The organism is Pseudomonas khavaziana, from assembly GCF_019145205.1.
Taxonomy (GTDB): Bacteria; Pseudomonadota; Gammaproteobacteria; order Pseudomonadales; family Pseudomonadaceae; genus Aquipseudomonas; species Aquipseudomonas khavaziana.
Window position 1 is genome coordinate 56,916 of sequence record NZ_JAHSTT010000010.1, and the last position, 57,671, is coordinate 114,586.

Annotated in this window: 42 protein-coding genes and 2 riboswitches (2 of these 44 cut by a window edge); of the genes, 24 read left to right on the plus strand and 18 right to left on the minus strand. The window is 60.5% G+C overall.

The features are described from left to right. The 4 genes from KVH01_RS21895 to gloB form a co-directional block, all read right to left on the minus strand. A protein-coding gene (locus KVH01_RS21895) for an extracellular solute-binding protein (protein WP_217882877.1) crosses the window boundary here: on the minus strand, positions 1–1,462 show its 5' portion. The gene continues 377 nt to the left of window position 1, outside the view; 1,462 of the gene's 1,839 nt are visible here — the first part of the coding sequence; it begins with the start codon at positions 1,460–1,462; its stop codon lies off the left edge, out of view. Then, positions 1,459–3,294: an extracellular solute-binding protein gene (locus KVH01_RS21900; protein WP_217882878.1), complete on the minus strand. Its 1,836-nt coding sequence runs from the start codon at positions 3,292–3,294 to the stop codon at positions 1,459–1,461. Before KVH01_RS21900 ends, KVH01_RS21895 begins: the two co-directional genes overlap by 4 nt. 240 nt (positions 3,295–3,534) lie before the next feature. Further along, positions 3,535–4,935, minus strand: coding sequence for a transglycosylase SLT domain-containing protein (locus KVH01_RS21905; protein WP_043050287.1), 1,401 nt, complete (start codon positions 4,933–4,935; stop codon positions 3,535–3,537). Between the two features lie 98 nt (positions 4,936–5,033). Beyond that, positions 5,034–5,801 carry a hydroxyacylglutathione hydrolase gene (gene gloB / locus KVH01_RS21910; RefSeq protein WP_217882879.1) on the minus strand — a complete coding sequence of 256 codons (768 nt, stop codon included), beginning with the start codon at positions 5,799–5,801 and terminating at the stop codon, positions 5,034–5,036. A 65-nt stretch (positions 5,802–5,866) separates the two neighbouring features. Here gloB and KVH01_RS21915 point away from each other — a divergent pair, with 65 nt between their 5' ends. From KVH01_RS21915 to KVH01_RS21935, 5 genes are all read left to right on the plus strand, one after another. Continuing rightward, positions 5,867–6,625 (plus strand): class I SAM-dependent methyltransferase, encoded by a 759-nt coding sequence (locus KVH01_RS21915; RefSeq protein ID WP_124400448.1) that lies wholly within the window; start codon positions 5,867–5,869, stop codon positions 6,623–6,625. Between the two features lie 86 nt (positions 6,626–6,711). After that, on the plus strand, positions 6,712–7,164 hold the full coding sequence (gene rnhA, locus KVH01_RS21920) for a ribonuclease HI (protein ID WP_003173571.1): 453 nt from the start codon (positions 6,712–6,714) through the stop codon (positions 7,162–7,164). 70 nt (positions 7,165–7,234) lie between these two features. Next, the gene (gene dnaQ, locus KVH01_RS21925) at positions 7,235–7,975 is read left to right on the plus strand and encodes a DNA polymerase III subunit epsilon (RefSeq protein ID WP_164484475.1); all 741 of its coding nucleotides are present in this window, start codon (positions 7,235–7,237) and stop codon (positions 7,973–7,975) included. A 138-nt stretch (positions 7,976–8,113) separates the two neighbouring features. Next, positions 8,114–10,369: an Orn/Lys/Arg family decarboxylase gene (locus KVH01_RS21930; protein WP_217882880.1), complete on the plus strand. Its 2,256-nt coding sequence runs from the start codon at positions 8,114–8,116 to the stop codon at positions 10,367–10,369. Between the two features lie 8 nt (positions 10,370–10,377). After that, positions 10,378–10,959 carry a GNAT family N-acetyltransferase gene (locus KVH01_RS21935; RefSeq protein WP_043050282.1) on the plus strand — a complete coding sequence of 194 codons (582 nt, stop codon included), beginning with the start codon at positions 10,378–10,380 and terminating at the stop codon, positions 10,957–10,959. On the opposite strand, the gene KVH01_RS21940 is transcribed toward KVH01_RS21935, so the two are convergent. Together KVH01_RS21940 and KVH01_RS21945 are read right to left on the minus strand one after the other, a co-directional pair. Beyond that, the gene (locus KVH01_RS21940; protein WP_217882881.1) at positions 10,954–15,189 is read right to left on the minus strand and encodes a glycosyltransferase; all 4,236 of its coding nucleotides are present in this window, start codon (positions 15,187–15,189) and stop codon (positions 10,954–10,956) included. The two genes, KVH01_RS21935 and KVH01_RS21940, sit on opposite strands and share 6 nt — an antisense overlap. A 155-nt stretch (positions 15,190–15,344) precedes the next feature. Then, complete coding sequence (locus KVH01_RS21945; RefSeq protein WP_217882882.1) at positions 15,345–16,262, minus strand: LysR substrate-binding domain-containing protein; 918 nt, start codon at positions 16,260–16,262, stop codon at positions 15,345–15,347. Between the two features lie 184 nt (positions 16,263–16,446). Between KVH01_RS21945 and KVH01_RS21950 the strand changes: the two genes are divergently transcribed. Continuing rightward, a complete protein-coding gene (locus KVH01_RS21950) occupies positions 16,447–16,785 on the plus strand; it encodes a hypothetical protein (RefSeq protein ID WP_217882883.1) in 339 nt (112 codons plus the stop codon). A gap of 61 nt (positions 16,786–16,846) precedes the next feature. On the opposite strand, the gene KVH01_RS21955 is transcribed toward KVH01_RS21950, so the two are convergent. Next, the gene (locus KVH01_RS21955; protein WP_217882884.1) at positions 16,847–17,083 is read right to left on the minus strand and encodes a hypothetical protein; all 237 of its coding nucleotides are present in this window, start codon (positions 17,081–17,083) and stop codon (positions 16,847–16,849) included. 228 nt (positions 17,084–17,311) lie between these two features. Here KVH01_RS21955 and KVH01_RS21960 point away from each other — a divergent pair, with 228 nt between their 5' ends. After that, positions 17,312–17,869, plus strand: a complete 558-nt coding sequence (locus KVH01_RS21960; RefSeq protein ID WP_217882885.1) for an NADPH-dependent FMN reductase — start codon at positions 17,312–17,314, stop codon at positions 17,867–17,869. A 47-nt stretch (positions 17,870–17,916) separates the two neighbouring features. On the opposite strand, the gene poxB is transcribed toward KVH01_RS21960, so the two are convergent. The 3 genes from poxB to KVH01_RS21975 all read right to left on the minus strand — a co-directional run bounded on the left by poxB (position 17,917) and on the right by KVH01_RS21975 (position 22,190). Continuing rightward, complete coding sequence (poxB, locus tag KVH01_RS21965; protein ID WP_217882886.1) at positions 17,917–19,641, minus strand: ubiquinone-dependent pyruvate dehydrogenase; 1,725 nt, start codon at positions 19,639–19,641, stop codon at positions 17,917–17,919. Positions 19,642–20,053: 412 nt separating this feature from the next. Beyond that, positions 20,054–20,548 (minus strand): DUF934 domain-containing protein, encoded by a 495-nt coding sequence (locus tag KVH01_RS21970; protein ID WP_043050275.1) that lies wholly within the window; start codon positions 20,546–20,548, stop codon positions 20,054–20,056. Beyond that, positions 20,532–22,190, minus strand: coding sequence for a nitrite/sulfite reductase (locus tag KVH01_RS21975; RefSeq protein WP_124377680.1), 1,659 nt, complete (start codon positions 22,188–22,190; stop codon positions 20,532–20,534). The genes KVH01_RS21970 and KVH01_RS21975 overlap by 17 nt, the downstream gene beginning before the upstream one ends. A gap of 425 nt (positions 22,191–22,615) precedes the next feature. On the opposite strand from KVH01_RS21975, the gene KVH01_RS21980 reads away from it, so the two are divergent. Beyond that, the gene (locus KVH01_RS21980; RefSeq protein WP_217882887.1) at positions 22,616–23,683 is read left to right on the plus strand and encodes an ABC transporter substrate-binding protein; all 1,068 of its coding nucleotides are present in this window, start codon (positions 22,616–22,618) and stop codon (positions 23,681–23,683) included. On the opposite strand, the gene KVH01_RS21985 is transcribed toward KVH01_RS21980, so the two are convergent. From KVH01_RS21985 to metH, 3 genes are all read right to left on the minus strand, one after another. Beyond that, a complete protein-coding gene (locus KVH01_RS21985) occupies positions 23,680–23,898 on the minus strand; it encodes a DUF2970 domain-containing protein (protein WP_043050272.1) in 219 nt (72 codons plus the stop codon). The two genes, KVH01_RS21980 and KVH01_RS21985, sit on opposite strands and share 4 nt — an antisense overlap. A 124-nt stretch (positions 23,899–24,022) precedes the next feature. Then, positions 24,023–28,813, minus strand: a complete 4,791-nt coding sequence (locus tag KVH01_RS21990; RefSeq protein ID WP_217882888.1) for a hypothetical protein — start codon at positions 28,811–28,813, stop codon at positions 24,023–24,025. A 136-nt stretch (positions 28,814–28,949) separates the two neighbouring features. After that, positions 28,950–32,660, minus strand: coding sequence for a methionine synthase (metH, locus tag KVH01_RS21995; protein ID WP_217882889.1), 3,711 nt, complete (start codon positions 32,658–32,660; stop codon positions 28,950–28,952). Between the two features lie 164 nt (positions 32,661–32,824). Between metH and KVH01_RS22000 the strand changes: the two genes are divergently transcribed. The 3 genes from KVH01_RS22000 (at position 32,825) to nfuA (ending at position 36,873) form a co-directional block, all read left to right on the plus strand. Beyond that, positions 32,825–35,116, plus strand: coding sequence for a fatty acid cis/trans isomerase (locus KVH01_RS22000; RefSeq protein ID WP_217882890.1), 2,292 nt, complete (start codon positions 32,825–32,827; stop codon positions 35,114–35,116). Positions 35,117–35,203: 87 nt separating this feature from the next. Continuing rightward, positions 35,204–36,229 (plus strand): acyltransferase family protein, encoded by a 1,026-nt coding sequence (locus KVH01_RS22005; protein WP_217882956.1) that lies wholly within the window; start codon positions 35,204–35,206, stop codon positions 36,227–36,229. Between the two features lie 59 nt (positions 36,230–36,288). Next, positions 36,289–36,873, plus strand: a complete 585-nt coding sequence (nfuA, locus tag KVH01_RS22010; RefSeq protein WP_003190728.1) for a Fe-S biogenesis protein NfuA — start codon at positions 36,289–36,291, stop codon at positions 36,871–36,873. 598 nt (positions 36,874–37,471) lie between these two features. Here the strand turns inward: nfuA and cobM are convergent. The 4 genes from cobM to KVH01_RS22030 all read right to left on the minus strand — a co-directional run bounded on the left by cobM (position 37,472) and on the right by KVH01_RS22030 (position 39,579). Next, the gene (gene cobM, locus KVH01_RS22015; protein WP_217882891.1) at positions 37,472–38,218 is read right to left on the minus strand and encodes a precorrin-4 C(11)-methyltransferase; all 747 of its coding nucleotides are present in this window, start codon (positions 38,216–38,218) and stop codon (positions 37,472–37,474) included. A gap of 70 nt (positions 38,219–38,288) precedes the next feature. Beyond that, complete coding sequence (locus KVH01_RS22020) at positions 38,289–38,681, minus strand: cobalamin biosynthesis protein (RefSeq protein ID WP_217882892.1); 393 nt, start codon at positions 38,679–38,681, stop codon at positions 38,289–38,291. Continuing rightward, positions 38,678–39,379 (minus strand): CbtA family protein, encoded by a 702-nt coding sequence (locus tag KVH01_RS22025; RefSeq protein ID WP_217882893.1) that lies wholly within the window; start codon positions 39,377–39,379, stop codon positions 38,678–38,680. The genes KVH01_RS22020 and KVH01_RS22025 overlap by 4 nt, the downstream gene beginning before the upstream one ends. Before the next feature lie 11 nt (positions 39,380–39,390). Beyond that, complete coding sequence (locus tag KVH01_RS22030; RefSeq protein WP_124400468.1) at positions 39,391–39,579, minus strand: CbtB domain-containing protein; 189 nt, start codon at positions 39,577–39,579, stop codon at positions 39,391–39,393. A 98-nt stretch (positions 39,580–39,677) separates the two neighbouring features. Continuing rightward, a riboswitch (cobalamin riboswitch) is annotated at positions 39,678–39,891 on the minus strand. A 411-nt stretch (positions 39,892–40,302) separates the two neighbouring features. On the opposite strand from KVH01_RS22030, the gene KVH01_RS30480 reads away from it, so the two are divergent. From KVH01_RS30480 to KVH01_RS22060, 6 genes are all read left to right on the plus strand, one after another. After that, entirely contained in the window at positions 40,303–41,391 is a 1,089-nt protein-coding gene (locus tag KVH01_RS30480) for a M10 family metallopeptidase (RefSeq protein ID WP_217882894.1), read from the plus strand. Between the two features lie 19 nt (positions 41,392–41,410). Next, positions 41,411–41,692, plus strand: coding sequence for a M10 family metallopeptidase C-terminal domain-containing protein (locus KVH01_RS30340; protein WP_217882895.1), 282 nt, complete (start codon positions 41,411–41,413; stop codon positions 41,690–41,692). Positions 41,693–41,815: 123 nt separating this feature from the next. Further along, positions 41,816–42,015, plus strand: a riboswitch (cobalamin riboswitch). A 93-nt stretch (positions 42,016–42,108) separates the two neighbouring features. After that, on the plus strand, positions 42,109–43,170 hold the full coding sequence (gene cobW, locus KVH01_RS22045; protein ID WP_225924316.1) for a cobalamin biosynthesis protein CobW: 1,062 nt from the start codon (positions 42,109–42,111) through the stop codon (positions 43,168–43,170). 2 nt (positions 43,171–43,172) lie between these two features. Further along, a complete protein-coding gene (gene cobN / locus KVH01_RS22050; RefSeq protein ID WP_217882896.1) occupies positions 43,173–46,937 on the plus strand; it encodes a cobaltochelatase subunit CobN in 3,765 nt (1,254 codons plus the stop codon). Further along, a complete protein-coding gene (locus tag KVH01_RS22055) occupies positions 46,934–47,932 on the plus strand; it encodes an ATP-binding protein (RefSeq protein ID WP_217882897.1) in 999 nt (332 codons plus the stop codon). Before cobN ends, KVH01_RS22055 begins: the two co-directional genes overlap by 4 nt. A 53-nt stretch (positions 47,933–47,985) precedes the next feature. Beyond that, complete coding sequence (locus KVH01_RS22060) at positions 47,986–48,588, plus strand: vWA domain-containing protein (protein ID WP_217882958.1); 603 nt, start codon at positions 47,986–47,988, stop codon at positions 48,586–48,588. Positions 48,589–48,702: 114 nt separating this feature from the next. Here the strand turns inward: KVH01_RS22060 and KVH01_RS22065 are convergent, their stop codons facing one another. After that, positions 48,703–49,650 carry a DUF1853 family protein gene (locus KVH01_RS22065; protein WP_217882898.1) on the minus strand — a complete coding sequence of 316 codons (948 nt, stop codon included), beginning with the start codon at positions 49,648–49,650 and terminating at the stop codon, positions 48,703–48,705. 146 nt (positions 49,651–49,796) lie between these two features. Here KVH01_RS22065 and KVH01_RS22070 point away from each other — a divergent pair, with 146 nt between their 5' ends. The 7 genes from KVH01_RS22070 to KVH01_RS22100 all read left to right on the plus strand — a co-directional run. Further along, the gene (locus KVH01_RS22070) at positions 49,797–50,687 is read left to right on the plus strand and encodes an NAD(+) kinase (RefSeq protein ID WP_003217892.1); all 891 of its coding nucleotides are present in this window, start codon (positions 49,797–49,799) and stop codon (positions 50,685–50,687) included. Next, a complete protein-coding gene (locus KVH01_RS22075) occupies positions 50,684–51,658 on the plus strand; it encodes a metallophosphoesterase (protein ID WP_217882959.1) in 975 nt (324 codons plus the stop codon). The genes KVH01_RS22070 and KVH01_RS22075 overlap by 4 nt, the downstream gene beginning before the upstream one ends. After that, positions 51,655–52,524, plus strand: coding sequence for a rhomboid family intramembrane serine protease (locus KVH01_RS22080; RefSeq protein ID WP_217882899.1), 870 nt, complete (start codon positions 51,655–51,657; stop codon positions 52,522–52,524). The genes KVH01_RS22075 and KVH01_RS22080 overlap by 4 nt, the downstream gene beginning before the upstream one ends. Positions 52,525–52,538: 14 nt before the next feature. Then, positions 52,539–52,799, plus strand: a complete 261-nt coding sequence (locus KVH01_RS22085; RefSeq protein ID WP_043051201.1) for a YeaC family protein — start codon at positions 52,539–52,541, stop codon at positions 52,797–52,799. Further along, positions 52,796–53,626, plus strand: coding sequence for a DUF2797 domain-containing protein (locus KVH01_RS22090; protein WP_217882900.1), 831 nt, complete (start codon positions 52,796–52,798; stop codon positions 53,624–53,626). The genes KVH01_RS22085 and KVH01_RS22090 overlap by 4 nt, the downstream gene beginning before the upstream one ends. A 13-nt stretch (positions 53,627–53,639) precedes the next feature. Then, the gene (gene pepN / locus KVH01_RS22095; protein WP_217882901.1) at positions 53,640–56,297 is read left to right on the plus strand and encodes an aminopeptidase N; all 2,658 of its coding nucleotides are present in this window, start codon (positions 53,640–53,642) and stop codon (positions 56,295–56,297) included. Between the two features lie 693 nt (positions 56,298–56,990). Next, positions 56,991–57,671, plus strand: the 5' portion of a protein-coding gene (locus tag KVH01_RS22100; protein ID WP_217882902.1) for a helix-turn-helix transcriptional regulator. 36 nt of this gene lie beyond the right edge of the window; the window shows 681 of its 717 coding nt (coding positions 1–681); it begins with the start codon at positions 56,991–56,993; the stop codon falls past the right edge of the window.

Below are 57,671 nucleotides of genomic sequence, written 5' to 3' on the forward strand. Positions count from 1 at the left end.
GCGGGAAGCTGCCCACCAGCATGTCGAAGTCCCGCGAGCGCAGGCGGTTGATGAACTGCGAGACATCCACCCGGCGAATCACCAGGTCGATGCCCAGGTCCGACAGGTTGCGCTTGAACGGCAGCAGGATGCGTTCGAACTCGGTCTGGGCCAGCAGGAACTCGATGGTCACCGGCTTGCCGGTGGTGTCGACCATCTTGTCGTCGACGATCTTCCAACCGGCCTCTTGCAGCAGTTGGTAAGCCTCGCGCTGCTGGGTGCGGATCATGCCGCTGCCGTCGGTTCTGGACGGCTCGAACGCCTGGGTGAAGACTTCGGCAGGGATCTTGTCGCGCAACGGTTCAAGGATCGCCAGCTCATCCGGGCCGGGTAAACCGGTGGCGGCCATTTCCGAGTTCTCGAAGTAGCTGCGGGTGCGGGTGTAGGCGCCATTGAACAGCTGCTTGTTGCTCCATTCGAAATCCAGCAACAGGCTGATGGCCTTGCGCACGCGCACGTCCTGGAACATCGGCTTGCGTGTGTTGAACACGAAGCCCTGCATCCCGGTAGGGTTGCCGTTGGGAATTTCTTCCTTGATCAAGCGGCCCTGGGCTACTGCCGGAATGTTGTAGGCATTGGCCCAGTTTTTCGCGCTGAATTCCAGCCAATAGTCGAACTGCCCGGCCTTCAAGGCCTCCAGGGACACGGTACTGTCGCGGTAGTAGTCGGTGATGCGGGTATCGAAATTGTAGAAGCCCTTGGTCACCGGCAGGTCCTTGGCCCAGTAGTCCTTGACCCGCTCGTAGCGGATCATGCGTCCGGGCTTGACCTCGGCCACCTGGTACGGCCCGCTGCCCAGGGGGATTTCCAGGTTGCCCTTGGAAAAATCGCGGGTCGCCCACCAGTGCTTGGGCAGCACCGGCAACTGCCCGAGGATCAGCGGCAATTCACGGTTGTTGGTGCGCTTGAACTTGAACAATACCCGCAGTGGGTCTTCGGCCACCACTTCATCGACGTCGGCGTAGTAGTTGCGATATAGCGGGTTACCGTCCTTGATCAGGGTCTGGAAGGTGAAGACCACGTCTTCGGCGCGGATCGGGTGGCCATCGTGGAAGCGCGCCTCGGGGCGCAGGTAAAAACGCACCCAGCTGTTGTCCGGGGCCTTTTCGATCTTGCCGGCTACCAGGCCGTATTCGGTAATGGGCTCATCCAGGCTTTGCACGGCCAGGGTGTCGTAGATCAACTGCAGGTTGTCCGCTGGCACGCCCTTGCTGATGTAGGGATTGAGGCTGTCGAAACCGCCCATGGCCGATTCACGGAAGGTGCCGCCCTTGGGGGCGTCGGGGTTTACGTAGTCAAAATGCTTGAAGTCGGCGGGGTACTTGGGTGGCTCGTTGTAGAGGGTCAGCGCATGTTGCGGGGCGGCTTGCGCTGCGGTGCACAGCAACAGGCTGGCGAGCAGGGTAGTACGCAAAGATATCATTGGGCTTTCTCCGAAGCTTTCAGCCACCACGCGCTCAGGCCCAGGCTATAGGGCGGCGTGGTGACGAAGGCGAACCGGTTGCGGTACGCCAGGCGATGATAGTTGAGGTACCAGTTGGGAATGCTGTAGTGCTGCCACAGCAGCACACGGTCCAGGGCACGGCCGGCGGCCAGTTGTTCTTCGCGGGTCTGCGCCGCCAGCAGTTGGTCCAGCAGGTGATCGACCACCGGGTTGGCGATGCCGGCGTAATTCTTGCTGCCCTTGATCGCGGCCTGGCTGGAGTGGAAGTACTGCCACTGCTCAAGACCGGGGCTTAAGGTCTGGTTGAGAGTCATTAGAATCATGTCGAAATCGAATTGATCGAGGCGCTGTTTGTACTGTGCACGGTCGACCGTGCGCAAGCGGGCGTCGATACCGATGCGGGTCAGATTTTCGACATAAGGTTGCAGGATCCGCTCAAGGTTCGGGTTGACCAGCAGGATCTCCAGGCGCAGCGGTTGCCCGTCCTTGTTGAGCAGGCGTTGCCCTTGTCCCGACAGCTTCCAGCCGGCGTCGCCGAGCAAGGCCAGGGCACGGCGCAGGGTATCGCGGGGGATGCCGCGGCCGTCGGTTTGCGGCAGGCTGAAGGGCTGGGTAAAGAGGGCGGATGGCAATTGGTCGCGGTAAGGGGAAAGCATCAACCACTCATGCCCGGTCGGCAGGCCGCTGGCCGAAAATTCGCTGTTGGGGTAATAGCTCACCGAACGCTTATAGGCGTTGCTGAACAGGGTGCGGTTGGTCCATTCGAAATCGAACATCAACCCCAGGGCTTCGCGCACCTTGGCCTGGCTGAAGGCTGGGCGTCGGCTGTTCATGAACAGGCCCTGGCTCTGGGTGGGAATCTGGTGCGCAATCTGCGCCTTGATCACGTCACCGCGATTGACCGCCGGGAAGTTGTAGCCCGTGGCCCAGTTCTTGGCCTGGTGTTCGATATAGATGTCGAATTCTCCGGCCTTGAAGGCTTCAAAGGCTACGTCGCTGTCGCGGTAGAACTCCACGTCGACTTTGTCGTAGTTATAGAAGCCGCGGTTGACCGGCAGGTCCTTGCCCCAGTAATCCTTGACCCGCTCGAATACCAGTTGCCGGCCAGGGGAGACCTTGGTGATGCGGTAAGGCCCGCTACCCAGCGGTGGCTCGAAGGTGGTGGCTTTGAAATCGCGGTTCTTCCAATAGTGCATGGGCAGCACCGGCAGCTCGCCCAGGCGCAGGATCAGCAATGGGTTGCCGGCGCGCTTGAACACGAAGCGGATGCGGTGGCGGTTGAGAATATCGACCCGCGCCACTTCCTGCAGGTTGGTGCGGTATTGGGGGTGGCCTTCGGTCAGCAGGGTGCGATAGGAAAATGCCACGTCATCGGCAGTGATCGGCTTGCCATCGTGAAAGCGCGCCTCGGGGCGCAAGTTGAAGACCACCCAGCTGCGGTCTTCGCTGTATTCCACTGACTGGGCAATCAGGCCGTAGCTGGAGGTGGGCTCGTCGCCGGACGGCGCATATTGGCCGGTGCCGACCATTAAGGGTTCGTTCAGCTCATTGACGCCGTATTGCAGGAAGTTGCCGGTGGCCACCGGGCTGGTACCCTTGAAAGTATAAGGATTGAGGGTGTCGAAGGTGCCAAATCCCATGATCCGCAGGGTTCCGCCTTTGGGCGCTGCAGGATTTACCCAATCGTAATGGGTGAATTTGGCCGGGTACTTGAGTGAGCCGAACTGCGCGTAACCGTGGCTCTCGGTAATCGTCGCGTTCGCCGCAAAGCTCAAGGCCAGACTTATTAGTAGAAGGAGAGGACGCTTCAAGTCAGAGATCCGATCCAGGCGGCTTGGGCTTTATGATCGGTACAGTAACAGCTTGTTCCGGTTGGAAAAAGGCTGCTGAGAGCACTGGAGACTCAATGTGGGAGGGGCGGTGCGACGACTCGACTTGCTCCCGATAGCGGTGTGTCAGTCAATACCAGGCTGACTGACCCACTGCTATCGGGAGCAAGTCGAGTCGTCGCACCGCCCCTCCCACATTAGCCTCCCGGTGTTCTTGGGGCTTTACCTTGGCCCGGAAACGACCAGCATCTGTCCGGGCTTCAAGGCCTGGCCGGTGCGCGGGTTCCAACGCTTGAGATGTTGCATCTCGACGTTGAAGCGCTTGGCGACCATGTACAGCGAGTCGCCTTTCTTGACCTTGTACTGCACCGGTTTTTTCGCCGCGGCTTTACGGGTGTCCTGCATCACCAAGGTCTGGCCGACCTTGAGGGCCTGGCCGTTGAGCTTGTTCCAGCGTTGCAGGTCATGCACGTCGACCTTGTTGGCCTTGGCGATCAAGGTGAGGTTGTCGCCACTGCGCACCTTGTAGCTGCGGGTACGCCCGGCCACCGCCTTGGTCTCGACTTCGTCGAACACTGGCTTCTTGGGGCGCATGCTCAGCAATTCTTCCGGCTTCATCGTCGAAAGGGTGCTGGTCAGCAGTTGGGCCTTGGAGGTTGGTACCAGCAGATGCTGGGGGCCATCCAGAGTGGTGCGTTGTTTCAAGGCCGGGTTGAGCTGGAACAGTTCGTCTTCGTCGATCTCGGCCAGCGCGGCAACCCGTGACAGGTCCATGCTTTGCTTGACTTCAACCACTTCGAAATACGGCGTGTTGGCAATCGGGTTCAGGTTGACACCGTAGGCCTCGGGCGCCAGTACCACCTGGGACAGGGCCAGGAACTTGGGTACGTAGTCCTTGGTTTCCTGGGGCAGGGGCAGGTTCCAGTAATCGGTGGGCAGGCCGAGCTTTTCGTTGCGCTCGATGGCCCGGCTGACGGTGCCTTCACCGGCGTTATAGGCCGCCAGGGCCAGCAGCCAGTCGCCATTGAACATGTCATGCAGACGCGTCAGGTAGTCCAGGGCGGCGGTGGTGGAGGCGGTAATGTCGCGACGGCCGTCGTAGGCACGGGTCTGGCGCAGGTTGAAGTAGCGCCCGGTGGAGGGAATGAACTGCCACAAGCCGACCGCATCGCTGCGCGAATAGGCCATTGGGTTGTAGGCACTTTCAATCACTGGCAGCAGCGCCAGCTCCAGGGGCATGTTGCGTTCTTCAAGGCGTTCGACGATGTAATGAATGTAGAGGCTGCCGCGTTCGCCGGCGTTCTCGAGGAAGGACGGGTTGCTGGCGAACCACAGGCGCTGTTGCTCGATGCGCGGGTTGACGCCAACGCCGTCCTGCAATTGAAAGCCCCGACGCATGCGTTCCCAGACATCCTGGGGCACTTCGGGGCTAGGCTTCTCTGATAGCCAAATAGGTTTTTGCTTGATCTTGGCAGCAAGATTGGGTTTGGGTTGCACGGTGGATTGTGCAGCGTAATGGGTCGATTGGCAGCCCGCCAGAGTCGCGGAAACAGCCACCGCCACGGCTTGAGCCAGGCGGGTCAATGCGTCTGAAGAAATGGATTTACGAATAGATGACGACATTGGCTGGAAGTAAGTTCCGGGCAAAAATGTCGGGCGATTCTAGAAAGCGCTTCGGTTCCGGTCAACCATTCAGAAATTACCTACCAGAATAGCTCCTCTTAGAACTTATCTTTCCAAGCCCTCAAGCTAGCAAACACCTCGGCCCCAGAGCGGTTGTCGCGGCCATTCCGTTCGTCTGCTTTTTGTTTAACGGATGTTTCAGCGGTGCGCAGGAAAGGATTAGTGCGTTTTTCCAGGGCCAGATTGGAAGGCAGCGTCATCTCGCCCCGAGCCCGTAATCGGGCAACGTCTTCTACCCGTGCGGCGATGTCGGCGTTGTGCGGTTCCACGGCCTGGGCAAATTTGAGATTACTTTGTGTGTATTCATGGGTGCAGTACACCAGCGTATCGGCGGGCAGGGCGGCCAGGCGTTCCAGGGAGGCATGCATCTGCTCGGGTGTGCCTTCGAACAGGCGCCCGCAACCGGCGGCGAACAAGGTATCGCCACACAGCAGCACCCCTTCGTGATAAAAGGCGATATGGCCCAGGGTATGCCCCGGTACGGCGTAGACGTCGAAGTCCCAGCCCAGCACGTTGATACGGTCATTGTCCTGCAGCGCCACGTCCCGCGCCGGGATCTTTTCGTTGGCCGGGCCGTAGACCTTGGCGCCGGTCACCCGTTTCAGTTGTTCGACACCGCCCACGTGATCATGGTGATGGTGGGTGACCAGGATGTCGCTGAGCGTCCACTCGGTGTTCTGCTGGAGCCAGGCCAGCACTGGCGCGGCATCGCCCGGGTCGACCACGACGCAGCGCCGGGTGGCAGGGTCTTGCAACAACCAGATGTAGTTGTCGGTGAAGGCGGGTAGGGCACTGATCTGTATCATTCTTCGATTCGCCAAGCTGAACACATTGGTGCATCTTAGAACGTCTAGGCGAGTTGGAGAATGCAATGACCGATAAAGCGTTCGCCCAGGCCGATCCTGAGTGGCTGGCCCTGATCAGTGCGGCCCGCGAATGGTTGTCCGGGCCGATTGGGCAATTTCTGCTGGATGAAGAACGGCGCATGCTCGATGACGAACTGGGCCGGTTCTTTGGTGGCTACCTGGTGCATTACGGGCCGTCGGCCGAAACCCCGCCGTCGGCGCCCCAGGTGCAACGCAATGTGCGCTTGGGCGCGCCGCTGCCGGGGGTGGAAATCGTCTGTGAGGAGCAGGCCTGGCCCTTGAGCGAGCACGCCGCCGATGTGGTGGTGTTGCAGCATGGCCTGGATTTCTGCCTGTCGCCCCATGGCTTGCTGCGCGAAGCGGCGAGCAGCGTGCGCCCTGGTGGCCATTTGCTGATTGTCGGCATCAACCCCTGGAGCAGCTGGGGCCTGCGCCGTGTGTTCGCTCATGACGGCCTGCGCCAGGCGCGCTGCATCTCACCGTCGCGGGTTGGGGACTGGCTGAACCTGCTGGGCTTCGCGCTGGAGAAACGCCGCTTCGGGTGCTATCGTCCGCCGCTGGCGACGGCCAAGTGGCAGGGGCGCCTGGCCGGCTGGGAGCGCCGGGCGGGTGCCTGGCAACTCTCGGGTGGTGGCTTCTATTTATTGGTGGCGCGCAAGATCGTGGTGGGGCTGCGGCCGGTGCGCCAGGTACTGCGACAACCCATGGGCAAGCTGGTACCGATGCCGATGGCCAAGGTCAACCGCGAGCAAAGCGAACCCTAAACCTCTTTATTGATTTCAGGCCGGGCTGCCCGGCCTCGGGATACTGTCGGTCAACGACCGCCAGCCCGTCTTGATGGATGCAACCGATGACCGATAGCGTAGAACTCTTCACCGACGGCGCCTGCAAGGGTAACCCAGGCCCGGGCGGCTGGGGTGCCCTGCTGGTATGCAAGGGCGTGGAGAAGGAACTGTGGGGCGGCGAAGCCAACACCACCAATAACCGCATGGAACTGATGGGCGCCATTCGCGGCCTTGAAGAGCTCAAGCGTCGTTGCAACGTCCTGCTGGTGACCGACTCGCAATATGTAATGAAGGGCATCAACGAGTGGATGGTCAATTGGAAAAAGCGCGGCTGGAAGACCGCAGCCAAGGAGCCGGTCAAGAACGCCGACCTGTGGCAATTGCTCGACGAGCAATGCAACCGTCACGACATCACCTGGAAGTGGGTGCGTGGACACATCGGCCACCCTGGCAACGAGCGCGCCGACCAGTTGGCCAACCGTGGTGTAGATGAAGTGCGCGGCTACAAGCAGAGCTGATGTCAGCTCACGTGTTAACATTGCGCCCATTGATTCACACCACACCGTTGAGAGCTGAACCCTGATGGCCATCCGATCTGTTGTACTCGATACCGAAACCACCGGCATGCCGGTGACCGATGGTCACCGGATCATCGAAATCGGCTGTGTCGAACTGATGGGCCGCCGCCTGACCGGCCGCCACTTCCACGTCTACCTGCAACCCGACCGGGACAGCGACGAAGGCGCGATTGGCGTTCACGGCATCACCGACGAATTCCTCAAGGGCAAGCCGCGTTTTGCCGAAGTGGCCGATGAATTCTTCGAGTTTATCAACGGCGCCCAGCTGATCATCCATAACGCGGCGTTCGACATCGGCTTTATCAACAACGAATTTGCCCTGATGGGGCAGATGGACCGTGCGGACATCTCCCAGCACTGCACGATCCTCGATACCCTGATGATGGCCCGCGAGCGTCACCCGGGCCAACGCAACAGCCTTGATGCCCTGTGCAAGCGTTATGGCGTCGATAACTCTGGCCGTGAACTGCACGGCGCCTTGCTCGACTCCGAGATCCTGGCCGACGTCTACCTGACCATGACCGGCGGGCAGACCAGCCTGTCCCTGGCCGGCAATGCCTCAGATGGCGCCGGATCGGCGGAAGGCTCCGGCAACCGCCCTTCGGAAATCCGCCGTCTGCCGGCTGATCGCAGGCCCACGCCGATCATCCGGGCCAGCGAGCAGGATTTGGCCGAGCATGCGGCGCGGTTGGAAGCGATTGCCAAGTCGGCGGGTGCGCCGGCGTTGTGGACCCAGTTGACCCAACAATAACCCAGGCTCAATGCAGTAAAAATGTGGAGGGGGCAAGCCCTCTCCCACAGCTGATCCTCATTGCCTGCAAAATCTTCATTCGCTACATTCGCGTCCAGCTTCTACTCTGATTGCAAAGCCTCAGAAGTAAGAGCGCTCATGTACAAAGACCTGAAGTTCCCCATTCTGATCGTGCACCGTGACATCAAGGCCGACACCGTTGCCGGTGATCGGGTTCGAGGCATCGCCAGGGAGTTGGAACAGGAGGGCTTCAGTATCTTTTGTGCGGTGGACTATGCCGAGGGACGTCTTGTGGCCTCCACCCACCACGGCCTGGCGTGCATGCTGATCGCCGCGGAGGGCGCCGGGGAAAATACCCATCTGCTGCAAAACATGGTCGAGCTGATCCGCCTGGCGCGGATGAGGGCGCCCAACCTGCCGATCTTTGCCCTGGGCGAGCAAGTCACCCTGGAAAATGCCCCCGCCGATGCCATGAGCGAGCTCAACCAACTGCGCGGGATTCTCTATCTGTTTGAAGACACTGTGCCGTTCCTGGCGCGCCAGGTCGCCCGGGCTGCACGCAGTTATCTCGATGGCCTGCTGCCGCCGTTCTTCAAGGCCCTGGTGCAACACACCGCCGACTCCAACTACTCCTGGCACACTCCCGGCCATGGCGGTGGCGTGGCCTATCGCAAAAGCCCGGTGGGGCAGGCGTTTCATCAGTTTTTCGGGGAGAATACCCTGCGTTCGGACCTGTCTGTTTCAGTTCCCGAGCTGGGCTCGCTGCTCGATCACACCGGGCCCTTGGCCGAAGCCGAAGCCCGCGCCGCTCGCAACTTTGGCGCTGACCATACGTTCTTTGTGATCAATGGCACGTCCACCGCCAACAAGATCGTCTGGCATTCCATGGTCGGTCGCGACGATCTGGTACTGGTGGATCGCAATTGCCACAAATCGGTGTTGCACTCGATCATCATGACCGGTGCCATCCCGCTGTACCTGTGCCCTGAGCGCAACGAACTGGGGATCATCGGTCCCATTCCCCTGAGTGAGTTCAGTCCAGAGTCGATCCGCGCCAAGATCGATGCCAGCCCCCTGACCCGTGGCCGGCCTGCGAAAGTGAAGCTGGCGGTAGTGACCAATTCCACCTACGACGGCCTGTGCTACAACGCCGAATTGATCAAGCAGCAACTGGGTAGCAGCGTTGAGGTGCTGCATTTTGACGAGGCCTGGTACGCCTATGCCGCGTTCCACGAGTTCTTCGCCGGGCGCTATGGCATGGGCACCTCACGCACCCCGGACAGCCCCTTGGTCTTCACCACCCATAGCACCCACAAACTGCTGGCCGCCTTCAGTCAGGCCTCGATGATCCATGTGCAGGACGGCGGTGCACGGCAACTGGATCGTGATCGGTTCAACGAAGCCTTCATGATGCATATCTCGACCTCGCCGCAATACAGCATCATCGCTTCATTGGACGTGGCGTCAGCGATGATGGAAGGCCCGGCCGGGCGTTCGCTGTTGCAGGAAATGTTCGACGAGGCTCTGAGTTTCAGGCGAGCCCTGGCCAACCTGCGCCAGCATATCGCTGCCGAAGACTGGTGGTTTTCCATCTGGCAGCCGCCCTCGGTCACCGGTATCGACCGGATCGCCACCGCGGATTGGTTGTTGCACCCTCAGGATGAGTGGCATGGTTTTGGCGACATTGCCGAAGACTACGTATTACTCGACCCGATCAAGGTGACGCTGGTGATGCCCGGCCTCAACGCCGGAGGCGCCCTGAGCGACTGCGGGATTCCCGCTGCGGTAGTCAGCAAGTTTCTCTGGGAGCGCGGCTTGGTGGTGGAAAAAACCGGGTTGTATTCGTTCCTTGTGTTGTTTTCCATGGGCATCACCAAGGGCAAATGGAGCACCTTGCTCACCGAACTGCTGGAGTTCAAGCGCAGCTACGACGCCAATGCCAGCCTGGCCAGCTGTCTGCCGTCGGTGCATGCCCAAGGTCCTGCGCGTTATCAGGGCATGGGGCTGCGCGACCTTTGCGACCAGTTGCACAGCTGTTACCGTAGCAACGCTACTGCCAAGCATCTCAAGCGCATGTATACGATGTTGCCGGAAATCGCGATGAAACCCGCCGATGCCTACGACCAGTTGGTGAGGGGCGAGGTGGAGGCAGTTCCTATCGATGCTTTGCCAGGGCGTGTCGCGGCCGTGATGCTGGTGCCTTATCCGCCCGGTATTCCGTTGATCATGCCCGGTGAACGCTTTACCGAGTCAACCCGTTCAATCATCGACTACCTGGCGTTTGCCCGTACGTTCGATAGCAGCTTCCCCGGTTTTGTCGCGGATGTTCATGGGCTGCAACACGAAGATGACGGCAGTGGCCGTTGTTACACCGTCGATTGCATCAAGGGCTAAGGATGTTTATGCAAGCTGTAATGAACCCGAAGTACCCAGGGCTCAGTGTGCGGGTCGCGGATGAAGGTTTCGACCCCTATGTATGGGGCAATGACTTCAGCTTTGAGGTCAGCGCCTATGGTGTGCCGCAGATGGGCCAGCGTGTCGACCAATGGCCTGTGGAGCGGGTCCTGCCGTACCGCAAGTGCTACGGTATTGACCCAGAAGAGTTCGCCAGTTTTCGCAATGCCGCCGACAGCGCGATCTTCATGGCCTACCTGGATGATCGCGCGGTGGGACATGTGGTGGTCAGCACCAACTGGAACGGTTTTGCCCACGTCGATGAGCTGGCCGTGGTGTTGCCTGCGCGACGCCACGGTGTGGCCAAGGCGTTGCTGGATGTGGCGCAGTTCTGGGCGCGCAAGAAAAACCTGCCGGGCATGATGCTGGAAACCCAGAACAATAACCTGGGTGCCTGTCGCTTGTACGAGCGCTGTGGTTATGTGCTGGGCGGGATCGACCACCTGCGTTATCGCGGCATTGATCCGCAAACCCGCGAGGTGGCGATTTTCTGGTATCGGTTGTTCATGCCCGAGCGGGACAGTCTATGAATTGATCCACGAATGTTCGGCGCCGACACTGATCTGTAGTTGATCACGGTAAGCACGATAGTGCTTCTTCGCCTCCCGTACGCTTTGTTGGAGCCCATCGGGCTCTGTCAGACCTTTGCTAGCGTAATACTGGCGGGTGTCGTCCTCAAGGTTGAACGGTTTTCCGGGCGTGAACCCGTGTTTGCCTTGCTGCATTTTTTCTTTGCTCATTCCATCAAAACCTGCGTCGTAAATGTCAGGTCGCCTGGATTTCAGCACATCGTCAAACATGTTCGGGCCTACGGTTTCAAAAATCTTGCCTTCGTACTCCAGAAAGTCCGAGGTGTAGTCGAACCCACCCTTGGGATTTTTGTCGATGGTCGGGCGATTGGCTTCAAAATAGGCTTTGTTTTTGGTGAAGCGTTGATTCATCTCGGTGATCATTTCAGCTATGACCGGATTATTCGGTTGCGTGGCGAAGTTACTCGTATTAAAAAATGGCTTGTAGTCAGTCAGCTTATGGGCGACAGGTCGACTGACCAGAATATCCGAGTCGCCCGCATTTAAGCCTGCCGATCCGACCGCGCCTTTGATCGCATCATCGGTGTCGAGATAAATGCCTCCGTATTTATTCATCAGCGGATAGCGAGCTACATCGGAAGTCGCAGCGAGGTTCTTGCCCTGACCCTTGCGGAAATATGAATACAGCTCTGTGTTTTTCAATGACTGGAAGAACTCTTCTTCATGCAAGTTCATGGCTGTGACACCGGGGGCGTCTTTTGCCAGCTTGAGCTTGATTGCCTGGAATAGCTCAGGGGTGTCGGCGTCGACATGCACGATGGATTTGAACCCAGGCATTTTGTCGGTGTTGGCCGCGATATTCTTGATCAACCTGTCCGGTATTTCGCCACCGGCCCAGAAATAGTGAATGTCTTGGGGGACGGGGCGGATGTTCTTGGGCATCTGCAATATGGCCGGCGCGGGTGCTTCGATAAACCTGAAGTTGTGATCGGCTATCTTTTTGGCACTTTGATAGTTTTCCAGTGAGCCCCTCTGCCATTTATTTTTTGCGCTTCTCCAGAAATATTCAGGCGTTGTCCCTTTGGTATTCCCCACCCCGGCTGACCAGGCACCGACCTTGGTGTCAAAAGTGGTGGCGTAATTCATGCCTTGGTAGTTGATGACGTAGGGGTACGGGGAGTCTGTGTGTATTTTTATGTCGTCTATCGGCACGATGTAGGTGTTCTCATTGAGCTTCCAGGCAGACCAGGACTCACCACCGAGTAAACGATTCGCTGTTGCCGAAAGCTCCCATCCTCGGCCGCCCAAGTCCCTGACCGCAAGGTCGGGATGGCCTGCGTTGGGGTGCTGGATAACACGTTGACCATCCTTGAGTTTGGACTGATAAAACCGGTGGTCAATTTTTATGAATTCCTTACCGTTGTGGTCTTTGTAGATATTTGATTGGAGGCCTTTCACCTGCAGCCGGTCGGGCGAGATGTCCACCGCGTAGTCCCGCAGTGCGGGCGGGTTGAGAACTTTGAGCTCATCCGCAGCCGCCACGATGCCAGGTCTGAAATCCTTCAGCGGCGTCCCGTAGGGTTGCCCCTTCGCCACGTCATAGTCGTACCAGTTGCCGTTGCGCAACACTGCTCCCGTTTCCTCGGTGTGGTCGAGGAGCTTGTAGGTGCCCACGGCAACCACGGCATGCTGCTTGCCGGCCTCTTTGAGCACATCGTAGCTGCCGCTGGCCCCCCGGAGAAAATTAACCGCGGACTTTCCCTTGGACCACACAAGGCGGCTGGCGCCCTTGAGCAGGTCGCCAGCGCCACCCAGTGGGTTGAGTGCCTCCAGCGCGGCGCCGCCAAGGAATCGCACGGTTTTCGATGCGGCCTTCAGGCTGGTCACGCCCTTGGTCAATACCTTGCCCGCCTGGGCGGCCTTGCCGGCGCCCAGCGTGACCAGCCCAACCACGTCAAGGCCAAGGTCGAACAAGCCTTCGCCAACGTTACCTTGCATGAAATTGACAATCGCCGACCTGAACGGAATCAGATTGAGGAAAAAATCGCCGATGGCATCGTCGGCAGCTGCGCTTTTGTCATAGGAGGTCATGCCGCTGGCATGTTCACGCAGATCATCGTTGTGCAGGTCGAGGGACTTGGCGAATACCTTGGCGATGTAGTTCGTGCGTTCGGAATTGAATACTTGCGGTATTTGCGAGACCGTCGCTTTTTCCTTGGACTGCTTAGCGTGCTCGTCTTCGAACGGATTGAACTGGACGGTTCTATACAGCCTGTTGGCGTCTCTTCTATCGAGCTTGCCGTAAGGCGGGGAGTACTGGTCGATGAGGTGGTTGTGCTTTGAAACAGTGCCTGCGCTGGTGTCAATGCGATAAACGTTGACCTGGCCGTCGCGGGTGGTTTTCACATCCAGCGTATGGCCCCGCTTGGTCAGGGTCTTCGTGCTGAAGTCGGTGCCTATTTTATATTCATTGGTATGGAAAAACTCGAGCTGGCCGTACTCGAAGTTCTGCTTGTCCTCTGGCGGCAGGTTCGAGATGAGGTACTGGGTCAGGCCAGTGTGGCCTTTTTCCAGTTCCGTTATGGTCTGGTTGTAACGCTCGGTAAAGGCATCTGCCACCGTCAGTTTGCCGCTCGCGGACTTTTCGCAGAACTCATTAATGGGAATTCGCTTGTCTTGAGTCAGCCAATGTTCTTTGTCGTCATGCTTGACCTTGTCACCCTGCATGACGATATCCAGCATTGAGTGGTTGCCAGGGAAGCGACCGGGCCGTCCTGGAGTCAAGTTGGCTTTGAGGATGTTTCTTGCCTTGAAAACGCTGTCCGGGACTCCCGGGAACTCTGCGCGGAGCAGCTCCAGCGCCATCGTTTCACGGCTGGGGATGGGCGTTGCAAGCGCTGTGGACGTGGCTTGCAATGCGCTCTGCTGGGCATTGAATGCATTTTGCACCACCTGCATTTCAATCTGGGTGGGCGCGATGTCACCGGCTCTCAACAGCCCATGGACGACTCCCCAATTGCTCAAGGCTTTATGCTGGATATGCTGGGTGAGCGGGGCGCCAACATCGATCGCCTCTGCGGCGGCGAGCACCTGGCTGTAGCTCATCGTGAGTACGCGCCCTGGGGAGTGGGCCTCCAGCTTGGCTGCCGCGATTGCCAGTTGTGTCCATGGGATACTGCCGTACGTCACGTTGGCCGGGATGTCCTTGACCCGGTATTCAGGTGCGACCCTTGCCAGCAGCATGCGGGCTGCAAGGTCGGCCGATTGCGGGGTGGCTCGCCCCTTGGTCACCAGATAGCGGCTCAAGCCGTCAATTACCAGTGCAGCCGGCTTATGCCAGAACTGTCGCTGCCCCAGGTCAAAGCCGGCAACGCTATTGCGAGCCGGGGTACCCAGGGATTCCGGATCCAGGCCAAGATGGATCGCTGCCAGCAAGTAGTCATTGCTGCTGGCTTCTGTCGCAATGCCTCCCAACTGGGTTTGTATAGCCTGCCCCAATGCTTGTGCCTTGGCCGAGCCCAGCAGTGTTTCCATCGCTGAGCTGGGGTATTTGAAGTCATCGTTGGAGAGGTTCGCGGCTGACAGCAGATAGCCCAGTACCCCTTTTTGTTTGTCGGCCAATGGCAGTCCGGGCACCGTCGAGTCGGGTGCATTGAGCAGGTCGATGATGGTTTGTTTGTCCTGCATTGCCAGCGGCGTCGGCCATGACAGCGCCCCGCTGAAATTACCCAACGGGTGGGTGTGCACCTGTTGGATAGCGCGCTGATACAGCGTGATCAACTCAGCCAGGGTTTTCGGCACGTTCAAGCCGCTGCCGCTGAGGAAGGTGTGAAGCTTGACGACGCTGGTTGGAGTCAGGTTGTGTTTCTCGTAATAGCTGGAGAGTTCACAGATCGGCAGTGAAAGGCTGTTCAACTGCGCTTCCAGTTGTGCTTCAAGCCGGCTTTGCTGTGCGCTGGACAAGTCCCCTGGAAAGGCTCCGGTCAGTTCTTCAAGGAGCGGCAGCAGTTTTGCAGCCAGCTCTTTCCAGTTGCAGTATTCAGCAAAGGCTTTTTTAAGGGCTGAGGGGTTGTCGAGTTCGTCAGGGCTTGGATCGTTGGCCGCGACAGCGGGCCGGTTGTTGAGGGGGTTGGACTGAAAACCGGTGAGAACTGTAGCGGCTGATGGAGAGTTGTGCCCGGTCAGAGCTGTGGCAGGCAGGTGGGTAAGCACAGGGTTAAGATCATTCATGGAAACCGTTCCTTAGTTTCATATTCGTCTGATAGAAAGCGGAATTGGCGCTTCCTTACAGCGATTGGGTGTAAAAAACTTCGGACGAGGTTCCCGTCACACCTCTACCGGATGTGTCGGGTACAGCACGAGAAAAAGAAGGTGTGGGAGGAGCGTCAGGGTGCGGGCGTGCCAAGCGAAGCGCCGGTCAGCAAGGCTTCGGCTTTGTGCATGACAATCTCCAGCAGCGCGTTTAGCGCCGGCGTGGGTGATGCGTTCTTCAAAGTCAGTGCGTAAAGGATGACAGGGATGGGAGGAGATAACGGGCAGCTATCCAGCCCGGATTCCCGCGCGCCAGCTGCGGTGAACGAGTCGACAATCGCCAGGCCTTCCCCGGCTTCCACCATGCTGCGCATCATCTGGTAGGTCTGCACCCGCGTTTGTACCACTGGTAACGGGCGCAGGGCTTGCAGCTTGGCGTCCAGCAGGCGGCTGAGCGGGTCATGCCCCTCAAGCCCGATCAGCGACTGCCCGGCCAGGTCCTGCAATGCAATGTACTTTTGCTTGGGTTTGAGCCAGCCATGGGGCGCGAGCAATTGCAATTTGCCCTGGGCCAGTACGGTGCTTTGGATTTGCGCATGGTCCGGATCATGCAGGCTCAGGCCCACATCGGCTTCGTGCAGCAGCAGGCTCTTGACGATCTCCCGGGTCGGCTGGCTCGACAGGTTGCACGGGGTGTCCTGGAAGCGTCGGCGCAATATGGCAATGCTTTGCGGCAACAGTTGGTTGGCCAGCGGTGGGGTGCACAGCGCGCGCAGTGTCGGGGCGTGATGGTGTTTCAAACGGCTGGCCATGCGTTGTACCGGCTCGAGCGCTTCGTACAGCGCGCCAATATCTGCCTGCAACTCCAGGGTCTCGCGCGTCGCCTGCAGGCGGCCGCGTACACTGGCGAACAACATGAACCCCAATTGCAACTCGGCATCCTTGAGGGTGGCGTCTACCTCGCCCACGGGGAGTTGCAACCACTCGGCGGCCGTGCCGAGGTGCCCGGTCTGCAAGATGGCCTGAATCACTTCGATATGACGTAAACGCATGGCCGGAGTCTATGTGCAGCGCGATGGGGATTCAATGGTGCAAGGCTTTGTGCGCAAAAAAGACTGCACGGGTCGCCCTGGCCTATGGCGTTCGGTCACGACCTCACTAGAATGGCGCATCTGATCAGCAACGACCAATGCCGGTGTTCCGGTACTTAAAACAATAAACAGGTCTGGTCTCAAAATGCCTCTACCCTCGACATTCTTCGGGGTGACGGCCAAGCAACTACTGGTCCTGGTGACCTTGGGATGCGTGGCGGCTTACCTCTTCAATGATTACGCTGAACCCACGCCGGAAAACCGCGCACTGGAAACCTTTATCCGTTCCCAGGAACAGGTGGGTGAACAGGTGGGCGCGGTGCTGGGCATTACCCTGATTCGGCAGGTGGAGGCCTATCCCGCCTATAACGCGTCGGGCTACAAGCGTTCCATGTACGCCGTCGAGGGGGAGCGAGGGCGACTCGTCGTGACGCTCAAGCAAGGCGAGCAGGGAATTGAAGTGACGGATATCCGCAAGCCCTGATCCTCCAGCCCAGTCGCCGCCAGCACGCGCGGGGACTGGGCGGGTGGATAAGGGCTGGAACTTATGAGGCGAGGGTGGTTTGCGATTCGCGGACGATAATGGTCCCCGACTGGGTCAACTTGAATTCATCGCCTTCCAGTTTTTCTACACGGTCGCCAATGGCCAGCTTGTAGGTAGTGGAGGGCGCCGACCCAACCAGGTCGCCTTGCGCCGGGTTGGATTCCTGGAACTCATGCACCGAATAAACGCGACCTTCCGCGTCTCTGGCATGGAACTGTCCGACTAGTACTGCTGCCATCTGTTTAGAACCTCTGGAGATAAACACTCGATTTGCGGTTCTGTAGACCGTCAAGGAGCGGGGTAGTTTACCTATAAGAAAAAAATACTATTCGCTGGTGTTTTCAGACGCTTCCTACGCAATCGCTTGCAAAGAAAACGCCGGGAAAATCACCGGGAACCTCTGGTGAACACGCCGGGAAGCCTCTATAACTACCAGCTCCTTTATTCAGAAGTCGGGAAAACCTCAATGAGCAAGGTCTACACGATCGCCGTCCTGGTGGGCAGCTTGAGAAAAGAGTCGATCAACCGCAAGGTCGCCCTGGCGCTGGCAGAGCTGGCCCCCGCCAATCTCAAGTTGAACATTATTGAAATCGGCGATTTGCCGCTCTACAACGAAGACCTCGAGGGAGCAACACCGCCCGCAGCCTACAGTAATTTCCGCAAACAGGTGAGTTCATCCGACGCAGTGCTGTTCGTGACCCCCGAATACAACCGCTCCGTACCCGCTCCGTTGAAGAACGCCATTGACGTGGGTTCGCGTCCTTATGGGCAAAGTGTCTGGGGCGGCAAGCCGGGGGCCATCATCAGTGTGTCGCCGGGTGCGATGGGCGGTTTCGGCGCCAACCACCACTTGCGCCAGTCGCTGGTGTTCCTGGATGTGTGGTGCATGCAGCAGCCGGAAGCCTACCTGGGCGGAGCGGGCAGCGTGTTCGACGAGGCGGGCAAAGTCTCGGAAAGGTCCAAGCCGTTTCTGCAGGCCTTTATCGATGCCTACGGCAAGTGGGTGGAAAAACAGAAGGCCTGATTTGGCAATGAGTTCAAGTGTGGGAGCGAGCCCCTCCCACATTTTGTCTATCGCAGCCAGTTAGTCCGCGCCAGCTCAATCACCTCATCCCCACGCCCGCTCATCACCGCCTTGAGCATATACAGGCTGAACCCCTTGGCCTGTTCCAGCTTGATACTCGGCGGCATCACCAACTCTTGAGTGGCGGTCACCACGTCCACCAGCACCGGGCCGTCATGGGCCAGGGCGCGGCGCAAGGCCGGTTCCAGGTCTTCGGATTGCTCCACACGAATAGCCAGGATGCCCATGGCATTGGACATGGCTGCGAAGTCGGGGTTTTTCAGCTCAGTGCCGGTGTCCAGGTAACCAGCGGCTTTCATCTCCATGGCGACAAAACCCAGGGAGGAGTTGTTGAACACAATGAGTTTGACCGGCAGTTTCAATTGCGCCAGTGAAATGAAATCCCCCATCAGCATGGTGAACCCGCCGTCACCGGACATCGAGATCACCTGGCGCCCGGGGAATGCCGCCTGGGCGCCGATCGCCTGGGGCATGGCGTTGGCCATCGAGCCATGGTTGAACGAGCCGATCAGCCGGCGCTTGCCGTTCATCTTCAAATAGCGCGCAGCCCATACCGTGGGGGAACCGACGTCGGCGGTAAAGATCGCATCATCGTCGGCCAGTTCGCTGAGCAGGCGCGCCACGTACTGGGGATGGATCGGTCGGTTGGCCTTGGACGGTTGCGCCAGGTCATCCAGACCTTGGCGGGCTTTTTCGTAGTGCTTCAACGAAGCATCGAGGAAGCTGCGATCGGTCTTGCGGGTCAGGCGCGGCAGCAGCGCGTCGATGGTTTCACTGACATCGGCGGCGATGCCCAGGTCCAACGTCGCACGGCGTCCCAGGGCCTGAGGGTCGCGGTCGACCTGGATGATCCTGGCGTCGGTCGGGTAAAACTGGCGGTAGGGGAAGTCTGTGCCGAGCATGATCAAGGTGTCGCAATCGAGCATGGCGTGGTAACCGGAGCTGAAACCGATCAGGCCGGTCATGCCGACGTCGAACGGGTTATCCCATTCCACGTGCTCCTTGCCCCGCAGCGCATGCACCACTGGTGCCCCGAGGGCGTCGGCCAAGGCCACCACCTGGTCGTGGGCGCCGGCACAGCCGCTGCCGCACAGCAGGGTGACTTTCTTGCTGTCCTGCAGGATCTCGCTGAAGCGTTGCAGGTCCTGCTCAGCAGGCAAAGTGCGCGGCGCATGCAGGGCCGGCCAGGGCTTGAGCGTGTCTTCGACTTCCAGCAGCGACACATCCCCCGGAATCACCACCACCGCCACGCCGCGATTGAGGATCGCCGAGCGCATGGCCCGGTGCAGCACCTGGGGCATCTGTTCGGGGTTGCTGACCAGCTCGATAAAGTGGCTGCACTCCTTGAACAGCTCCTGGGGATGGGTTTCCTGAAAATAATTCAGGCCAATCTCCGACGATGGAATTTGCGCGGCAATCGCCAGCACCGGCACGTGGTTGCGATGGCAGTCGAACAAGCCATTGATCAAATGCAGGTTGCCCGGCCCGCAGCTGCCGGCACACACGGTCAACTCACCGGTAGCAGCGGCTTCGGCGCCAGCGGCAAAGGCCGCGACTTCCTCATGGCGCACGTGCATCCACTCAATGCTGTCCATGCTGCGCAGTGCGTCGGTCAAGCCATTGAGGCTGTCGCCGGTCAGGCCCCAGATGCGCTTGATGCCCGCCTGTTCAAGGGTGGTCGCCAGCTGCTGGGCCAGGTTGATTTTCGCCATGAAGAACTCCAATCGTCAGTGAGTTGAAAAGCTGCTGATCAGTAGAGGACAGTTCGATTACGGCGAATGCTCACCCTTTAGTGTGAAGATTGCTTCATGTCTACGCGGTATCGGCGGGGGCGCCGGGGGATGACCCACCGGCCGCGTACCAGCGCCATGCACGCGGCGACGTTGGCTTTGGTCGGCAGGGGAGTGTTCAGGCTAGGCTGTTTTTATGAATGTCGGTGAGCTATGTTCGATGTGACAGAAGGGGAGGGGCGTCGATTGGAATAAGCCCGGCTCACCAAAATTTGCAGAGCCAAGCAGGACCCAATGTGGGAGGGGGCTTGCCCCCGATAACGGTGGATCAGCCAACGAATCTGTTGACTGGTACTCCGTCATCGGGTGCAAGCCCCCTCCCACATTTTGGTACTCAGCGCCGGCGAAACAGCGGCAGCGGCTCGTCCGTCGCAGCCTGGTAGGTCACCGAGAAGTCCTTGAGGCTTTCCAGCGCTTCATACGGGTCTTTGTCGGCGCGCAAGGCGAAGGCATCGAACCCGCAACGGCGCAGGTAGAACAACTGGTCGCGCAACACATCGCCAATTGCGCGTAATTCACCCTTGTAGCCATAACGGTCACGCAGCAGGCGGGCATTGGAGTAGTTGCGTCCGTCGGTGAAGGCCGGGAAGTTCAGGGCGATGACCTGGAAATGTTCCACGTCATCACCGATTTCCTCGGCCTCTTCGTCGGCGTCCAGCCACACGCCCAGGCCACCGTCGCGGGCCTTGAGGGCGTGGCCGTGTTCGCGCCACAGAGCCAGCGGCACGATCAGGTCATCGCAGTTGGAGATGCCGTCGAAGCTCGCGTCCTTGGGCAGCAGGTGCCAGGTTTCGTCGACGACTTCGTTGTTCTTAATGATTCGCTGCATAGACGCGCTCCTTGAACAGGTCGATGCCGATGCGCTGGTAGGTGTCGATGAAACGCTCATCTTCGGTGCGCTGTTCGATGTACACGTCGATCAGCTTGCCGATCACCTCCGGCATGGCTTCCTGGGCGAAGGATGGGCCGAGGATCTTGCCCAGGCTCGCATCGCGGCTGGCGCTGCCACCCAGGGACACTTGGTAGAATTCTTCGCCTTTCTTGTCCACGCCCAGGATGCCGATATGGCCGACATGGTGGTGACCACAGGCATTCATGCAACCGGAAATGTTCAGGTCCAGCTCGCCGATATCGAACAGGTAATCCAGGTCGTCGAAACGGCGCTGGATCGATTCGGCAATCGGGATCGACTTGGCGTTGGCCAGGGAGCAGAAATCGCCGCCCGGGCAGCAGATGATATCGGTCAACAGGCCAATATTCGGCGTGGCGAAACCGCCTTCGCGCAACTCGCCCCACAGGGTGAACAGTTGGCTCTGCTCAACGTCCGCGAGAATGATGTTTTGCTCGTGGGAAGTGCGCAACTGGCCGAAGCTGTAGCGCTCGGCCAGGTCGGCGACAGCGTCCAGCTGCTTGTCAGTGATATCGCCGGGGGCAACGCCGGTGGGTTTCAGTGACAGCGTCACGGCGACGTAGCCCGGCTTCTTGTGCGCCAGTGTATTGCGTGTGCGCCAGCGGGCGAAGCCTGGGTGCTGCTGGTCGAGTGCAGCCAGCTCGGCATCCTGGTTGCTCAGGGCCTTGTACTCAGGGTCGACGAAATGCTTGGCCACGCGGTGCACTTCGGCTTCGGTCAGGGTGGTCTGGCCGCCGCGCAGGTGTTCCATCTCGGCATCGACTTTCTGGGCGAATACCTCAGGGGTCAGCGCCTTGACCAGGATCTTGATCCGGGCCTTGTATTTGTTGTCGCGACGGCCATAGCGGTTATAGACCCGCAGAATCGCATCGAGGTAGCTCAACAGGTCCTGCCACGGCAGGAACTCGTTGATAAACGCGCCGACCACCGGGGTACGACCGAGGCCGCCACCCACCAGCACGCGGAAACCCAGCTCGCCGGCGGCGTTGTGCACCGGCTCCAGGCCGATATCGTGCACTTCGATGGCCGCGCGGTCGGACGTGGAGCCGTTGATGGCGATCTTGAACTTGCGCGGCAGGTAAGCGAATTCCGGGTGGAAGGTGGTCCACTGGCGGACGATTTCACACCAGGGGCGCGGATCGATCAACTCGTCGGCAGCGACGCCGGCAAATTGGTCGGTGGTCACGTTGCGCAGGCAGTTACCGCTGGTCTGAATGGCGTGCATCTGCACGGTGGCCAGTTCAGCCAGGATGTCCGGCACATCTTCCAGGGCCGGCCAGTTGAACTGCACGTTCTGGCGGGTACTGATGTGGGCATAGCCTTTGTCGAAGTCGCGGGCGATCTTGGCCATCATCCGCGCCTGGCGCGAAGTGAGCTGGCCATAGGGCACGGCGACCCGCAGCATCGGCGCAAAGCGCTGTACATAAAGGCCATTTTGCAGGCGCAGAGGGCGGAACTCTTCTTCGCTCAGTTCACCTGCTAAGTAGCGTCGGGTCTGATCACGGAACTGCTTGACGCGGTCCTCGATGATGCGCTGATCGTATTCGTCGTATACGTACATATAGGTCCTGTTCTCGGCAAATCTGCGCGCACGGCCGCGCACTCCCAACGGAGCCGCCGCACGATACCAGTTTGCGTATATGCGCAAAAGTGATGTTTGGGTATATGTAAATAACCAAACTGACTAATAAGAACCGTTATCGCGATACCCACATTTGTCATAAGGGCAATCATGATCTTTACTGTGGTCGAGTCTTAGTGCCGTCACCTATAAAACCGACAAGAGGCGATGCAATGAGCAATTCCACCAAAGCCCGTAAACCTGACAGTACCGTGGATGCCTGGGCCATTCTTTTCCTGATCATACTGGTGGTTGGAACCGCCGTATTCTGGGTCAGCCACCAGTAAAAGAATGCGTTGATTGAGCCTCGATTGGCTGTTGGATTGCCACTATCATGGCGATCAATTTTCCAGGCTCTAACAACCATGTTGAAGGTTTTGATTGCGTGTGTGTGGTTAGCAGGATCGGCGTACGGGGCAATGGCCCAGGCCGCGTCGGTAGTGTTTCTCAACCCAGGCACCTCCAGCGAAACTTTCTGGGTCAGCTATGCGCAATTCATGCAGGCCGCTGCCAAGGACCTCGGCCTGGATTTGCGCGTGCGTTATTCCGAGCGCGACGCCCATAACACTTTGCTCCACGCCCGCGAGGCGTTGCATGGCAGCGAGCGACCCGACTACCTGGTGCTGGTGAACGAGCAATACGTTGCCCCACAAATTTTGCGTATGGCCCAGGGCAGCGGGGTCAAGTTGGTGATCGTGAATAACGCGTTGACCGCCAGCCAGAAGCAAATGCTGGATGCGCGAGATGATGCCCATTGGGTTGCCAGCCTGGTGGCGGACGACGAGCAAGCCGGCTACCTGATGCTTACCGACTTGCTGCGCCAATACGGCCCGGTATCGTCTGGTGAAACCCTGGATCTGCTGGCCTTCTCCGGTGCCAAGAACACCCCCGCTGCACAGTTGCGCGAACAAGGCTTGCACCGTGCCTTGGCCGAGCACCCCGAAGTCCGTCTGCGCCAACTGGTCTACGGCGAATGGAGCCGCCAGCGCGCTTTCGAGCAGGCCACACAGTTGTTCAAGCGCTACCCGCAGGCGGCACTGGTGTGGTCGGCCAACGATGAGATGGCGTTGGGGGCCATGCAAGCTTTGCAGGACAGCGGGCGGGTGCCGGGCCAGGCTGTGCTGTTCAGTGCGGTCAACAGCTCGCCGGCTATTTTGCGGGCACGCCTGGAAGGGCGGCTCACCACCTTGGTCGCCGGGCATTTCACCCTTGGCGGCTGGGCCATGGTGCTGATCCATGATGATGCCAAAGGCGTCGATATTGACGCTTACGGTGGGCGCGACCGCCAGCAAGCCTTATTCCAGTTGATTGGTGCCGACCAGGCACGACGCTTGTTGGCGCCTGCTCCGTTGGTGGATTTTCGCGCATTGTCGGCAATCGGCAAGCAGCAACCTTACCGTTACCCCTTCAGCCTGCAACTGTTGCTGCGCTAGACGCCGGCCAGGTGCAGCACCAGCTTGACGACGCCGAACAGCGTCAAGGCGAATACCACGGTGAACAGGATGCCCAGCACTACGAAATGGCTGGGCTTGCCGTGGGTAAAGTCGCGCGCACGGTTCTTGCCGCTTTGCACGCCGAAAGCGGCGGCCATGACGCTGTGCAACATTTGCCAGAACGTCGGTGGTTTGTTGTCGACTGGATCGCTCATGAGAACCTCGTCAGGTGCAGCGTTCTATAGAGCGTAGACAATGTCCGGGCCCAGGGCGTCATTGATTCATCGATGTGCACCCGCACCGCATAATCGCGGCGGGGGTGCACGGGTTGTCGTGGCGTCATTCAGCCCGGGCAGGTTCCAGGTCAAGGAACAGTTGCTTGTCCAAAGGCGGCCTGATCGTGGCTTTATCCAGGTTGACCACGGCGCGGTTTTCGGCGGCGGCCTTTTCGATCAATTGTCTGCGCGTGAACAGCTGATCTGCTGGAAGCTTCAAGTGCCCGAAGCTGTACTGCGCGGCCGGCGTCTCGACGGTGGGATAGTGGAAATGCGCGTACCACAAGACATGGGCCGTACCTTTTTCGTACACCGCGTATTCGCTGAGAAAATCCCCGGCTGCCAGCGGTTCTCGGCTCTTGGCCAGGTTGATATCGACAAACCCGTGACGCCACAGATAGGCAACGTTGGACGCCTTGGGCAACTGTTGCTTGTAGCCTTCGGCACATACCTGGCGGGCGAGTGTCTGCGCCGAGGCGGCCTCGTCCCGGTACTGCTTGACCAGTGAGCCAGCGCTGGCCTGGCTGGGATGATCGCGCTGGATTTCATCGGCCAGGGCTTCGAGTTTGCGCGCATGCTGGCTCAGCATGTCATCCCAGTCCAGCGGGCTGAGGGTCTCGCGCCGTGCGGGGTCTTGAAGTTTTTTCTGCTGGGCGCGAATCGTGCGTTCGATACCGGCCCGTTGGGCGATCAGGGTGTCGGCATTTTGCCTGATGATCTTGAGGGCGCGGGCTTTCGCTACGGGTGTCGGTGTAGAGGGTTTGGCCACCTCGACTTCGACCCATTCGCTTTGATTGGCATGTTCATGGTACGTGGCGACCGTTTGGCCTGTCAGCGGGTCTTTGATATCGACAAAACTGCCCGGTGTCGCTGCGTCTGGTGGACGCAAGTCACCCACCAGAGTCGCTTGTTTGCGTGTCTTGATTACCTTGCGGCTGGCGGGTTTCGGGCGGGTGGGCGCTGCCACGCCGGGCACGTGGGCGAAGCCTTCCTCGGTGAGAAGCACATCGGCCAGTTGCGCTTCCAGGCTGGTACGGGCGGTCACCAGTTGGTCGAGGAACTCTGTGCGATAGGCCTCGCGCACAAAGCCTGAGCCCATTTCCGAAAGTGAATTGACGGCGTTCTCCATGCGCTCATAGCGTTCCAGTGCGCCCTTGAGTACATCGATCTGTTCGGTGGTGGAGTAACCGCTGGTCGTCCGCATCTCGGTATGTGCCAGGATCCGGGTGGTGTTCTCGGGGTTGGTGAGGTCCACGATAAAGGGCAACTCTGCCGGGCTTCGCGAAGTATGGGTGCGATCGAGCACCAACTCGGCAAGAAACATCAGGATGTTTTGTTCGACCGTGACCACGGAGAGATACTGATCCTCGGGGTGCTCTTTGAGCAGGAACTCGCGCAGTTCCGGATCGGCCTGCTTGAGGGCGGTCTGGATTTTTTCGATCGGATCGTGCATCTCTCGCAATGTTTCGATCTGTCGTTTGCGGGTGTCCAGGAACGTTTGGTAGGCGTAAGGGATGCCTTCGGGCAGTTCACGGTTGACTCGGTCAAACAGCTCATCGGCATTTTCGCCCTGGTCGGTTTCCAGGATATCGGTAAACTTTTGCATCAGGGCCTCGAACACCGAGCCCCAGTAGTCATAAATCGCCTTGGCCCCGACATTGCGGGAGGTCTTGTGTTTTGCGTTGGCGTTGTCAGCCTCCATCAGTTCACTGGCCTTATCCTGGATCCTTTGCATGGCGGCATTGCTCATCTCGGCGTTTTGCTGGTAACGCTCAAAGGCAACACCCCATTCTGCCCTGGCCCTGGCCACGATCTCGCGTCGTTGCCCATGACGGGCAGCGAGCTTGTCTTGCAAGCCTGGAATTTCGCTCGCGGTGCGCAACCTCAGCCAGTCCTCGCGCAGCTTTTGCTTTTGTTCGACCAGTTCGGTGCGCGCCTTGTCCAGCGCGCTCTTCAGCGGTAGCGAGGCAAGCGCCTGGGGCAGGAACTCCAGGTTGAGTCGTGCAAGGTCCGCCTCCAACGCCTTCAAACGGTCGCGATGCTGGCGCTGCCAACGTTCCCGGCGCTCCCTGGGCATACCACCCGCCAGCCGCGCCTGGCGTTCCAGCTGCCAATGCCCCTGGCCGTCGCTGGCCAGTTTGAAGCCGGGCCGCAGCGGGTGCTGTGGATCCACCAGGTAGACCTCGCCGAAGCCTTGCACCACGCTGACCTGGAACAGCAGCCCGGCAAGGCTGGCATGCCAGGTTTCGCCAATCCGGTACAACCCCTTGAACGGGCCGCTGGCCTGCGCAACGGGCAACGAGTCTGGCCAAGGTACATGCAGGTCGAGCAATAATTTCAACAACCTCGCACCAGCCTTGGGGCTGGCAAGCGAGCGGCTGAAATCCAGCGGGGTATGCCCTGTGGCGGGCGGTTCACCAGGCAACGCCACCTCGCCATGACTTACCTGGGGCACTGTTGGTTCCTGGGCCGGATGGGCAGGGCGGCGCCAGGCGGTCAGCGCCGGTGCGACGTCTTCGTGAGCCTGCGGTTGGGTGCGCGGCGACGGGCTGGCAGCATGCAACAGCACCATGGCGGTGTTGAGCAGCAGGTCGATCAAGGCCAGTTCGCGGGTGGTCGGGTCGCTGCTGTCCAGTCCCGCCAGGTCCTGCTCCAGGCTGCTGACCATCACCAGGAACCAGCCGGCCAGCATCGCCGGGCCACGGGCCAACGGCAACAGCAGAGTGTTGAACAGCAGCCAGGCGCCCTCCATCACGATGGCCCAGCGGCTTTCGCTGTTGGACACTGATTCACGGTCCGCCAGCTCCACCAGGGCCCGTGCGGTACTGCCGAACAAGTGACTGAGCAGTTGCCCATTGACTTGCGATTGCAGCCATTCTTCGGCGCCTTCATCCACCGCCAGGGTCGCGGGTGCGGGCTTTTCAGGAATGGCGAACTCATCCCCGGCCAGAAAGCGAATGATGTGCGGCTCCTTGATACCGCCGTGATCGTAGATCGGCCGCGCCCTGTCGCTCAGCCAGGTGAGCACGCTGGCCTGCAGGTCACCGGGGGCGGCCAGCGCCTCCAGCAGCGCTTCGCGCGTTGGGTACTGATACAACGCATCGGCGTACAAGGGGCGGTACAGCACGTGCGGGCCGATGCTGGCGTCCCGGGGCTCGATAATGAAGAAGTTGTTGACGACGTCCGGGGTGGCGCCGGTCTTGCGGCACAGCGCCAGGGGACGCAGGACAATTTCCTGGCCGTCGACAATTCGGTCGGTAGGTGTCTCGCCCATCAGGGCGTCTACATAGCGGTAGCCCAGGGTAGTGACACCGTATTGCTGCCTGATCGCGAATTCCAGCGCCATGCACGGCAGGTGCACCTTCAGCTCGCGGGTGAAGAGTTGTTCCCGGAGACGGGCATCGACACTGTCGGAAAGCAGCAGGTCCTTGATCGTTTGCGGATAGGCCGTGCCGATGTCGACCCGCTGGATCAGGCCCGAGGAGCCCAACACGTAATCGTCAGTTAGCCACGGCGGCAGCGTGCCGCCACTTTTGGATGACAGCGTCAGCGTACCTTTGGGTTTGCCGGCGAGGTTTTTCACCGCCAGCTCGGTCAGCGACATCCTGACGTGGTCGATAATGCCCGCGCCACCCGGGTAACCGGCGGCCACGGCAAAGTCCAGCAGCACATCGTCAGGGTCGTAGTCGCCATGGTCGGCCTGCATCTGCTTGCGCAGGGAAGCGCGGCTGAAATCATGCAGGTTTTCTATGCCCTCATTGTAGGAACGCCCCTGGTTCACCCGCAGTACCGTGGCCACCTGCTGCAAGTGCAGATGGTAGGCGAAACGGTCATCGGCAGTTGCCTGCCTGAGCCAGCCAGGCAACTGCGCTTCAATTTTCTGCAGCGGTACCGGGTCACCTATGGGCGCTAGTATGAACTGCATCGCCGGATCCGTGAGCCGGTCCAGGCGCCGGTCAACCTCGGCTTCGCTGGGGCCGCGCAGGTCCATGGCGGCCAGGTCTTCAAGTTGCTGATTGAGGATTAGCCCAGCCTGTTGTTCGAACAGGTTGCCGTCCGGCTCATTGCGCCGCCAGGTCAGGCTGTCGAACTGGTACTGGCGTTGCAGGCGCAGGCTCCAGGCCTGGCCAAAGGCATCCAGGGAGTCAAACGCCTCGACCGCTCCGGCGACGTTGCACAGCAGCACCTGTTTGTCGCGTATCAGGAGGAGGTCCGGCGTCAGCAGGCGTACTTCCTGCGTAGCCCTGGCCAGTGTGGTTTCGATGAAATACGCATAGGTGGCAGGCGTGGAGCGCGGCAGGCGTTCACTGCGCGCCGGCCAGGCTGCGGCGACCGCCAGCATGTCCCGCTGGGTATCGCCAAGGGTGGAGGCAGCCGCAGCTGCGGCGGTCATCTGGCCTTGGAGAAACTCCCCCAGCCATTGCCAACGACTGCGGCCATGGCTGTCGGCCTGGCTCCAGTAATCGACCAGGTCCTGCTGGAAAGACAGATGCAGCGAGGCGCGCAGCTCGTCGATGACCTGCGCAATCACCTGCATATCAATGTCAGCCAGGCCGCTACCCGGTGCGGGCGACAAGTAATACGGCAGTTCACCGCGAGGGCTCAGGTCAAGCAGCCGGGGGTTGAGGACGTGGGCGAGGGCGACATGGGCCAGCAAGGGAAAGGCATAGCCGCCACTGGGGGTAGGGCTGGCGAGCTTGAGCGTGAGCAGATCCAATTGCAGGTTCGGGTAGCGCTCGCTGATACCCGTGCGCAGGGCCTTGAACACCACTGAAAACAACGCTGGGCGCGTAGCGAAATGGGCGTGGACGGCTTGGCTGGGCAATTGGCTCAGGGCCGTAGGTGAATCGGGCATGATGAAATCCTTTTTCCTGTGTGAATCCGGCTGGACGGGCTGCCGGGTCAGCGGACCGAGGATCGGTCCTGCACAGGAAAACGGATTTTGTGGTCACGGGTGCGGCATCGGGATACCGCAACCCTTGGCCAATGGCCTAGTTGTCGTAACCCAGGTTAGGCGCCAGCCAGCGCTCGGTCACGGCCAGATCCTGATGTTTGCGTGCGGTGTAGCTGGCCACCTGGTCCTTGTCGATTTTGCCCACGGCAAAATACTGCGCCTGCGGATGGGCAAAGTACCAGCCACTGACCGCCGCCGCCGGGAACATTGCGTAGTGCTCGGTGAGGAATACACCGCTGCGCCCGGCGTGCATTTCCCTGGCCTCGGGGTCGAGCAGTTGGAACAGCTGGGCTTTCTCGGTGTGATCCGGGCACGCCGGGTAACCCGGGGCAGGGCGGATGCCGCTGTACTGCTCCTTGATCAGCGCCTCGTTGTCCAGTTGCTCGTCCTTGGCGTAACCCCAGTGCTCCTTGCGTACCTGCTGGTGCAGCCACTCGGCGCAGGCTTCGGCCAGGCGATCAGCCAGGGCCTTGACCATGATCGAGTTGTAGTCGTCGCCGGCGTCCTGATAGGCCTTGGCGACTTCTTCGGCACCGATGCCGGCGGTGGTGATAAACCCGCCAATGTAGTCGGTCACGCCGCTGTCCTTGGGCGCGACGAAGTCGGCCAGGGAGAAGTTCGGCTTGCCGTCGGTTTTGATGATCTGCTGGCGCAAATGATGCAGCCTGGCAATCGGCTGGCCGTCCTCGCCGTAGACTTCCAGATCATCATCCTGCACCTGGTTGGTTGGCCAGAAACCGAACACGGCGCGGGCGCTGATGAGTTTCTCGTCGATCAGCTTCCTGAGCATTTCCTGGGCATCGGCGTACAGCGCAGTGGCCGCCTCACCGACCACCTCGTCTTCGAGGATGCGCGGGAACTTGCCGGCCAGGTCCCAGGAGATAAAGAACGGCGTCCAGTCGATGTACTTGGCCAAGACGTTGAGGTCGATATTGTCCAGCACCTTGGCACCGGTAAAGGTCGGCTTGACCGGGGTGTAGCTGCTCCAGTCGAACTGCGGCTTCTTGGCGATGGCCGCCGGGTAACTCAGGCGCTCGGTGCGCGCACTGCGGTTGGAGGTGCGTTCACGCACGTCAATGTATTCCAGGCGGGTCTTCTCGACGAAGCCGGCCTTCAACTCCTTGGACAGCAATTGCGTGGCCACACCCACGGCACGGGAGGCGTCGGTGACGTAGATCACCGCGTCGTTGCTGTACTTGGGCTCGATCTTCACCGCCGTGTGCGCCTTGGAGGTGGTGGCACCACCGATCATCAGCGGCAGGTGGAAGTCCTGGCGCTGCATTTCACGGGCCACATGGACCATCTCGTCCAGCGACGGCGTGATCAGCCCGGACAGGCCGATGATGTCGCACTTCTGTTCCTTGGCCACCTGCAGGATCTTTTCCGCCGGCACCATCACGCCCAGGTCGACAATGTCATAGCCATTGCAACCGAGTACCACGCCGACGATATTCTTGCCGATGTCGTGCACGTCGCCCTTGACCGTAGCCATCAGGATCTTGCCCTTGGCTTCCGGTTTGTCGCCTTTTTCCAGCTCGATGAACGGGATCAAGTGGGCCACGGCCTGCTTCATCACACGAGCGGATTTGACCACCTGGGGCAGGAACATCTTACCGGCGCCGAACAGGTCGCCGACGATGTTCATGCCGGACATCAGCGGGCCTTCGATCACCTCGATCGGGCGCACGAACGACAGGCGCGACTCTTCAGTGTCCTCGACGATATGGGTGGTGATGCCCTTGACCAGCGCGTGTTCCAGGCGCTTGTTCACTGGCCAGCCGCGCCATTCTTCGGTCTCGGCTTCCTTGACGCTGCCGTCGCCCTTGTACTTGTCGGCGATGGCGAGAAGGGCATCGGTGCCTTCCGGCGTGCGGTTGAGCACCACGTCTTCCACGGCGTCACGCAGCTCGGTCGGGATCTGGTCATAGATCTCCAACTGGCCGGCGTTGACGATGCCCATGGTCAGGCCGCTGCGGATCGCATACAGCAGGAATACCGAGTGGATCGCCTCGCGCACCGGGTTGTTGCCGCGGAACGAGAACGACACGTTGGACACGCCGCCGGAGGTCAGTGCGTAGGGCAGCTCTTCGCGGATATACGCACAGGCATTGATGAAGTCGACGGCGTAGTTATTGTGCTCTTCGATACCGGTGGCGACGGCGAAAATGTTCGGGTCGAAGATGATGTCTTGCGGCGGGAAGCCCACTTCATTGACCAGGATGTCGTAGGAGCGCTTGCAGATTTCCTTCTTGCGCGCTTCGGTATCGGCCTGGCCGGCCTCATCGAACGCCATCACCACCACGGCGGCACCATAGCGCTTGCACAGCTTGGCGTGGTGAATGAACTGCTCGACGCCTTCCTTCATGCTGATGGAGTTGACGATGCCCTTGCCCTGGATGCACTTGAGGCCGGCCTCGATCACTTCCCACTTGGAGGAGTCGATCATGATCGGCACCCGGGAGATGTCGGGCTCGCCGGCAATCAGATTGAGGAAGGTCACCATGGCCTTCTTCGAATCGAGCATGCCCTCGTCCATGTTGATGTCGATCACCTGGGCGCCGGCTTCCACCTGTTGCAGGGCGACTTCCAGGGCTTCGGTGTAGTTGTCTTCGCGGATCAGCCGGGCGAATTTGGCTGAACCTGTGATGTTGGTGCGCTCGCCGACGTTGACGAACAACGAGCTGCGATCGATGGTGAACGGCTCCAGGCCTGACAGGCGGCAGGCCTTGGGAATATCCGGGATCGCGCGCGGCGCATAGCCGGCCACGGCCTTGGCGATGGCCTCGATATGGCCTGGGGTGGTGCCGCAGCACCCGCCGACGATATTGAGGAAGCCACTCTGGGCAAACTCTTCGATGACCTTGGCGGTTTGCGCCGGCAGTTCGTCGTATTCGCCGAATTCGTTGGGCAGCCCGGCGTTGGGGTGTGCGGACACATGGGTGTCTGCCTTGTTCGACAGCTCTTCCAGGTAGGGGCGCAGCTCGCTGGCGCCAAGGGCGCAGTTCAAGCCCACGGAGATCGGCTTGGCGTGGGCCACGGAGTTCCAGAAGGCCTCGGTGGTCTGCCCCGACAGGGTGCGGCCGGAAGCGTCGGTGATGGTGCCGGAAATCATGATCGGCAGTTCAATGCCTAGTTCTTCGAACACGCCTTGCACGGCGAAAATCGCGGCCTTGGCGTTAAGGGTATCGAAGATGGTCTCGATCAGGATCAGATCGGCGCCGCCCTCGATCAGGCCCTTAGTGGCCTCGGTGTAGTTCTCCACCAGTTCATCGAAGGTCACGTTGCGATAGCCGGGGTTGTTCACGTCCGGCGACAGCGAGCAGGTACGGCTGGTCGGGCCGAGCACGCCGGCGACGAAGCGCGGCTTGGCCTGGTTCTCGGCCGTCTTGGCATCGGCGATACTGCGCGCCAGGCGTGCGCCTTCCACGTTCAGTTCATAGGCCAGTTCTTCCATGCCGTAGTCGGCCATGGAGATGCGCGTGGCGTTGAAGGTGTTGGTCTCAAGGATGTCGGCGCCAGCGTCGAGGTAGGCTTTCTCGATCCCACCGATCACGTCCGGGCGGGTAATTACCAGCAGGTCGTTGTTGCCCTTGACGTCGCTTGGCCAGTCGGCGAAGCGTTTGCCACGGTAGTCCTGCTCCTCGAGCTTATAGCTCTGGATCATCGTGCCCATGCCGCCATCGAGGATCAGGATACGTTCCTTGAGGGCTTGGTGAAGGGCTTGCAGGCGAGCGCTACGATCGGGCATGGGACTACTCTGGTCAGGCATTACGGAGGGCATGGATCATAGCAAACCTGTGCCGATTTGGAGCATGTGCCGGTTTTGCATGAATATCGTTCATGTTGAGGGCGGCCGTGGCCCGGTAGAATCGCCGGCACTTTTAGCGCACGCATTGAATCGGGACCGGATACATGTCACTTCGCTTTTTCACCAGCGCCTTCCTGGCACTGGTCGCCTGTACCGCCCAGGCACAAGGTCCCGTTGCGGCGATCTCTTATACTCGCGACATCCAGCCGATCTTCACCGAGAAGTGCGTCGCCTGCCATGCCTGCTACGACTCCGCCTGCCAGCTTAACCTGGGTAGTGCCGAGGGTGCGGCCCGTGGTGCGAGCAAGGTGCCGGTATACAACGGCGAGCGGAGCCGGGCGGCACCGACCACCCGCTTGTTCTACGACGCTTTCGGCCAGCAGGCCTGGCAGCAGAAGGGCTTCTATTCGGTACTCGATGCCCAGGGCAGCCAGGCCGCGCTGATGGCGCGCATGCTGGAGCTGGGGCACAACGCGCCGTTGCAGCCCAATGCCAAGCTGCCGGAAGGCATCGTGTTGGGTTTGAACCGCGAAAACATGTGCGCGACGCCCGGCGAGTTCAACGCTTATGCAGGCGCCCATCCCAAGGAAGGCATGCCGCTGGCCGTCACTGGCTTGTCCGACCAGCAATACCAGACTTTGCAACGCTGGCTGGCCTCCGGCGCACCGATTGACGAACAAGGTCTGGCACCCAGCGCCAAGGAGGCCCTGCAGGTGCAGCAGTGGGAAAACCTGTTCAACCAGCCCGGTGCCCGGCAAAGCCTGGTGGCGCGCTGGTTGTACGAGCATCTGTTCCTGGCCCATATCTACTTTGAGAACGGCGAGCCGGGGCATTTCTTCCAGTGGGTCCGTTCGCGTACGCCAAGCGGCCAGCCCATCGACCTGATCGCCACGCGCCGTCCCAATGATGACCCAGGTACCAAAGTCTATTACCGCTTGTGGCCGGTGCAGGGCGTGATCGTGCATAAAACCCACATCACTTACCCGTTCAGCCCGGCGAAAATGGCGCGGATCAAGGCGCTGTTCTATTCCGGTGACTGGCAAGCGAGCGCCTTGCCGGGCTACGGCCCCGGGCGCCGCGCCAATCCGTTCGAAACCTTCGAAGCCATCCCGGCCAAGGCTCGCTACCAGTTCATGCTGGATAACGCCGAATACTTCGTACGCACTTTTATCCGCGGGCCGGTATGCCGGGGGCAGATCGCCACGGATGTGATCCGCGATAACTTCTGGGCCCTGTTCCAGGACCCGGACCACGACCTCTACATCACCGATGCGCGCTACCGTGGGCAGACCACGCCGTTGCTGGCGATGCCGGGACAGAACGATGATGTCGGCAGCGTGCTGAGCCTGTGGCTGGCCTATCGCGACAAGCGCAACCAATACGAAGCCGTGCGCCGTGACAGCTATGCAGACGTGCCGCCACCGAGCTGGTCGAGCCTGTGGGCGGGCAATGACAATGCCTTGCTGACGATCTTCCGCCATTTCGACAGCGCCTCGGTCACTAAAGGCCTGATCGGCGAGGTGCCGCAGACGCTGTGGCTGTTCGATTACCCGCTGCTGGAGCGCACCTATTATCAGTTGGCGGTGAACTTCGACGTGTTTGGCAACGTGTCGCACCAGGCTCAGACGCGCCTGTACTTTGACTTGATCCGTAACGGAGCCGAGCAGAATTTCCTGCGCCTGATGCCGGCTGACACCCGCGAGGATTTCCTCGATGACTGGTACCAGAACAGCGGCAAGCTCAAGCTGTGGCTGGACTATGAAGCCATTGACGACGATAAGCCCACGGGCATGCATCTGGACGAAAAGGATCCCAAGCGCGACTTTGCCAACCAACTGCTGGCACGTTACGGCGCTTTGAACGCCAGCCCGGATCCGATCAACCGCTGCACGGGGGCCTATTGCTCGCGCACCGCTATCGACCCAGGCCTGCAGGATGCCGAACAGGCGCTTAGCCGCCTGACTTCACGGCCTGCGGCGGGGCTCAAGGTGATCGACCAGTTGCCCGAGGCCACGATGCTGCGCATCGAGACCACCAGCGGCCAGCGTGTGGTGTACAGCATGCTGCGTAACCGCGCCCACAGTAACGTGGCGTTCCTGCTGGGGGAGGCCTATCGCTACCAGCCGGGGTTGGACACGCTGACCATCTACCCTGGTGTGATGAGCAGTTATCCGAACTTCATGTTCAATATTCCGGCCCAGGAAGTGCCTGAGTTTGTCGCACGCATGCAGCAGGCCCAGGATGCCAAGGCGTTTGAGCAGATTGTCGACCGCTGGGGCGTGCGCCGCAGCCATCCGTTGTTCTGGCAGTATTTCCACGACTTGTCGCGATACATTCATGAAACCACGCCGGTGGAAGAGGGCGTATTGGACATGAACCGTTATGAGAACCTATAACGGTAGTCAGTGATCCAGTCATCGCCTTGAGCAGGTGCTGAAGCGGTCGGATGGTTGCCTTGCGGGATTGGAAAAGGTATTCCGATGATGTTGATTTCAGTGCAGGCGCTACGGGCGCTGGCGGCGTGGGTGGTGTTCGGGCACCACTTCACCCAAGTGTTTTTTGAATTCGAGGTGCATAACCCACTGGCTTATCTGTTTGCCGACAAGGGCGGCATCGGGGTGGACATATTCTTCGTCATCAGCGGCCTGGTGATTTTCCTCGCCACCGCAGATAAGGCGCTCACGCCGTGGCAATTCATGCTGATGCGCCTGGCGCGGATCGCTCCAGCGTATTGGTTCTATACGCTGCTCATGGCTGTGCTGGTCCTGACAGTGCCGTCGATGTTTCCCGATGCTGAGCTGGCGCTGGGCCATGTGCTGCTGTCGCTGCTGTTTATTCCTGCTGAGAACCCGGGAGGGTATGGGGTCTATCCGCTGCTGGATGCTGGCTGGACCCTGAACTTCGAGATGCTCTTCTACGTTCTGTTTGCCGTGGCCTTGCTGGTTGGCCGTTCATATCGGTTGTGGGTGGTGGCAGGTTTTTTGTACCTGGTGTGTTGTGTCCTCAGTCCCGCACTGGGCCTGGCCAGCGGTTTTTACAATGATGACATCGTGCTTGAGTTTTTGATGGGTATCGTAATCGGCATGCTGTACCACCGTGGCTTGTGTCGGGCCCGGGCTTGGCTGCCATTATCTGGGATCGCGGCGGCCCTGGCGGCGATTTATCACGGGGCAGATGTACCCCGTGCGCTTGAGTGGGGCGTGCCCAGCGCGATATTGGTTATCAGCTGTGTAACTCTGGAGCCCTACTTCCAAGGTTCGCGCATTTTGAAAATGCTCGGCGATTGCTCTTATTCGGTATACCTGATCCACGTGCTGGCGCTGGCCGCCGGGCGATGGATTGCTGAGCGAAACGCAATAGATCCCTACACAATCCTGCCGGTTTGCATCGTAGTGACGGCGCTGGGCGCATACGTCAGCTACCAATGGCTGGAGAGGGCAACCTATCGCCCGCTCAAGCGTTGGCTGGCTGTCGAGGATCAGGCAATTATTTCCCGACAAAAATACTAGGACTTTGTACCTCTGGAATGATTTGGCGTAAACTGCCGGCAAGCCTGTGAGGAGTTTCCATGACTGCCATAACCATTACCGACGCCGCCCATGATTACCTGGCTGACCTGCTGTCCAAGCAGAACACCCCGGGTATTGGTATCCGCGTCTTTATCACCCAGCCTGGCACCCAGTACGCGGAGACGTGCATCGCCTACTGCAAGCCGGGTGAAGAGAAACCTGAAGACACCGCCCTGGGGCTGAAAAGCTTCACCGCCTACATCGATGCCTTCAGCGAAGCCTTCCTCGATGACGCCGTGGTCGACTACGCCACCGATCGCATGGGCGGCCAGTTGACCATCAAGGCCCCCAACGCCAAGGTGCCGAACGTCAACGCTGATAGCCCGGTCAACGAGCGCATCAACTACTACCTGCAAACCGAGATCAACCCAGGGCTGGCCAGCCATGGCGGCCAGGTGAGCCTGATCGACGTAGTGGATGACGGCATCGCCGTATTGAAATTCGGCGGCGGCTGCCAGGGCTGCGGCCAGGCAGACGTGACCCTGCGCGAAGGCATCGAGCGCACTTTGCTTGAGCGCATTCCGGAGCTCAAGGGCGTACGTGACGTGACTGACCACACGCAGAAAGAAAATGCCTACTACTGAGTAAGGTGTTCACTGCGAAGAAAAAACGGCGCCCCGTGAGCGCCGTTTTTTTGTGCTTAAAATTCAGAGGCTTATGATATCTATCTAATAATAAAGATTAAGTTTCGGAGGGGGCTTGCCCGCGATAACCATGGGTATACACAACTGTGTAGCAGCCGGTAACCACGATGCACAGCGAGCCGCTCTTGATCTTGATCTGTTTTTGATCTTAGGCGCCCCGTTAAACCACGCTGGCCGGAATTCGACAGGGATTTGGGGGGTAAACCGGCAGGGATGCCGGTTTAGCCGCCCCGCGCCATGGATGGCGCGTGGCGGCGGCCCCCCAAATCCCTGTCGGATTACGGGCACACCGAGCCTGGGCGAGGTGCCGAGTGGTGGGGCGAAGCGTTTTTGGTTACTTTTGGCGCTCTTCCAAAAGTGACCCGCTGTAAGAGCGGAACCAATAGTGGCCGTTACCTGAATAATGGATATGTACTCGGTCTAAAACCAAGACCCCGGTCGGCTCTAAGGCCGCCATCGGGGGCAAGCCGTCTCCCACATTTTATTGGCATTTATTCATTTAAATCAGTGCGTTGATTTAATTTTATAAAGTAAAAAATCAAGGTCGGTACAGGTGCGCATGTCCCGCCCGATACAGTGAAGACTCACTGAAAGTGTCATTGGCCAGCACCCGGCCCACCACAATCAACGCCGTACGCCGGAACCCCTTGGCCGCGACCTTCTGGGCAATATCCGTCAAGGTGCCCACGGCCCAATCCTGATCCGGCCAGGTTGCACGGTGAACTACGGCAATCGGACAATCGGCGCCATAGTGAGGCAGCAGGTCGGCGACGATCTTCTCCAGGTGATTGACCCCCAGGTGAATCGCCATGGTCGTGCCGTGCCGGGCCAGGCTGTCGAAATTCTCGCCGGCAGGCATGCTGGTTTTATCCGCATAGCGGGTCAGGATCACGCTCTGGGCAATGTCCGGCAGGGTCAGCTCGGTTTCCAGCAGCGCCGCGCAAGCCGCTATCGCCGTGACCCCAGGGATGATCTGGAAGGGAATGCCCAGCTCACGCAGGTGACGGATCTGCTCGCCAATCGCCCCATACAGGCTTGGGTCGCCAGAGTGCACGCGTGCCACATCCTGGCCTTGTCCATGGGCGGTCTTGATCAAGTCGATGATCTGCTCCAAGTGCAGTTCGGCGCTGTTGACCACCTGATGCGCCTGATGGCCTTCCAGCACCGCCGCAGGCACCAGCGAGCCCGCGTAGATGATCACCGGGCAACTGCGGATCAGCCGCTGGCCCTTGACGGTGATCAGTTCCGGGTCGCCGGGGCCTGCGCCGATGAAGTAGACGGTCATGGAAGATTCCTGTTGAAAAACGGACGAGCATGAAGATTATTCATGATCGATAACGACAATTATCGGGATTTTAACCGGCGCAGGCTAATGCAAAGGTGGCCTGGGTGGTTTTCCGGCGGGTAATCAGCAGGCGGGCAGGGCTGCCCGAGAGGTGTTCGGCCAGGGCCAGGGCAGCGCTTTCGGCCACGCCATAACAGCCTGCATGGGCAAAGGCGACCGCTGACTTATGGCTCAAACGGTGTTCATAACCTGCCAGTTGTTCGGCATTGAAGCACTGCAGCGGTAGACCCAGCAGGTGAGCGAGGGCCAATAAACCGGGCTCATCCTGTTTGCGATCAAGGCTCGCCAGGGCGTTGATACGCTGGGGTTCGATACCGCCCTCGGCGAGGGCGGCGTCAAACAGGCCCAGCAGGGTTTGAACATCACAACCGCGCTGGCACCCCAGGCCGACCGCCAGGATCATGCCGGGTATCGATCGTCGCGGTGGCGGCGAAACAGCCAGGCACTGATCAAGCCCAGGGCCAGCCAGAACGCCACGTTGGTCAACTGCGAGGCAATCTTAAATTGCGTCTCGAGAGCCTCCGGGGCCAGCATCGAGTGCACCTGCGGCTGCGGTGCGCCGATCACGTGGGGCACGGCAAGTATCGCCACGCCCAGCACTTTCAACAGCCAGTTGCGGCCGAACACGATCAGCGCAATACCGGCGGCGGTGGAGGCAGCGGTGCCTATCCACCAGCTCTGGCGCAGCGTCAGGTCAGCCGCAGCCGTGCCCGGCAATTCCGGTGGCAGGCCCAGGGTGGGTGCCAGCACAAAGGTCGCGTAACCCGCCAGGCCCCAGAGCAAGCCCTGGACAGTGCGGGTCGGTGCGCGCAGGGTGTACAGGCCGGCAAGCATCAGTGCAAAACCGACGGCGACCACCAGGTTTCCACCGGTGGTCGACAGCACGCGCTGCCAGCCATCTTCCGGCTCCCAGGCCTCGGCGTCGTGGGGGTGCGCAGCGGCGCCGGCATGCTCATGGGTGACTTCGGTGGTTGCCGGCGGCTTTTCATAGGTCTCCGCCTGTAAAATCAACGGTGCGACCCACAAGCTTTGCAGCAGGGTCAGCAGCAGGGCGGCCAATAAGCCGGTGAACCCTGCGGTCTGGGCAATACGCTTGATCATATCGGCAGGTCTCAGTGGCACGGGAACGCGGCGCTGTGGCGAGTATCGTGGGCCGCGTTATGCACTGCCTCGATATGGGAGAAACCGGCGAAATACACCAGGCATGCGCCAAGGATCGACGCACCGATTGCGGCGCTCAGGCGTTGGCTCAAGGTGGCAGTGCTGCTGGCGGAGTGCGAGGTGCTGGTGGTGATCGACATGGCGCGTCCCTATCAGGTGTCAGAGGTGAAACGAGCGCATGCAAACCACGCGAGCCAGGCACGCAGGGTTCTGAACAGCGCCCGCCCACCGCGGGTTTGTTATCTGATTTTTTCGGGCCGGTCTCCGGGCTTGCGAGGGGCGGCTCTTGGAAGAGTTCCACCTGATAAGCGTCTCCTTCCCATGCACGGCACAGTGGATTTGACGCTTCGCTCGCTTACCGTTGCGGGGGCAGCACCGGACTTGCCATAGGTTTATGGCGCACCGGTTTCCCGTTTCACCCTATGAAGGGCACCCGAAACAAGATGTGTAGGAGAGCATGCGACGAGCGCTTACGTCAAATGGCGGAATGCGCTCCAGAGCGGCGAGAGAGGTGGCCCTGTGCGTGCCCAGAATCTTTATTCACTTGTCGTTAGCTAATGCAGGAGAACATGAACATTTCAACTGTTTCAAAAGGCAGAAAGGTTGTTCTTTCTGTTGCCGAAATATAAAAATATATTTTGTGGGTGTGAGTAGGTTATTTGGAGGTTTACTTAATTTCCAATAGGTTGTTGAGGCGATATGTTCAGTGAACCAATGTCCTGTTCTTGTTTTGGTTATTTAAAGTGATGCAGAATTTGAATCGTTGAGCAATCTGCTCGGGAACGCTTTTCGTGTTTCTTCCTACTGATGCTCGTGGTTGTGGTTTTGTCTCCCTCAAGTAGTCAAAATTAATGGTGCCTATTGTGCAGATAACCAACAGCGTGCAACGTTCCTATAACCCTCCCGTAGAAACTCAACAAAACAGCTCTTCCGATCCCACATTGCGTACATTCGACCCGCATTTGAGGCCAATACCGGGTCTTGATAAGCCGGTTTTTACCGTGGACCAGATCGCTCAGCACCTCACTCGGAACGACCGGAAATGGAATGACAGCAATGGTGATGGCGTCACGCAAGTCTCCTATACATTCGATACCCAGGGACAAGGGGAGACCGCGTTCAATGCCACCCAGAAAAGCCAGGCCAGACTGTCCATGCAGTCCTGGGCCGATGTGGCGAACGTGTCTTTCGAAGAGCATACTGACCGTGGGGAAGGGCACCTGGCTTTTTCCAACAGTGAGGAGCCCCGGGTTGCATTCGCCCAATTGCCAGGTGGAGACGGTAAAGTCCTCATCAATCCACGTTTTGGCACGAATGCTGCGCCTGCACTTAACAATCACGGCCGATATACGCTTACCCATGAAACAGGGCATGGGCTGGGCCTTTTGCATCCTGCGGACTATGACAATAGCGGCGATTCCACCTACCCCAGTTACTATCGCGACGCCGTCTATGCCCAGGACACGCGTGGCCATACTGTCATGAGCTACTTCGATGCCAACTTAAGTGGTCAGAATCTTAAGGGAAGGTACTCTGCTGCACCATTGGTGGGTGATATTGCTGCTGCCCAGCGGGTATATGGTGCCAACTATAGAACACGTAATTCAGACACCACCTACGGTTTTAACTCCAATTCGGGTCGAGACTATTATCAACTCGATCATCCCAGGAATACGGCATTATTCTGCGTGTGGGACGGTGGAGGTAACGACACGTTGGATTTTTCCAAATATCGCCAAAACCAGACCGTCAACCTCAACGCTGAATCCTATTCCGATGTTGGAGGGTTACGGGGGAATGTTTCTATTGCCAAAGGCGTTACGGTTGAAAACGCAATCGGCGGTTCTGGTCATGATGTGATCATCGGGAACGATGCGGACAATGTGCTCAAGGGGTCAGCGGGCGCCGATTGGCTGAGGGGGGCAGGGGGGGGCGGATACCTTTGCTTATGACGACGCCAGCGATTCCACGTTGGAAAATCCTGACCTGATCATGGACTTTGAGAGTGGCACCGACAAAATCGACATTTCGGTCTTGTTGAAAAACGCCGGTATTGGCACGTTGACGTTTGTAAGGCGGCTATCGGGTGAACCCGGTCAAGCTGTGCTGGGTTACAACCGCCACACCAATCAGTCGAGGTTGGCTATTGATCTGACGGGCAACGGCCGTTTTGACTTTTTTCTCAAAAGCCACGGTCCGATAAATACACCCGACATCATTAGTAATGTTCCGGTTAAGTGGGTCTATTCCTAAAAAAGAAGCAGCATGCCAGTGGGTAGGGAGTAGCCGCTTCAACACGCCGGCAGCTGCCTGTGTGGTTTCGGCGTTTCTCGATGTCGGATGAGTGATCAACATTGACCCGTTCTCCCGCACTGCGTAGCCTTGCTCGCTCGAGGTTCTTCGGCCCAGGCCGAAGCTAAGAAGGGAACGCGGTTCAAGCCGCGGCTGCCCCCGCAACTGTGAAGGGTCCAGTTGACTGCCATGCCACTGCCGAGACGGCGGGAAGGCGCATTCAGCGTTGGTCGCAAGACCTGTACGCCCCAAGCCAGGAGACCTGCCTCGTCACTGATTTTCCAATTCAACCGGGCGGGGTGATCCGGTGACGAAATCCGCTGCTGCGCGCCGCCGCAGGGCCTGTCGTCCCGTATGCCCGCCCCAAAGGGCATCCGATGAAAACACTGGCCAAACTCCCCGTCACCATCGTTACCGGCTTCCTTGGCTCGGGCAAGACCACCTTGTTGCGTCATATGCTCGACAACGCCCAGGGCCGTCGTATTGCGGTGATCGTCAACGAATTCGGCGAGCTGGGCATTGACGGTGAAATCCTCAAGCAGTGCTCCATCGGTTGTACCGAAGAAGAAGCCAACGGCCGCGTCTACGAGCTGGCCAACGGTTGCCTGTGCTGCACCGTGCAGGAAGAGTTCTTCCCGGTGATGCGCGAACTGGTGGCCCGTCGCGGCGACCTTGACCATATCCTCATCGAAACCTCGGGCCTGGCCCTGCCAAAGCCGCTGGTGCAAGCCTTCCAGTGGCCGGAGATCCGCAGCGCCTGCACTGTCGACGCGGTGATCACCGTGGTCGACAGCCCGGCCGTGGCCGCCGGCACCTTCGCCGCGTTTCCGGATCAAGTCGACGCCCAACGCAAACTCGACCCGAACCTGGACCACGAGTCGCCGTTGCATGAACTGTTCGCCGACCAACTGGCCAGTGCCGACCTGGTGATCCTCAACAAAGCCGACCTGATCAGCCCCGAAGACCTAGCCCGCGTGCGCCTGGAAGTTGCTGAAGAGCTGCCGCCGGCGGTGAAGGTCATCGAAGCCAGCAGCGGTCGCCTGCCATTGGACGTGCTGATTGGCGTGGGCGCAGGCTCCGAGGAGCATATCGACGCTCGCCACAGCCATCATGATCATCACCACGACGGTGAGGACGACCATGATCACGATGCCTTCGACTCCATTTCCATCGACCTGCCTCAAGCCGACGAAGCGCTGTTGCTCGACGCGCTGGCCCAATTGGTGGTGCAGCACGGCATCCTGCGTGTCAAAGGCTTTGCCGCGATCCCGAACAAGCCGATGCGCCTGCTGATCCAGGGCGTGGGCACGCGCTTCGACAAGCACTTCGACCGTGCCTGGGGGGCCGATGAAGCTCGTACCACGCGCCTGGTGCTGATCGGCCAGGAACTGGATGCCGCCGGCCTTGAAGCGCAATTGCGCGCTGCCCTCAGCGTTTAACCATGCACCTGCTCAGGACCCAACCCGGTGGTTTCGTCGCGGACGACAATATTGCCGACCTTGGCCAAACCCCTGCTGAACTGGTGATCCTGTGCAGCGGCGACTCCAGCCTGGCGCTGCTCGCCGAAGCGGCCCAGCAGTTGCCCGAGGATTACCCCAGCCTGCGCCTGGCCAACCCGATGCAGGTGCAAAACCATGCCTCCGTCGACCTCTACGTCGATGAGGTGTTGCGCCATGCCAAGGTGATTCTGATTTCCTTGCATGGCGGCATTGGTTACTGGCGCTACGGCATAGAGCGCCTGGTGGAACTGGCCGAGCGCGGCGTCACGCTGATTCTGGTGCCGGGGGATGACCGCCCCGACCCGGAGCTCAGCGGCCTGAGTACCGTTGATGCCGAACAGCGCGAGCGCCTGTGGCATTTCCTGCGCCAGGGTGGCCTGGGTAACGCGCTGGATTTTTATCATTGCCTGGCCAGCGCCCATCTGGGCCGCGACTATAGCTGGGCCGAGCCGCAAACCTTGCCGCGTACGGCGATCTATCACCCTGGTAAAGCCAATGCCCGGCTCAATGACTGGCAGGTGGATTGGCGCGCTGACCTCCCCGTGGCCGCCGTGCTGTTCTATCGCTCCCACTTGCAGGCGGCCAATACCGGTTTTATCGATGTGTTCTGCCAGCGCTTGCAGGCCGCGGGCCTCAACCCGTTGCCCATCGCGGTGGCCAGCTTGAAAGAGCCCGGGTGCCTTACGGTGGTCGAGGATCTGCTGGACGACGTGCAAGCCGCCGTGATCCTCAACACCACCGGCTTTGCCCAGTCCAGCCCCGAAGCCCCGCACCTGCGCCCATTTCGTCGCAATATCCCGGTGATCCAGGCGATCTGCGCCCAGGACAACCAACCCGGCTGGCAAGCCAGCGAACAGGGGCTCGGCCCCCGCGACCTGGCGATGCATATTGCCTTGCCGGAGCTGGATGGGCGCATCATCAGCCGGCCGATCAGCTTCAAGGACCTGGCCTGGCGCAGCGAGCGCAGCCAGTCGGACGTGGTGTGCTATCGCGCAGCCCCTGAGCGCATGGACTTTGTCGCTGAATTGGCGCGGCGCTGGGTCGACTTGGCCCGGGTGCCCAATGCCGATAAGCGTATTGCCCTGATCCTTGCCAACTACCCGACCCGAGATGGGCGTATTGGTAATGGCGTGGGCCTGGACACCCCGGCGGCGGCGCTGAATATCCTGCGTGCCTTGCAATCTGAAGGCTACCCGGTGGCAGAGGTGCTTCCCGATAGCGGCACCGCATTGATCCATGCGCTGCTCGGTGGTGTCACCAACGACCTCGACAGCCTCGACCTGCGCCCGTGCCACCAAAGCCTTGGCCTGGAGGATTATCAGGCGATGTTCGATCGCTTGCCGGCGTCCAATCGTCAGGCTGTGCTGGAACGTTGGGGCACGGCGCAAAACGATCCCATGTTTCGCGACGGCCGCATGATGATCGCCGGCTTGCGCCTGGGCCTGACCTTCGTCGGCATCCAGCCGGCCCGGGGTTACCAGGTGGACGCCAGTGCCGTGTACCACGACCCGGACCTGGTGCCGCCCCATGGCTATCTGGCGTTCTATTTCTGGTTGCGCCACACCTACGGCGCCCATGGCGTGATCCATGTGGGCAAGCACGGCAACCTGGAATGGCTGCCGGGCAAAGGCGTAGGCCTGTCGGAAAACTGCTGGCCGGATGCGTTGCTCGGGCCGCTGCCGAATATCTATCCGTTTATTGTCAACGACCCAGGTGAGGGCGCCCAGGCCAAGCGGCGTACCCAGGCGGTGATCATCGACCACCTGATGCCACCGCTGACCCGCGCCGAAACCTATGGCCCGTTGCGTAACCTGGAGCTGTTGGCCGACGAGTACTACGAGGCGCAATTACTCGACCCGCGCCGCGCCCTTGAATTGCAAAAAGACATTCTCAAGCTGGTGCGCGAAACCCGCATCGACCAGGAGCTGGCGCTGGACAGCGAGACTGACGCCGACATCTGGCTGCCGCGCCTGGACACCTACCTGTGTGACTTGAAGGAATCGCAGATCCGCGACGGTCTGCATGTTTTTGGCGAATCACCCGAGGGCCGCTTGCGCATCGACACCTTGCTGGCCTTGCTGCGCATTCCCCGTGGCGATGGCCGTGGCCCGCAATCGAGCCTGCTGCGGGTACTGGCCAAGGCATTCGATCTGGGCTTTGATCCGCTCGATTGCGCCTTGTCCGAGCCCTGGACGGGGCGACGTCCGCCAGTGTTGCAGAAGATCGACGGGCAGTTATGGCGCACCGCCGGCGATACCCGCGAACGCCTGGAGCTGTACGCAGCGCGCCTGATCGAGCAGGCGCTGGAAGGTCCTCTCGAGCAGTTGGAAGAGCCCGGCTGGCAGGACGTGAAGTCGGTGATAGAAAGCCTGCGTATCGTGGTCGCGCCACGCCTGGACGCCTGTGGCCCAGCGGAAATGCGCGGCTTGCTGGATGCCCTGGGCGGGCGGTTTGTACCGGCAGGGCCCAGCGGTGCGCCCAGTCGCGGACGCCTGGATGTATTGCCGACGGGGCGTAACTTCTTCACCGTGGATGTACGCAACCTGCCGACCACCACGGCCTGGCGCATCGGTTTTCAGTCGGCCAACCTGATGCTTGAGCGACATCTGCAAGATCACGGCGACCACCTGCGCCAGCTTGGCTTGTCGGTGTGGGGCACCGCCACCATGCGTACGGGGGGCGACGATATCGCCCAGGCCATGGCGCTGATGGGCGTGCGCCCGGTATGGGCTACCGGCAGCCAGCGGGTGGACGATTTTGAAATACTGCCGATCAGCCTGCTGGACCGCCCGCGTGTCGACGTGACCCTGCGTGTGTCGGGGTTCTTCCGCGATGCCTTCGCCAACCTGATCCGCCTGTTCGATGCCGCGGTGCAGGCAGTAGCGGCCCTCGATGAACCGGATGACATGAACCCCCTGGCCGCCAAGGTGCGCAGCGAGCGCCAGGCGCTGCTGGAGTCGGGCCTGGATGCAGAGGCCGCGGCGAAGCAGGCCGGCTGGCGCATCTTCGGCGCCAAGCCCGGTGCCTATGGCGCAGGTGTGCAGGGCGCGATTGACGGGCGCCTGTGGCAGAGCCGTGAAGACTTGGCCGAGATCTACCTGAACTGGGGTGGTTATGCCTACGGTGGGTCCGACGAGGGCACCGCCGCCCGCGAGCAATTTGCCCAGCGCTTGAGCCAGGTGCAGGCGGTATTGCAGAACCAGGACAATCGCGAGCATGACCTGCTCGACTCCAATGACTACTACCAATTCCAGGGCGGCATGCTTGCCGCCGTGGAAACCCTGAGCGGTGACAAGGCCGCCAGCTATCATGGTGACCATAGCCAGCCGGACCTGCCCAAAATCCGTACCTTGAAGGAAGAGCTGAACCGGGTTATCCGCGCCCGCGCCGCCAACCCCAAGTGGATCGAAGGCGTAAAGCGCCATGGCTATAAAGGCGCGTTCGAGATGGCCGCGACCGTGGACAACCTGTTCGCTTTCGACGCCACCACCGCGCTGATCGACGATCATCAATACGCGCTGCTGGCCGATGCCTACCTGCTCGACCCTGACACCCGCGCCTTTGTGCAGCAACACAACCCCGACGCCCTGCGGGACATGACCGAGCGTATGCTCGAAGCCCAGCAGCGGGGCATGTGGCAGGAGCCGGGGGCGTATCGCGAGGCGCTGGAAAACCTGTTGCTGGATATAGAAGAAGACAGCCGATGACTGAGACTCCCCATTTCCCGCTGTCCGCCGTGGTTGGCGCCGACGAGCTGAAACTGGCGCTGTGCCTGACTGCCATCGACCCGAGGATCGGCGGCGTGTTGATCGAAGGGCCGCGAGGCATGGCCAAGTCGACCCTGGCCCGTGGCCTGGCCGACCTGCTGGCCAGCGGGCAGTTTGTCACCTTGCCTTTGGGCGCGACCGAGGAGCGGCTGGTCGGCACCTTGGACCTGGATGCAGCACTGGGCGAAGGCCGTGCGCAGTTTTCCCCCGGCGTGTTGGCCAAGGCGGATGGCGGCGTGCTGTATGTGGATGAGGTCAACCTGTTGGCAGACCACTTGGTGGACCTGCTGCTCGACGTGGCTGCCAGCGGTACCAACCTGATCGAACGTGACGGTATTTCCCATCGCCATTCGGCACGTTTTGTACTGATCGGCACCATGAACCCGGAGGAGGGCGAGTTGCGCCCGCAGCTGCTCGACCGCTTCGGCTTCAATGTGGCGTTGAGCGGGCAGACCTTGCCAGCCGAGCGCGGGCAGATCATCCGTCGTCGTCTGGATTTCGACACCGATCCAACCGCGTTCTGCGCGCAGTGGGCTGAACCCCAGGCCGCCTTGCGCGAGCGCTGCACCCAGGCGCGGGCACGGCTCGACAGCATCCCGTTGGATGACCAGGCATTGGCCCGGATCACCGAACGCTGCTTTGCTGAAGGCGTCGATGGCCTGCGCGCTGACCTGGTCTGGCTGCGTGGCGCCCGCGCCCATGCCGCGTGGCGTGGCGCGTCAGCCATCACCGAGGAAGATATCGACGCAGTGGCCGAGTTTGCCTTGCGCCATCGTCGTCAGTCGCAAACGCCACCGGCCGCGCCGCCGAATGAAGGGCAGTCGCCGAAGCCGTCTGAGACCTCCCCTGGCCAGGGCCAATGGGGTGATATGCCCGCACCGGCCATGCCCACCGGCGCACGCCGCGATGTGCCGGCCTGGCCAAAAAAGCCCTAGGCATTCGCCCCCGACCTGACGCGGGGGCGGATGCCCGGCCCCAGGCGGGCAGACTGGACAACGGCAGGCAAGGCAAGGCGCGCAGCGCACAGCAGGGCACGATCAATTGGCCGGGCACCTTGCTCGGCGGCCGGCCGCAATGCCGTGCAGATTTGCTGTTCCACTTGCGTAGCCGTTCGGCCGCTGAACTGTGGTTGGTAATTGTCGACGCCTCGGCCTCGACCCGGCGCCATCGCGCGTTGACCGATGCCAAGGGCTTGTTGGCCCAGCTGTTTGACGATGCTTACCGGCAACGGGCGCGCATGGCGTTGCTGACGGCGAGCGGCGCATCGCCGAAGTGGCAGGTGCAAGGCTTGAAGGCTGCCAAAGGCCTGGCGGGTTGGCTGGAACAACTCGGTGCCGGCGGCGGCACGCCATTGCTGGCGGCGCTGGCCGAGGCCGGGGAGTGGCTCGCGGCGCGGCGCAAGCGCTATCCGGTGGAGCAACAGAAGTTGCTGGTGGTGACCGATGGGCGGCTCAAGGCGATTGACGCGTTGCCACGATTGGACTGCCCGGGAGTGCTGGTCGATATTGAGCGTGGGCCGATCAGGTTGGGGCGGGCTGAAGCGCTGGCGATGGGGTTGCAGTTGGAGTATCGGCATATCGATGGTTTGTAGCGCCTGCGCAATCGCCATCGGGAGCAAGCCCCCTCCCACAGGGGGAATGCGGTGTGCTCAAAATGTGGGAGGGGGCTTGCCCCCGATGAGGCCTTCAAATACACCACAGCTTTATCAGCCCGCCCCCGGCACATTCGGCCAAAGATCGGCCACCAGGAACAACCGTTCCGCTTCCTCCCACTCCTCACCGTTCTGCACCATCCGCACCAGCAACTGCGCCGGGGCCATCGGGTCCAGGTCCGCCAGCCAGCCTTGCATCTGTTCTTCACTCCATACTTCACCCGCCGGGTAATGCGCCGGTGCCAGCCAGGCATGGCGGGGCAGGGGTTGCCAGCGGCCGGCCGGGGTGGTGCTGACAAAGTCCCGCCAGTCGCGTTGATGCAACCAGCGCCCACGCAAATGCTGGGGGTGAGCGCCAAGGGGAGATTGCGCCGCGCCGGGCCAGGGGTAGAGCAGATAACCGCCCAGCCACAAATGCGCATCGAACCGTTGGATATCCAGCGCCGCCAAGGCCTCGCGGCTCTCGGCCCGTGCCGAGATCGGCAGTTGGTGCTGGGCCAGATGAGCGAGCTTGCGGTCCAGTCGGTCATGACAGCCCGGGCCGAGCCACTGCGCGGTATCCTGGCCTTCGCCGTCCTGGGGGCCCAGGTAGAGCTTGATCGCCAGCTCCAGGTGGTGCACGCCATCGCGGTCGCGCAGCAGCATGTCCAGCTCGCCCAGGGTATGCCCGGCGCGGCGGATCGGCAGGTTGGCGGCCAGCAACTCCACGCCCGGTGCATGCTGCACCGCGAACTGCCACAAGCGTTCGTAGTAGAGGCCCAGGCGCCGCGTGCGTGACAGGCTCAGCCACAGCTGTAAGGCACTGCTGTCGCTGTCCAGTTGACGCAGCCAGGCTTCGAGCAAGTGGGGCGCCTGCACCCAGTCACTGCCGGCCAACGGATGGCGCTGCGGCCATGGCGTCTGCGCCAGCATCGGCGGGGCGAGTATCACCCACGCCAGGTCGCGCACCTCGGGGTGGCGCAATTGACGGGGCAGGGCGTGCAAGTCAGGGAACACTGTCATGGTCCGAGCATAGCCTTTTCAGACGTGCGCAAGGTGCCTGAGAACCATTGTCATCAAGGCTCTGCGGCGACAAAGGATTTTGCCTGAGACGGCCTTTCGCCCATAATCGTTCTTTTTGGCCGCACCCCACACCCCGCAGGAGCCCCATGGAGCAATTTCGCAATATCGGCATTATCGGTCGCCTGGGCAGTACCCAGGTGTTGGACACCGTCCGCCGACTGAAGAAGTTTCTGCTCGAGCGCCACCTGCATGTGATCCTCGAAGACACCATCGCTGAAATCCTCCCGGGCCACGGCCTGCAAACCTCGTCGCGCAAGATGCTCGGCGAAGTCTGCGACATGGTCATTGTGGTCGGCGGCGATGGCAGCCTGCTCGGCGCCGCGCGTGCGCTGGCGCGGCATAACGTGCCGGTGCTGGGGATCAACCGCGGCAGCCTGGGGTTTCTGACCGATATCCGCCCCGATGAGTTGGAAGTCGAAGTGGCCAAGGTGCTCGACGGCCATTACCTGGTGGAAAACCGCTTCCTGCTGCAAGCCGAAGTGCGCCGCCACGGCGAGGCCATTGGCCAGGGCGATGCCCTTAACGATGTGGTGCTGCACCCGGGCAAGTCCACGCGGATGATCGAGTTCGAGTTGTACATCGACGGCCAGTTCGTGTGCAGCCAGAAGGCCGACGGCCTGATCGTCGCCACCCCCACCGGCTCGACCGCCTACGCGCTGTCGGCAGGTGGCCCGATCATGCATCCCAAGCTCGATGCCATTGTGATCGTGCCGATGTACCCCCATATGTTGTCCAGCAGACCGATTGTGGTCGATGGCAACAGTGAGCTGAAAATCGTGGTGTCCAAAGACATGCAGATTTACCCGCAAGTCTCCTGCGACGGGCAGAACCATTTCACCTGCGCCCCCGGTGACACCATCACCGTGAGCAAGAAGGCACAGAAGTTGCGCTTGATCCACCCGCTGGATCACAACTACTACGAAGTGTGCCGTACCAAGCTGGGCTGGGGCAGCCGCTTGGGGGGTGGAGGCGACTGATGCTCGATCCCGCGCGTAGCTACGACCTGATTGGTGACGTGCACGGTTGCGCTCATACCCTTGAGCACTTGCTCGACCAATTGGGTTACCACAAGCAGGGTGGCACCTGGCGCCATCCTTCACGCATGGCGGTGTTCCTCGGCGATATCATCGACCGTGGCCCGCGCATCCGCGAGGCGCTGCATATCGTCCACGATATGACCGAGGCCGGCCAGGCGCTGTGCATCATGGGCAACCATGAGTTCAATGCGCTGGGCTGGACCACTCCGGCTCCACCTGGCAGCGGCAAGCAGTTCGTGCGCGAGCACAACCCACGGCATGCGCGCTTGATCCAAGAGACCCTGACCCAATTCGAACACCATCCGGCCGACTGGCACGACTTCCTCGGCTGGTTCTACGACATGCCGCTGTTTGTCGATGCCGGGCGCTTTCGCGTGGTGCACGCATGCTGGGACGACGGCTTTATCCAGCCGCTGCGTGCGACCTTCCCGGATGGCTGTATCGAACAGCACTTCCTGCAGGCCGCCGCCGTACCGGGCAGTTTCGCCTGTAACGCTTTCGATCGGCTGCTGCGCGGTACCGATATGCGCCTGCCCGACGGCTTGACCCTGACCGGTGGCGATGGCCTGACGCGCTCGTTCTTTCGCACCAAGTTCTGGGAAGACGACCCCAAGACCTACGGCGACATCGTGTTCCAGCCCGACGCTTTGCCAGAGCCGGTGGCGCGCACGCCGTTGTCTTCCCAGCAAAAGAATTCGTTGCTGCGCTACGGCGTCGATGAACCGCTATTGTTCGTCGGCCATTACTGGCGCAGCGGCAAACCGGCGCCGATCCGCCCGAACCTGGCCTGCCTGGACTACAGCGCGGTGCTGTACGGCAAGCTGGTGGCGTATCGACTGGACCAGGAAACCCAGCTGGATCCGCGTAAATTCGTATGGGTCGACGTTGAGCGACCAGAGGCCATTCCATGAGTACCGTAGCTGTATTGCGCCTGCCCCTGAGCGTCGACCTGGGTGGTTTCGTCAAGTTGCTGCAACGCATGCAAGTGCCCCATCGCGTCAGTGAAGAAGCGGGCGAGCAAGTGTTGTGGGTGCCCGAAACCATCAGCGATGACGTGCGCGTGTTGTATCAGCGCTTCCCCGCCGGTGACCCGGACCAGCAGTTGGATATTCCCGAACAGGCACCGATTGCTCGGCCAGGTTTTGTCCAGCAAGTACGCCATAGCCCGGTCACCGCGCTGGTACTGCTGGCCAGCCTTATCGTTGGCGCCCTGACCCTGCTCGGCGAAAACCTGCAAGCCATGGCCTGGCTGACCTTCCTGCCGTTCCGGGTGCTGGGCGAGTACATCCAGTTCACGCCGCTTGCCGACACGCTGGCTTCGGGGCAGTGGTGGCGATTGGTCACGCCGATGCTGATTCACTTCGGCATCCTGCACCTGGCCATGAACGGCATGTGGTACTGGGAGCTGGGCCGGCGCATTGAAGCGCGCCAGGGCAGTATCAACCTGCTGGGCCTGACCCTGCTGTTCAGCCTGGTCTCCAACTACGCTCAATATGCCTATGGCGGGCCCGGCCTGTTTGGCGGTTTGTCCGGCGTGCTGTATGGCCTGCTCGGGCATTGCTGGATCTTTCAATTATTGTCACCCAACCCCGCCTATCGCCTGCCCCGTGGGGTGCTGGTGATGATGCTGGTGTGGCTGCTGCTCTGCCTGTCGGGGCTGGTCTCGATGATCGGCTTCGGCGAAATCGCCAACGCGGCCCATGTGGGCGGCTTGGTCATCGGTTGCCTGACGGGTTTGCTCGGTGGCTTGTACAACCGCCGCAAAGCGTCTATTTGATAAGGAAGAGCCTTATGTCCTCTTTTGCTGCAATGATCGAAAACATCACTCCGGACATCTACGAGAGCCTCAAGCTCGCCGTGGAAATCGGCAAATGGTCTGACGGCCGCAAGCTCACCGCCGAGCAGCGCGAGCTGTCCCTGCAGGCGGTGATCGCCTGGGAAATCCAGAACCTGCCCGAAGAGCAGCGCACCGGCTACATGGGCCCGCAGGAATGCGCCTCCAAGTCGGCGCCGGTGCCGAATATCCTGTTCAAGTCGGATGCGATCCATTGATTGAGATTGGTCGCGGTGCAGTCAGCAAAATGTCGGCGCAACTCGGTGAGCCGACCGTTCAATACGCCTTTCGCCTGGGTGATGTCGAGGTACCGGTCAACCCCTTGATCGGCACCCACGTGCGCCTGGAGTATCTCGGCGCCATTCATTGCAGCCACTGCGGGCGCAAGACCAAGACCAGCTTCAGCCAGGGCTATTGCTACCCGTGCATGACCAAGCTGGCTCAGTGCGACCTGTGCATCATGAGCCCCGAGCGCTGTCATTATGATGCCGGCACCTGCCGTGATCCGGGCTGGGGCGAAACGTTCTGCATGACCGACCACGTGGTCTACCTGGCCAATTCGTCGGGGATCAAGGTCGGCATTACTCGCGCTACTCAATTGCCCACCCGCTGGCTGGACCAGGGTGCCAGCCAGGCGCTGCCGATCATGCGGGTCGCCACGCGCCAGCAGTCCGGCTTCGTCGAAGACTTGTTCCGCAGCCAGGTGGCCGACAAGACCAACTGGCGCGCCTTGCTCAAGGGCGACGCGCAATCGGTGGACCTCAAGCAGGTGCGCGATGAGCTGTTCGCCTCCTGCGCCGAAGGCTTGCTGGGTTTGCAGGAACGCTTTGGCCTGCAAGCCATCCAAACCATTGCCGACATCGAGCCGATTGAAATCCGCTACCCGGTCGCGCAGTATCCGACCAAGATCGTCAGCTTCAACCTGGACAAGAATCCGATTGCCGAAGGCACGCTGCTGGGGATCAAGGGCCAATACCTGATCTTCGACACCGGCGTTATCAATATTCGTAAATACACGGCCTACCAGCTCGCCGTGCATCAGTAGAAGGATCCCAAGCATGCGCACCGAACAACCGAAGATGATCTACCTTAAGGACTATCAGGCGCCGGACTACCTGATCGACGAAACGCACCTGACCTTCGAGTTGTTCGAGGACCACAGCCTGGTCCACGCGCAGCTGGTGATGCGCCGCAACCCCGAGCGCGGCGCCGGTTTGCCGCCATTGGTACTCGACGGCCAGCAACTTGAGCTGTTGAGCGTGAATCTGGCTGATCAGGAACTGACGGACGCTGACTACCAGCTGACAGACAGCCACCTGACCGTGCAGCCCAAGAGTGCAACCTTCACCCTCGACACCACCGTCAAGATCCACCCGGAAACCAATACTGCGCTGGAAGGGCTGTACAAATCCGGCAGCATGTTCTGCACCCAGTGCGAAGCCGAAGGCTTCCGCAAGATCACTTACTACCTCGACCGTCCGGACGTGATGAGCGTCTTCACTACCACAGTGATCGCCGAGCAGCACAGCTACCCGGTGTTGCTGTCCAACGGCAACCCGATTGCCAGCGGCCCTGGCGAAGACGGCCGGCATTGGGCGACCTGGGAAGACCCGTTCAAGAAACCGGCCTACCTTTTTGCGCTGGTGGCCGGTGACCTGTGGTGCGTGGAAGACAGCTTCACCACCATGACCAACCGTGATGTAGCGCTGCGCGTCTACGTCGAACCGGAAAACATCGACAAATGCCAGCACGCCATGACCAGCCTGAAAAAATCCATGCGCTGGGACGAAGAAACCTACGGCCGCGAGTACGACCTCGACATCTTCATGATCGTGGCGGTCAACGACTTCAACATGGGCGCCATGGAGAACAAGGGTCTCAATATCTTCAACTCCAGCGCCGTGCTGGCTCGCGCCGAAACCGCCACCGACGCCGCTCACCAGCGGGTTGAGGCCATCGTCGCCCACGAGTACTTCCACAACTGGTCGGGCAACCGCGTGACCTGCCGCGACTGGTTCCAGCTGTCGCTCAAGGAAGGCTTCACCGTGTTCCGTGACTCGGGCTTCTCCGCCGACATGAACTCGGCCACGGTCAAGCGTATCCAGGATGTGGCCTACCTGCGTACCCACCAGTTCGCCGAAGACGCCGGGCCCATGGCCCACGCGGTGCGCCCGGAAAGCTTTATCGAGATTTCCAACTTCTACACCCTGACCGTGTACGAAAAGGGCTCTGAAGTAGTCGGCATGCTCCACACGTTGCTCGGCGCCGACGGTTTCCGCAAAGGCAGTGACCTGTACTTCGAACGCCATGACGGTCAGGCCGTGACTTGCGATGACTTCATCAAGGCCATGGAAGATGCCAATGGTGCCGACCTCAGCCAGTTCAAACGCTGGTACAGTCAGGCCGGTACACCACGTCTGGCGGTCAGTGAGTCGTATGACGCTGCGGCCAGGACCTATAGCCTGACTTTCTGCCAGAGCTGCCCGGCTACTCCGGACAAGGTTGAGAAGCTGCCGTTCGTGATTCCGGTGGCACTCGGCTTGCTGGACGGGCAGGGTGCGGGTATCGCCTTGCGCCTGGCCGATGAAGCGACGGCTGGCGGCACGTCCCGGGTGATCTCGGTGACTGAAGCCGAGCAGACCTTCACCTTCGTCGACATAGCCGAAAAACCCTTGCCTTCGCTGCTGCGTGGCTTCTCGGCGCCGGTGAAACTGAGCTTCCCTTACGACCGCGACCAACTGATGTTCCTGATGCAGCACGACAGCGACGGCTTCAACCGTTGGGATGCCGGCCAGCAACTGTCGGTGCAAGTGTTGCAGGAGCTGATCGGCCAACATCAGGCGGGCCAGCCGCTGAAGCTTGACCAACGCTTGATCGATGCCCTGCGCACGGTGCTGAGCGACGAAACCCTCGACCAGGCAATGGTTGCGGAAATGCTCTCGCTGCCGAGCGAAGCCTACCTGGCGGAAATCAGTGAGGTGGCGGATGTGGATGCCATTCACGCCGCCCGTGAGTATGCCCGCAAGCAATTGGCCGACAACCTGTTCGAAGGCCTGTGGCTGCGTTACCAGGCCAACCGCGACCTGTCCAGGCAGACGCCGTACGTGGCGGAGGCCGAGCACTTTGCCCGTCGTGCCTTGCAGAACATCGCGTTGTCCTACCTGATGCTCAGCGGCAAGCCCGAAGTGCTGGCGGCCACCCTGGATCAGTTTGACACCAGTGACAACATGACCGAGCGCCTGACCGCCCTGGCGGTACTGGTGAACTCGCCGTTCGAGGCGGAAAAAGCCCAGGCCCTGGCGGTGTTTGCCGAGAACTTCAAGGACAACCCGTTGGTGATGGACCAGTGGTTCAGCGTCCAGGCCGGCAGCACCTTGCCGGGCGGGCTGGCGCGGGTCAAGGCGTTGATGGAGCACCCGGCATTCACCATCAAGAACCCGAACAAGGTGCGTGCGCTGATCGGTGCATTTGCCGGGCAGAACCTGATCAACTTCCATGCGGCGGACGGTTCGGGTTATCGCTTCCTGGCGGACCTGGTGATCCAGCTCAACACCCTGAACCCGCAGATTGCCTCCCGCCAACTGGGGCCTCTGACGCGCTGGCGCAAATACGACAGCGCGCGGCAGGCGCTGATGAAAGCGGAGTTGGAGCGCATTCTCGCGTCCGGTGAGCTGTCCAGCGATGTGTTCGAGGTGGTCAGCAAGAGCCTGGCGTAAGTTGGGGGCAGGGTGGCTGCCGGCGGTTATTGAGCGGGTGATCTTCAATCCAAGGGGGCTTGGTTCCGCTGGGGCCTTACAGCCGACCGTTATCTAACCAGCGCCCTGATCCAATGTGGGAGGGGCGGTGCGACGATTCGACTTGCCCCCGATGGCGGCCTGACAGCCGACCAGCATGTTGGATTAGGCCGAGTGCATATCCATTGCTGCGGTAACGGCCACTTAAGGTTCCGCTTTTACAGCGGGTCACTTTGGAAAAGAGCCCCAAAGTAACCAAAGGGCTCTTGCCCCACCACTCGGCACCTCGCTTAGGCTCGGTGTGCCCGTAATCCGACAGGGATTTGGGGCCGCCGCCACGCGCAGCTCATGGCGGGCGTAAACCATCCTGCCGGTTTGCCCCCCAAATCCCTGTCGAATTCCGGCCAGCGTGGTTTGACGGGGCGCCTGAGATCAAAAGCAGATCAAGAGCGGCTCGCTGCGCATCGTGGTTACCGTCGGCTGCTACGAAGTTGTGTAGATATCTATGCTCAGCGGGGGCAAGCCCTTTCCCACATTCATGGCATTTCTGACGGAGTTCGAGATCTTGAAAGCGGTCGGCTCGAAGGTCAATATCGAGCCCGTACTACTGACATTTGCTGACAGGAGCCTCTGCTAAGCTGCTGCACCTCTATCCCCAGTTCTGGTGACATCAACGTGTCGCGCACCACTCGTCTATTAACGTTGCTCCAGGCCCTGCGGGGTAGAAAACGCCCGGTCACCGCCGCCATTCTCGCGGCGCAACTGGAAGTCTCGGAACGCACGCTGTACCGCGATATCGCTGAATTGACCGCCCTGGGCGCGCCGATTTTTGGCGAGGCCGGGGTCGGCTATGTATTGCGCAGCGGCCTATTTCTGCCGCCCCTGATGCTCAACGCCGAAGAGACCGAAGCGGTCGTGCTGGGCTTGCGTTATGTAGACCAGCGCGGCGATGACGTATTGAGTCGCGCCGCCGCCAACGCCCTGGCGAAGATCGGCGATGTGTTGGACCCTGCGGCTCAAGAGGCGTTGCGTAACCCGACGCTGCTCCCTGGACCTCCCGGCTTCGGTTACCCGGAAAACCGCGTCCCGCTCAACGTGTTCCGCGATGCTATTGGCCATCAGGCCAAGCTGCATATCAACTACGCCGACGCCAGCCAGACCCAGAGCCAACGCCTGATCTGGCCGCTGGCCCTGGGCTTTCTCAACGAAGCGCGGGTGATCGTGGCGTGGTGCGAGTTGCGCGGTGCCTATCGCACCTTTCGCACCGACCGTGTGGCCAGCGCCGATGCACAGGGTGAGCGTTACCCCGGAAGGCGCAGCGACCTGTTGCGAGGCTGGCGCAAGCTGATGGAGCAG

Excerpts from the sequence above, each read along its gene's own strand:
- KVH01_RS21905 (WP_043050287.1), bottom strand. The coding sequence starts at position 4,935 with ATGTCGTCATCTATTCGTAAATCCATTTCTTCAGACGCATTGACCCGC.
- gloB (WP_217882879.1), bottom strand. The coding sequence starts at position 5,801 with ATGATACAGATCAGTGCCCTACCCGCCTTCACCGACAACTACATCTGG.
- KVH01_RS21915 (WP_124400448.1), top strand. The coding sequence starts at position 5,867 with ATGACCGATAAAGCGTTCGCCCAGGCCGATCCTGAGTGGCTGGCCCTG.
- rnhA (WP_003173571.1), top strand. The coding sequence starts at position 6,712 with ATGACCGATAGCGTAGAACTCTTCACCGACGGCGCCTGCAAGGGTAAC.
- KVH01_RS21930 (WP_217882880.1), top strand. The coding sequence starts at position 8,114 with ATGTACAAAGACCTGAAGTTCCCCATTCTGATCGTGCACCGTGACATC.
- KVH01_RS21935 (WP_043050282.1), top strand. The coding sequence starts at position 10,378 with ATGCAAGCTGTAATGAACCCGAAGTACCCAGGGCTCAGTGTGCGGGTC.
- KVH01_RS21940 (WP_217882881.1), bottom strand. The coding sequence starts at position 15,189 with ATGAATGATCTTAACCCTGTGCTTACCCACCTGCCTGCCACAGCTCTG.
- KVH01_RS21945 (WP_217882882.1), bottom strand. The coding sequence starts at position 16,262 with ATGCGTTTACGTCATATCGAAGTGATTCAGGCCATCTTGCAGACCGGG.
- KVH01_RS21950 (WP_217882883.1), top strand. The coding sequence starts at position 16,447 with ATGCCTCTACCCTCGACATTCTTCGGGGTGACGGCCAAGCAACTACTG.
- KVH01_RS21955 (WP_217882884.1), bottom strand. The coding sequence starts at position 17,083 with ATGGCAGCAGTACTAGTCGGACAGTTCCATGCCAGAGACGCGGAAGGT.
- KVH01_RS21960 (WP_217882885.1), top strand. The coding sequence starts at position 17,312 with ATGAGCAAGGTCTACACGATCGCCGTCCTGGTGGGCAGCTTGAGAAAA.
- poxB (WP_217882886.1), bottom strand. The coding sequence starts at position 19,641 with ATGGCGAAAATCAACCTGGCCCAGCAGCTGGCGACCACCCTTGAACAG.
- KVH01_RS21970 (WP_043050275.1), bottom strand. The coding sequence starts at position 20,548 with ATGCAGCGAATCATTAAGAACAACGAAGTCGTCGACGAAACCTGGCAC.
- KVH01_RS21975 (WP_124377680.1), bottom strand. The coding sequence starts at position 22,190 with ATGTACGTATACGACGAATACGATCAGCGCATCATCGAGGACCGCGTC.
- KVH01_RS21980 (WP_217882887.1), top strand. The coding sequence starts at position 22,616 with ATGTTGAAGGTTTTGATTGCGTGTGTGTGGTTAGCAGGATCGGCGTAC.
- KVH01_RS21985 (WP_043050272.1), bottom strand. The coding sequence starts at position 23,898 with ATGAGCGATCCAGTCGACAACAAACCACCGACGTTCTGGCAAATGTTG.
- KVH01_RS21990 (WP_217882888.1), bottom strand. The coding sequence starts at position 28,813 with ATGCCCGATTCACCTACGGCCCTGAGCCAATTGCCCAGCCAAGCCGTC.
- metH (WP_217882889.1), bottom strand. The coding sequence starts at position 32,660 with ATGCCCGATCGTAGCGCTCGCCTGCAAGCCCTTCACCAAGCCCTCAAG.
- KVH01_RS22000 (WP_217882890.1), top strand. The coding sequence starts at position 32,825 with ATGTCACTTCGCTTTTTCACCAGCGCCTTCCTGGCACTGGTCGCCTGT.
- KVH01_RS22005 (WP_217882956.1), top strand. The coding sequence starts at position 35,204 with ATGTTGATTTCAGTGCAGGCGCTACGGGCGCTGGCGGCGTGGGTGGTG.
- nfuA (WP_003190728.1), top strand. The coding sequence starts at position 36,289 with ATGACTGCCATAACCATTACCGACGCCGCCCATGATTACCTGGCTGAC.
- cobM (WP_217882891.1), bottom strand. The coding sequence starts at position 38,218 with ATGACCGTCTACTTCATCGGCGCAGGCCCCGGCGACCCGGAACTGATC.
- KVH01_RS22020 (WP_217882892.1), bottom strand. The coding sequence starts at position 38,681 with ATGATCCTGGCGGTCGGCCTGGGGTGCCAGCGCGGTTGTGATGTTCAA.
- KVH01_RS22025 (WP_217882893.1), bottom strand. The coding sequence starts at position 39,379 with ATGATCAAGCGTATTGCCCAGACCGCAGGGTTCACCGGCTTATTGGCC.
- KVH01_RS22030 (WP_124400468.1), bottom strand. The coding sequence starts at position 39,579 with ATGTCGATCACCACCAGCACCTCGCACTCCGCCAGCAGCACTGCCACC.
- cobW (WP_225924316.1), top strand. The coding sequence starts at position 42,109 with ATGAAAACACTGGCCAAACTCCCCGTCACCATCGTTACCGGCTTCCTT.
- cobN (WP_217882896.1), top strand. The coding sequence starts at position 43,173 with ATGCACCTGCTCAGGACCCAACCCGGTGGTTTCGTCGCGGACGACAAT.
- KVH01_RS22055 (WP_217882897.1), top strand. The coding sequence starts at position 46,934 with ATGACTGAGACTCCCCATTTCCCGCTGTCCGCCGTGGTTGGCGCCGAC.
- KVH01_RS22065 (WP_217882898.1), bottom strand. The coding sequence starts at position 49,650 with ATGACAGTGTTCCCTGACTTGCACGCCCTGCCCCGTCAATTGCGCCAC.
- KVH01_RS22070 (WP_003217892.1), top strand. The coding sequence starts at position 49,797 with ATGGAGCAATTTCGCAATATCGGCATTATCGGTCGCCTGGGCAGTACC.
- KVH01_RS22080 (WP_217882899.1), top strand. The coding sequence starts at position 51,655 with ATGAGTACCGTAGCTGTATTGCGCCTGCCCCTGAGCGTCGACCTGGGT.
- KVH01_RS22085 (WP_043051201.1), top strand. The coding sequence starts at position 52,539 with ATGTCCTCTTTTGCTGCAATGATCGAAAACATCACTCCGGACATCTAC.
- pepN (WP_217882901.1), top strand. The coding sequence starts at position 53,640 with ATGCGCACCGAACAACCGAAGATGATCTACCTTAAGGACTATCAGGCG.